At 46.7% G+C, this 53,952-nt stretch carries 48 protein-coding genes (1 of these 48 running past the window's edge); 23 read left to right on the top strand and 25 right to left on the bottom strand.

Annotated elements, in window-relative coordinates:
• Positions 1 to 319: 319 nt before the first annotated feature.
• From ATB76_RS18885 to ATB76_RS18865, 5 genes are read right to left on the bottom strand one after another with little or no spacing between them, the layout of a single operon-like run.
• A complete protein-coding gene (locus ATB76_RS18885; protein WP_061035929.1) occupies positions 320 to 2,380 on the bottom strand; it encodes a heavy metal translocating P-type ATPase in 2,061 nt (686 codons plus the stop codon).
• Positions 2,377 to 2,691, bottom strand: coding sequence for a hypothetical protein (locus tag ATB76_RS18880; RefSeq protein WP_038870537.1), 315 nt, complete (start codon positions 2,689 to 2,691; stop codon positions 2,377 to 2,379). Before ATB76_RS18880 ends, ATB76_RS18885 begins: the two co-directional genes overlap by 4 nt.
• Positions 2,681 to 2,986, bottom strand: a complete 306-nt coding sequence (locus ATB76_RS18875) for a magnetosome protein MamC (protein ID WP_020197179.1) — start codon at positions 2,984 to 2,986, stop codon at positions 2,681 to 2,683. The genes ATB76_RS18880 and ATB76_RS18875 overlap by 11 nt, the downstream gene beginning before the upstream one ends.
• Positions 2,979 to 3,746: a YtxH domain-containing protein gene (locus tag ATB76_RS18870; RefSeq protein ID WP_038870539.1), complete on the bottom strand. Its 768-nt coding sequence runs from the start codon at positions 3,744 to 3,746 to the stop codon at positions 2,979 to 2,981. The genes ATB76_RS18875 and ATB76_RS18870 overlap by 8 nt, the downstream gene beginning before the upstream one ends.
• Positions 3,743 to 4,075, bottom strand: a complete 333-nt coding sequence (locus tag ATB76_RS18865; protein ID WP_081094942.1) for an HMA2 domain-containing protein — start codon at positions 4,073 to 4,075, stop codon at positions 3,743 to 3,745. The genes ATB76_RS18870 and ATB76_RS18865 overlap by 4 nt, the downstream gene beginning before the upstream one ends.
• A gap of 140 nt (positions 4,076 to 4,215) precedes the next feature.
• Between ATB76_RS18865 and ATB76_RS18860 the strand changes: the two genes are divergently transcribed.
• Positions 4,216 to 4,578 carry an HMA2 domain-containing protein gene (locus ATB76_RS18860; protein ID WP_020197182.1) on the top strand — a complete coding sequence of 121 codons (363 nt, stop codon included), beginning with the start codon at positions 4,216 to 4,218 and terminating at the stop codon, positions 4,576 to 4,578.
• Between the two features lie 82 nt (positions 4,579 to 4,660).
• On the opposite strand, the gene ATB76_RS18855 is transcribed toward ATB76_RS18860, so the two are convergent.
• The 4 genes from ATB76_RS18855 to ATB76_RS18840 all read right to left on the bottom strand — a co-directional run bounded on the left by ATB76_RS18855 (position 4,661) and on the right by ATB76_RS18840 (position 6,960).
• Complete coding sequence (locus ATB76_RS18855; protein ID WP_038870540.1) at positions 4,661 to 5,113, bottom strand: hypothetical protein; 453 nt, start codon at positions 5,111 to 5,113, stop codon at positions 4,661 to 4,663.
• A gap of 107 nt (positions 5,114 to 5,220) precedes the next feature.
• Positions 5,221 to 5,460 carry a hypothetical protein gene (locus ATB76_RS18850; RefSeq protein WP_020197184.1) on the bottom strand — a complete coding sequence of 80 codons (240 nt, stop codon included), beginning with the start codon at positions 5,458 to 5,460 and terminating at the stop codon, positions 5,221 to 5,223.
• Positions 5,461 to 5,616: 156 nt separating this feature from the next.
• On the bottom strand, positions 5,617 to 6,099 hold the full coding sequence (locus ATB76_RS18845; RefSeq protein WP_054756739.1) for an SRPBCC domain-containing protein: 483 nt from the start codon (positions 6,097 to 6,099) through the stop codon (positions 5,617 to 5,619).
• 81 nt (positions 6,100 to 6,180) lie between these two features.
• Entirely contained in the window at positions 6,181 to 6,960 is a 780-nt protein-coding gene (locus tag ATB76_RS18840) for a hypothetical protein (protein ID WP_042602479.1), read from the bottom strand.
• Positions 6,961 to 7,400: 440 nt separating this feature from the next.
• On the opposite strand from ATB76_RS18840, the gene ATB76_RS18835 reads away from it, so the two are divergent.
• Positions 7,401 to 7,787: a DUF4345 domain-containing protein gene (locus ATB76_RS18835; protein ID WP_061035928.1), complete on the top strand. Its 387-nt coding sequence runs from the start codon at positions 7,401 to 7,403 to the stop codon at positions 7,785 to 7,787.
• A 158-nt stretch (positions 7,788 to 7,945) separates the two neighbouring features.
• Here ATB76_RS18835 and ATB76_RS18830 read toward each other — a convergent pair whose 3' ends face one another.
• The 10 genes from ATB76_RS18830 to dsrO form a co-directional block, all read right to left on the bottom strand.
• Positions 7,946 to 8,518 (bottom strand): TetR/AcrR family transcriptional regulator, encoded by a 573-nt coding sequence (locus ATB76_RS18830; RefSeq protein WP_061035927.1) that lies wholly within the window; start codon positions 8,516 to 8,518, stop codon positions 7,946 to 7,948.
• A gap of 95 nt (positions 8,519 to 8,613) precedes the next feature.
• Positions 8,614 to 9,183 (bottom strand): ABC-type transport auxiliary lipoprotein family protein, encoded by a 570-nt coding sequence (locus ATB76_RS18825; RefSeq protein ID WP_039975293.1) that lies wholly within the window; start codon positions 9,181 to 9,183, stop codon positions 8,614 to 8,616.
• The gene (pqiB, locus tag ATB76_RS18820) at positions 9,183 to 10,829 is read right to left on the bottom strand and encodes an intermembrane transport protein PqiB (protein ID WP_042602481.1); all 1,647 of its coding nucleotides are present in this window, start codon (positions 10,827 to 10,829) and stop codon (positions 9,183 to 9,185) included. The genes ATB76_RS18825 and pqiB overlap by 1 nt, the downstream gene beginning before the upstream one ends.
• On the bottom strand, positions 10,822 to 12,153 hold the full coding sequence (locus tag ATB76_RS18815) for a paraquat-inducible protein A (protein ID WP_038880656.1): 1,332 nt from the start codon (positions 12,151 to 12,153) through the stop codon (positions 10,822 to 10,824). The genes pqiB and ATB76_RS18815 overlap by 8 nt, the downstream gene beginning before the upstream one ends.
• A gap of 132 nt (positions 12,154 to 12,285) precedes the next feature.
• A complete protein-coding gene (locus ATB76_RS18810; RefSeq protein ID WP_061035934.1) occupies positions 12,286 to 13,290 on the bottom strand; it encodes a substrate-binding domain-containing protein in 1,005 nt (334 codons plus the stop codon).
• Between the two features lie 150 nt (positions 13,291 to 13,440).
• The gene (locus ATB76_RS18805) at positions 13,441 to 14,502 is read right to left on the bottom strand and encodes a c-type cytochrome (RefSeq protein ID WP_081094941.1); all 1,062 of its coding nucleotides are present in this window, start codon (positions 14,500 to 14,502) and stop codon (positions 13,441 to 13,443) included.
• A complete protein-coding gene (locus ATB76_RS18800) occupies positions 14,499 to 15,122 on the bottom strand; it encodes a c-type cytochrome (RefSeq protein WP_061035926.1) in 624 nt (207 codons plus the stop codon). The genes ATB76_RS18805 and ATB76_RS18800 overlap by 4 nt, the downstream gene beginning before the upstream one ends.
• Before the next feature lie 176 nt (positions 15,123 to 15,298).
• Entirely contained in the window at positions 15,299 to 18,391 is a 3,093-nt protein-coding gene (locus tag ATB76_RS18795; protein ID WP_061035925.1) for a tetrathionate reductase subunit A, read from the bottom strand.
• Positions 18,392 to 18,408: 17 nt separating this feature from the next.
• Positions 18,409 to 19,506, bottom strand: a complete 1,098-nt coding sequence (gene nrfD / locus ATB76_RS18790) for an NrfD/PsrC family molybdoenzyme membrane anchor subunit (protein ID WP_061035924.1) — start codon at positions 19,504 to 19,506, stop codon at positions 18,409 to 18,411.
• On the bottom strand, positions 19,503 to 20,270 hold the full coding sequence (dsrO, locus tag ATB76_RS18785; protein ID WP_061035923.1) for a sulfate reduction electron transfer complex DsrMKJOP subunit DsrO: 768 nt from the start codon (positions 20,268 to 20,270) through the stop codon (positions 19,503 to 19,505). Before dsrO ends, nrfD begins: the two co-directional genes overlap by 4 nt.
• 171 nt (positions 20,271 to 20,441) lie before the next feature.
• Between dsrO and ATB76_RS18780 the strand changes: the two genes are divergently transcribed.
• The gene (locus ATB76_RS18780) at positions 20,442 to 22,334 is read left to right on the top strand and encodes a sensor histidine kinase (RefSeq protein ID WP_061035922.1); all 1,893 of its coding nucleotides are present in this window, start codon (positions 20,442 to 20,444) and stop codon (positions 22,332 to 22,334) included.
• On the top strand, positions 22,327 to 22,926 hold the full coding sequence (locus ATB76_RS18775) for a response regulator (RefSeq protein ID WP_061035921.1): 600 nt from the start codon (positions 22,327 to 22,329) through the stop codon (positions 22,924 to 22,926). Before ATB76_RS18780 ends, ATB76_RS18775 begins: the two co-directional genes overlap by 8 nt.
• Positions 22,927 to 23,022: 96 nt before the next feature.
• Here the strand turns inward: ATB76_RS18775 and ATB76_RS18770 are convergent, their stop codons facing one another.
• The 3 genes from ATB76_RS18770 to ATB76_RS18760 form a co-directional block, all read right to left on the bottom strand.
• Positions 23,023 to 26,115: a beta-galactosidase gene (locus tag ATB76_RS18770; protein WP_061035920.1), complete on the bottom strand. Its 3,093-nt coding sequence runs from the start codon at positions 26,113 to 26,115 to the stop codon at positions 23,023 to 23,025.
• 85 nt (positions 26,116 to 26,200) lie between these two features.
• Positions 26,201 to 27,076: a MalM family protein gene (locus tag ATB76_RS18765; protein WP_042602490.1), complete on the bottom strand. Its 876-nt coding sequence runs from the start codon at positions 27,074 to 27,076 to the stop codon at positions 26,201 to 26,203.
• Between the two features lie 69 nt (positions 27,077 to 27,145).
• The gene (locus ATB76_RS18760) at positions 27,146 to 28,387 is read right to left on the bottom strand and encodes a carbohydrate porin (RefSeq protein WP_061035919.1); all 1,242 of its coding nucleotides are present in this window, start codon (positions 28,385 to 28,387) and stop codon (positions 27,146 to 27,148) included.
• An 839-nt stretch (positions 28,388 to 29,226) separates the two neighbouring features.
• On the opposite strand from ATB76_RS18760, the gene ATB76_RS18750 reads away from it, so the two are divergent.
• From ATB76_RS18750 to ATB76_RS18740, 3 genes are all read left to right on the top strand, one after another.
• Positions 29,227 to 31,344, top strand: a complete 2,118-nt coding sequence (locus tag ATB76_RS18750; RefSeq protein WP_061035917.1) for an alpha-galactosidase — start codon at positions 29,227 to 29,229, stop codon at positions 31,342 to 31,344.
• A 395-nt stretch (positions 31,345 to 31,739) separates the two neighbouring features.
• Positions 31,740 to 33,113, top strand: a complete 1,374-nt coding sequence (melB, locus tag ATB76_RS18745) for a melibiose:sodium transporter MelB (RefSeq protein ID WP_038870574.1) — start codon at positions 31,740 to 31,742, stop codon at positions 33,111 to 33,113.
• Between the two features lie 178 nt (positions 33,114 to 33,291).
• A complete protein-coding gene (locus tag ATB76_RS18740) occupies positions 33,292 to 36,426 on the top strand; it encodes an HD domain-containing phosphohydrolase (protein WP_042602493.1) in 3,135 nt (1,044 codons plus the stop codon).
• A 66-nt stretch (positions 36,427 to 36,492) separates the two neighbouring features.
• Here the strand turns inward: ATB76_RS18740 and ATB76_RS18735 are convergent, their stop codons facing one another.
• Positions 36,493 to 37,398, bottom strand: coding sequence for a LysR family transcriptional regulator (locus tag ATB76_RS18735; protein ID WP_039975308.1), 906 nt, complete (start codon positions 37,396 to 37,398; stop codon positions 36,493 to 36,495).
• Positions 37,399 to 37,537: 139 nt separating this feature from the next.
• Here ATB76_RS18735 and ATB76_RS18730 point away from each other — a divergent pair, with 139 nt between their 5' ends.
• The 16 genes from ATB76_RS18730 to ATB76_RS18655 all read left to right on the top strand — a co-directional run bounded on the left by ATB76_RS18730 (position 37,538) and on the right by ATB76_RS18655 (position 52,411).
• Positions 37,538 to 37,936, top strand: a complete 399-nt coding sequence (locus ATB76_RS18730; protein ID WP_038870581.1) for a hypothetical protein — start codon at positions 37,538 to 37,540, stop codon at positions 37,934 to 37,936.
• A 67-nt stretch (positions 37,937 to 38,003) separates the two neighbouring features.
• Positions 38,004 to 40,115, top strand: a complete 2,112-nt coding sequence (locus tag ATB76_RS18725) for a protein-disulfide reductase DsbD domain-containing protein (protein WP_061035916.1) — start codon at positions 38,004 to 38,006, stop codon at positions 40,113 to 40,115.
• Positions 40,112 to 40,624 carry a protein disulfide oxidoreductase gene (locus ATB76_RS18720; RefSeq protein ID WP_039975310.1) on the top strand — a complete coding sequence of 171 codons (513 nt, stop codon included), beginning with the start codon at positions 40,112 to 40,114 and terminating at the stop codon, positions 40,622 to 40,624. The genes ATB76_RS18725 and ATB76_RS18720 overlap by 4 nt, the downstream gene beginning before the upstream one ends.
• Positions 40,625 to 40,729: 105 nt before the next feature.
• Positions 40,730 to 41,359, top strand: coding sequence for a class I SAM-dependent methyltransferase (locus tag ATB76_RS18715; RefSeq protein WP_061035915.1), 630 nt, complete (start codon positions 40,730 to 40,732; stop codon positions 41,357 to 41,359).
• Between the two features lie 21 nt (positions 41,360 to 41,380).
• Positions 41,381 to 41,815, top strand: coding sequence for a GNAT family N-acetyltransferase (locus ATB76_RS18710; RefSeq protein ID WP_061035914.1), 435 nt, complete (start codon positions 41,381 to 41,383; stop codon positions 41,813 to 41,815).
• Between the two features lie 67 nt (positions 41,816 to 41,882).
• Positions 41,883 to 42,653, top strand: a complete 771-nt coding sequence (locus ATB76_RS18705; RefSeq protein ID WP_061035913.1) for a phospholipase A — start codon at positions 41,883 to 41,885, stop codon at positions 42,651 to 42,653.
• Between the two features lie 46 nt (positions 42,654 to 42,699).
• Positions 42,700 to 43,224, top strand: coding sequence for a GNAT family protein (locus tag ATB76_RS18700; protein ID WP_061035912.1), 525 nt, complete (start codon positions 42,700 to 42,702; stop codon positions 43,222 to 43,224).
• A 263-nt stretch (positions 43,225 to 43,487) separates the two neighbouring features.
• Positions 43,488 to 44,336 (top strand): MBL fold metallo-hydrolase, encoded by an 849-nt coding sequence (locus ATB76_RS18695; protein WP_061035911.1) that lies wholly within the window; start codon positions 43,488 to 43,490, stop codon positions 44,334 to 44,336.
• A gap of 195 nt (positions 44,337 to 44,531) precedes the next feature.
• Positions 44,532 to 45,668 carry an efflux RND transporter periplasmic adaptor subunit gene (locus ATB76_RS18690; protein ID WP_038870601.1) on the top strand — a complete coding sequence of 379 codons (1,137 nt, stop codon included), beginning with the start codon at positions 44,532 to 44,534 and terminating at the stop codon, positions 45,666 to 45,668.
• Positions 45,661 to 46,932 (top strand): TolC family protein, encoded by a 1,272-nt coding sequence (locus ATB76_RS18685; RefSeq protein ID WP_038870603.1) that lies wholly within the window; start codon positions 45,661 to 45,663, stop codon positions 46,930 to 46,932. Before ATB76_RS18690 ends, ATB76_RS18685 begins: the two co-directional genes overlap by 8 nt.
• Entirely contained in the window at positions 46,929 to 48,158 is a 1,230-nt protein-coding gene (locus ATB76_RS18680; RefSeq protein ID WP_038880611.1) for an ABC transporter permease, read from the top strand. Before ATB76_RS18685 ends, ATB76_RS18680 begins: the two co-directional genes overlap by 4 nt.
• 2 nt (positions 48,159 to 48,160) lie before the next feature.
• Positions 48,161 to 49,444, top strand: coding sequence for an ABC transporter permease (locus ATB76_RS18675; protein ID WP_061035910.1), 1,284 nt, complete (start codon positions 48,161 to 48,163; stop codon positions 49,442 to 49,444).
• Positions 49,445 to 49,466: 22 nt separating this feature from the next.
• Entirely contained in the window at positions 49,467 to 50,159 is a 693-nt protein-coding gene (locus ATB76_RS18670) for an ABC transporter ATP-binding protein (RefSeq protein ID WP_061035909.1), read from the top strand.
• 131 nt (positions 50,160 to 50,290) lie between these two features.
• Entirely contained in the window at positions 50,291 to 50,821 is a 531-nt protein-coding gene (locus ATB76_RS18665; RefSeq protein WP_061035908.1) for a hypothetical protein, read from the top strand.
• A 178-nt stretch (positions 50,822 to 50,999) separates the two neighbouring features.
• Positions 51,000 to 51,983 carry a YopT-type cysteine protease domain-containing protein gene (locus ATB76_RS18660; RefSeq protein WP_061035907.1) on the top strand — a complete coding sequence of 328 codons (984 nt, stop codon included), beginning with the start codon at positions 51,000 to 51,002 and terminating at the stop codon, positions 51,981 to 51,983.
• Positions 51,983 to 52,411, top strand: a complete 429-nt coding sequence (locus tag ATB76_RS18655; protein WP_061035906.1) for a CesT family type III secretion system chaperone — start codon at positions 51,983 to 51,985, stop codon at positions 52,409 to 52,411. Before ATB76_RS18660 ends, ATB76_RS18655 begins: the two co-directional genes overlap by 1 nt.
• Before the next feature lie 64 nt (positions 52,412 to 52,475).
• On the opposite strand, the gene ATB76_RS18650 is transcribed toward ATB76_RS18655, so the two are convergent.
• Positions 52,476 to 53,090 carry a 3'-5' exonuclease gene (locus ATB76_RS18650; RefSeq protein WP_061035905.1) on the bottom strand — a complete coding sequence of 205 codons (615 nt, stop codon included), beginning with the start codon at positions 53,088 to 53,090 and terminating at the stop codon, positions 52,476 to 52,478.
• A gap of 310 nt (positions 53,091 to 53,400) precedes the next feature.
• On the bottom strand, positions 53,401 to 53,952 hold the final stretch of the coding sequence (locus ATB76_RS18645; RefSeq protein ID WP_061035904.1) for an ATP-binding protein. It continues 2,160 nt past the right edge of the window; only the last 552 of its 2,712 coding nucleotides appear in the window; its start codon lies beyond the right edge, outside the window; the stop codon is at positions 53,401 to 53,403.

Below are 53,952 nucleotides of genomic sequence, written 5' to 3'. Positions count from 1 at the left end.
AGAATAGCTTGGGCGGTGTTGTACCACCGCCAAGCTTTTAAGGCTGTATAGCCATAACCAAGTTTGCAACGCCAATGAACGTGATGACAAAAACGGTCGAACGGCCAGATTAGTAACCTGATACAAAAAATAGCACCTAGTTGCTTTGGGGCTTTTAAGGATAATCTGGCGCGGATATCATCGTGGAGCGGGAAGTTAATGTTCCCAACGTGGACTCCGAATACATTAGCGCAAACCAACTCCGTTATTACTTAATTGTAGTTGCAATAACGGGGCGGACCATACATTTTTCTATCTAAATGGACGATGAATACAGGGATTATCCATGTCTTAGCGCCGCAGAACGACCAAGAATAGACAATGTCGTACCATTATGGAGCAGGGCACTCATGGCTGGGTTTAACCACCCTAGCGCGGCTGCAAGCATGATTCCGCTATTCACGTACTCAGCAATTTTAATATTGGAGTTGATAACATGCATGGCGATGTTAGCAAGTTCGCGCGCTTCTGCTAATCCAGACAAATGGTCACGAAGTAGAACTACGTCCGCGACTTGGCGGGCGAGTTCGGTTCCTCGGCCCATCGCAACACCAACATCTGCCGCAGTGAGTGCTGGAGCATCGTTAACACCATCACCGACAAACATAACAGTGCGACCTTCTGCTTGAAGCGCTTCGACAATAGTCGATTTCTCAGAAGGTACCGCTTCGGCAAAGATACGATCTAGCTTCAGCTCATTGCCAAGGATGCTGGCTTTGAATTGGCTATCACCCGTAATCATGATCAGCTCTTTTACACCAAACTGGCGAAGGGCACTCAGGGTTTCTAGTGCATCTTCACGTAAGTGATCACGCAAGCCAATCATGCCAATTAAGACATTTTGATGAGAGATAAAGATAAGATGGCGACCTTGCGCCTCGTATTTCTTAATCACATCTTCAAATGGCGTGAAGTCGACGTCCTCATGCACTTCTAGGAAGTGACGGCTACCCATGACCAACTCATGTTCGTTCATTGTGCTCTTGAGGCCGTGTGCAATCACGTACTCCACTTCACCATGCTCAATGTGCGGCAGTTGGTTGTGCTTGGCAGCGTTTACCACAGCCTGAGATAGCGGGTGGTTACTGTGCTCTTCTACCGAGGCAGCAATCGCTAGCAAGTCACGTGCAGAGTTCGAGTCGCAGAGGGGAATGACATCCGTTACCTGCATATCACCATGCGTTAGTGTCCCTGTTTTATCGAACACACAAGTGTCGATTTTCACTAACTTCTCAATTGCACTGCCGCCTTTAAACAAGATGCCTTGTTGCGCAGCACGGTACATGATGGACTTGAACGTTACTGGGGTACTCAGTTTCAAGGCACAGGAATAATCGACAAGAAACACCGATGCAACACGGTTGATGTCTTGAGTGAGTGCGAAGACAGCTGCACCAATCCCTAAAGTGATTTTTACACGGCGATTCGCCATGTCTTGTGTGACTTGTTGAATTTCACTTTTTTCACTCAACGAGTCGTAAATCAACTTAGCAATTTTTGCGGTTGTTGCTTCACTTCCGACTTTATCAACACGAACTTGAATAGTGCCTTCATGGACACTAGTACCAGAGTAAACAACCGCGCTCTCTTCACGACGAACAGGCACGTTCTCACCAGTAAGAGACGATTGGTTGATTAACGCCGCGCCTTTTACAATGGTGCCGTCAACAGGAATCGATACGCCAGGAGCCAGTTCGATGATGTCATCAACATTCAGTTCCGTCGAGTTGACTTGAGTGCGGTCTGACCCATCGACACGCCAAACGACCGACTCTTGAGGGCGCATTAAATCAGCCAATAGTTGGTCACTATTACGACTGGTTTTCTGCTCCATGTACTCCCCAAGGCTGATCAAGCTTTGCGTCATCATTGCGGTACGATAATCACCGCGCCAAGCTGATAGACCAACCGCAATCGCATCCAAAACTTCAACCGAGATGTTTTTGTCTTTTAGGTCGCTCACACCTTCAAACAACGTTGGGGCGATTAAGGTAGCCGTTGAAAGTGCGCCCCATTTGTTTGGCAGCAAAGCTGCAGCGATAGTGCCAATCACGTTCATTGCAATATCGCCGCGAGTGAACTTATGTTCCGTTTCTTCTTGCGTTGCGTCGTTTAAATCAAGCTGGTTTAAACGCTCTTCGACAGTTTTTGCTTGCAGCAATTGCGTGTCGTATTCCACGACAACGGAATGGGCAGATTCGTTCACTCGTACCGCACTAATGCCTTGGATCGCCATTAAACTGGTTTCAATCCAAGTACCCACATCTTTGTGATGTCTCAGTGCTGATGCTTTAAAGCGGATTCGACCGGGAAAGTGATGCTTTACCTGAATCGAGATCATTCTTCGCCTTTGTAAAGGTTACGGTAGTATTCCAGCTCTGCTTGGGTGTCTTCCAAACGCTCTTTTAGTTCTTCAACTTCGCCACGAACCGCAGACCACGCTTTTTCACCAGTCGTTGCAACGCCTTGTTGGAACTTTTTATTGGTTAGGAGGTAAGCAACTGCAGCACCTGCAGCCACACCCATAGCAAAATGGGTTTTGGTATTTTGCTTTTTGTAAGGTTGTTCAACTGGTTGTTGTTCAGCCGCTTGGTTTTGTTGTTGCGGATATCCGTAATAAGGGTAGCCGTAGTATGGGTTGTTATTGTTCATTTTTAGAGTCCGAAGCTTGATCCATAAGGTAAAGGCCTGCTGCACCGACGCTGAGAATCGTCAGCATGGAGAGTGCAGGGCGGCCTGCCATTTTTTCTGCCACATAAGTTGTCGCACCAGCGATAGCTGCGGTTTTTAGCGCGGATTTCGCTGCGTTAGTCGCCATTTCATTGGTGTCGATATTGCCAGCTTTGTGCTCTTTCCATTGACTGGCAATCGTTGCACTACCGCCGGCTATAGCACCAACGAGCATAGCGCGATTGGCAGAACTGAGTTTATTGGCTGAATTACTCATGTTCTTTAATTACGGGTTGGCCATCTTCACCTTCGCTTTCTTCGCGAGGCGCTTTTTCTGCTACTTCTTTGATTGCAGGTTCTTCTTTGTGGCGCTCTACAGACTCTTGAAAGCCTTGTTTGCCGGCAGCGTAAGTATCTTTGAAGATCTCGCTACCTGTTGAAACGTTCTCTTTGACTGCGCTTGCTGTATTCACAGCGCCTTCTTTTACGCTCGAACCACCAGATTTCAGCATATCGCCAGCACCTGATACCAAGCCCATTAGTTTGCCGCGCACATTTTCATTGCTAAGTAGAAGTGCTGCTGCAGCGCCTACCATAGCGCCTTTCCAAAACTCTTTATCGTTCATACCGAAAGTTCCTAATATCTCTTTAAACATGCCTGCTTCTTCACCCAGAGCGCCTTCTAGCATTGCCTGAGCCTGCTCGAATAATGGATCGCTCTCTGGTGTTTCAGGAGTCTGTGGTGGTTGTTGAGGTTGAGGTGGGTGTTGCATCATCCCCGGATGTGGCCAGTGTGGAGGCGGTGGCATCATTCCTGGATGGAATTGTGCCCCCATGCCCGGTGGCATTTGGTGGGGATGACAAAATGCAGGATGTGGGAAATGCGGCATCATACCCATTTGATGAGGCATCATCATTGGTGGCATTTCACCGTTTTGCATGCTTGCCATGTAAGCATTTGCCATTTCCTTTTGCATTTCCATCATGGCCTTGAAGTAGGCTTCGTATGGATTTGCATTGTTCAATGAGTCACTCATGAACGTTCTCCATTTAAGTCCAATTGCTCAGCGATCGAATAGCATGCTTGCTCCGCAGCTTGTTCTGAATCCGAAAACAACGCGTCAATCGCCTTAGGGTTGACTGTCATTGGGTCGTATTCGATGACGATGCTTCCCGTCGCATTGTTCAACTTGTAGTTTTTGAACGCAGGAATAGAAGAAATAGCTTTCTCGATGTCGTCACTACGGAATTTGGCAAGGTGCGCTACGATGCCCAGCTTGTATTTGAGTCTTACTCTTCCCGGGATATGGTGGCCAATCGATACCCACTTTCTTAGTTTTAAGGCCTGGTCGACGTACTGTTTCATAAAAAAATTATACGGTAAGCAAAGTGCGATTCATTGGGAAAAACGTTCATGGGACAAACTAATTACAAATGTTTTGCGCTTAATCAATTTCAGTGGTACTGTTGCAAACAGTAATAGTTATCATTTGGATTGGTGCTAGCATGAATACTTACATTCACAAGACAAATCAGCGACTTAGAGTTCGTTCTGACTACATTAAAGATCACCCTAATGAGGTTGCGGAACTGATTTGTCAGTTGGAAGAGATTGATGCCGTACACGAAATTAAGCACAAGCGATACGCAGGTTCGGTCGCTATCAGTTTTGATAGTGAAGAGCTTGATTGTGATAGCCTGATGGAAATTCTAGAAAGTCACCATTGGACGCAGAGTAGCGAAAAACCGTCTTTTGTTGAGAAAGCGATGGTGAGTGGAACGAAGAGTCTCGTTAAAGGATTAACTGGGGTGGCGTTAACCCGAATTGTTGGCCCATCTGTCAGCCGAGTGATCATGAACTTGGCATAAATGACCGCGAAAAATGAATAGCAAAAAGCCTGACGTGATGTCGGGCTTTTTTGATCTAATCTGTGGGTGCTAGCGCGTTAATTTATGCGCTCAACCTAAACTTTTTAGCTGCACATTTACAAATGCCGTTAGAAAGAGCAGGGCATCGTTTGCAAGGTGGTGACTTTAAGGGTAAATGTCCCACTGATTTTACCGAAAATGCAGGTGCTGTATCATTGGCAGATTGCTTAGGTCGTGGCGTTGACGCTTTTTTAGCTGAAGTAGTGAAATCAACCACACCTCCAGCATCGTTAAACCAAGACAACAACGGATTGAGTGGGGCGGCAAGTTCATAAGCCGCGCTCATTGCGGCTTGGTTTGCTACGCCTTTTAGCTCATTAACGAGTTCACTTTGTGATGAGGAAGTGCGGGATTGAGATGTGACAACACTACCTAATGCATTGTTCTTTAATGCACTAAGTTGTTTGTTTGAAGAAGAGGCGACTTTATTAACCGTTTTCTTCTTCAATTTTTTGAGCGCTTTCTTCGCGTTCATTGCAAAACCTCATACGATAACTGCTGATAATTTAGCAGTAATGCGATTAAAAATAAATCTCATTTAAGGTTTGAAAGCGCAATTTTTTACTTTAGTCAGCTTTGTTTCTAAGCAACTAAGTAAGAAGCCTCTAGCAGGTAAGTTTTAGCATCGCCCAACAAAGCAAATTCTTTGTCGATAGCTTTAAAACGTTCATCAATAGAGTCCGTTGCCACAATTTGGCTAAAGGCCTTTACCGAGAAAGTTTCGTTAGACTTAAAAAACTGATGCACGTTTTCCAATTGAACTTTGTGGATGTGCTCCACCTTGCTTAATGCGGTGGTTAGATCTGAAATGTTAATCGACATTGCTGCTCAAGCGCCTTATCTATTGACCATGGGGTCATATGATTGGGTTTTATAGTTTTCGCTAAGGGTATCTCATGCAATGTGTCTCAAATATGATTGAGATCAGGGAGGGAGCATTTATTGTACATATCCGTCGGTAGGCGGGGACATTGGTGCTTATTTGCCGCAGTGACCATGAGACTGACGACATAACTCTTCTAGCCATTTGAGCTGGTATCTTCTCAACCTTTTTGGTGCAAAGTATTTGGTAAGCCAAGTCATGCCACCACGTTGCGTGCTTTCGGTGACAATACTGCAACCGGTTTTGGTTGGTTCCAACACCCACGCGTGATACATATCAACGCCGCCTTTTTTCCCTTTCCAAGCCAAGCGCTGATGCTGTGTGTATTCTACAACCGTACAATGAAAGTCTAGCCAAGAGGCTTTCCAACGAAACATGGTGTTTTTGCACAATGTGCTGTCGCCACTTAGGATCTGCACCATGGTTTTTCCGTCTCGCCACGCAGGCCATTCATGAGCACGAACTAAGTGTTGCCAAACAACCTCGGGAGGTTCAGGGATTTCGATTTGGCTACGTACATGAATATGAGAATGTTTGGGATGATAATAATCCGGCCAGATAACTTCCGATTTGTTCATCTAAGCAACACCTTTGACACTCATTCTCATTAGCTTAGGAGAATCCGGTACGAAATGCCGAAACACTTCGCCCTAAAGTGATTAAAAGTACAAACCAAGACCGATTAAGAAGCCATGCGAGGCGGTATCGTATTCAAAGGTTCCTTCGTTTACGTAATCAACCCAAGTGGATTTGTAAGCGAGGTTAACGTCCGACCAATCATTAATGTGGTAACGCAAACCAAATTGGGTCGCATAGGTAAAGTTGGTGTCTTTACCTAAACCGGCATCCAAGCTGGCATGAAAGCGCCAATCTTTGGTTAGGTCATTGATCCATCGAACACCCATTAGAAAATCAACCCAGTCTTCTTTGATGTTGAGTCTATCCACCAGAATACGGTTATCGTTGCGGTAAACCTTACCCTTGATGTCGTTATCCCACCAACGTAAGCCAAACATGTAATCGATCATGCCGAATGAGTAGGTTTCACGTTGAAATGCTTTTGCTTCGAGAACACCCTGACGGATCTCCAAATCAGCACGATAACTGACATTAGGGAGAATACCTGACAGGTTATTTACGTCACCACTGAGGTCCATAAAACTGTAATCGATGTAGTAACCCCATTTGTTTTGATATACCCCTTCAAGTCTTGCCATAGCGCCAATGTCGAGATGATCCATGATGAACTTTGGATCGACATCGAGACTGGAGGAGAAGTTACCCATGGTGGTATCGCCATTGATATTTAAGGCGAGCATGTAGATCTCGACACTGTGTTGCCAGTTGCTTGATGGGGATTGCGTATCTTCTGCTATTGCGTTTGGTGCCACTGCAAGCGAGGAAATAAGGGCGATAGAAGGGAAGGTCATCTTAGCCATATCAACGTCCGTGTTTGTAATCGTTATTAAATGAATTGCACAAAATTAGCGTAGAGCATGGATTGAAGTAATTCAAAATCTCAGGTTTATGGATAAGTTTCTTTTCAATTCAGCGTGATACCGATTCCCTATGATCGAGCCAAGATCTTTTTTGTAAATAACCCTAGACCGACCGGTTTGTATTGTGTATTCTTTGACCATCGAAGAACGTGGTAACGCGTTCAACATTCAACGTTGATGGAATGATATTTGACGGAGAATCCCAGATGAAAATCGAAAACGTCCTGCTATCTGGTTTGTGTATTTTGGCGCCTTTATTGATGTTTGCTTAAAGACAGGCTGGCGTAGTCAAGCCCCTTTCAAAAATGCATTAATTATGCAACTTGTTTAATTTGTTAATTTAACTACGCTGTATGTGAAACAGCGAATCAGGAGATGTCATGAAAATTCAAAGTATTTTTCTTCTCTTAGCTGCGGCAGGTCTTACCCCAATTGCACTTTCTTATGGTTTTTCACCGGTTGACTCGCTCTCATTTTTATTTGGGATTGATGCATCCTCGGTGAACGTTAGCCACATTTTCCGAGCGGTCATGGGATTGTATTTAGCGCTCGCTATGTTTTGGGTAATGGGGGCGATGAGCACCAAATATCGTCTACCTGCACTGTATAGCTTGGTCATTTTTATGTGGGGCTTAGCGATGGGAAGGCTCTTGAGTTTGCTAGTAGATGGAATGCCGCATTGGTTGTTAGTCGTGTATCTATTTTTGGAGTTCGGCTTTGGCTTGGTGGGGCTGAAGATGACCAGAAAAGAAGAGCAAACAGCATAAGGAAAATCTATGAAAGGGATACTTCGTCGTATAGCGCTAGGGTTAGTGACCAAATAAACACAAAGCCAGCGAAATGCTGGCTTTGTTGTCTTTATCTTGATGGTTTCTCTCGATATATGTGTTGCACTGTGTTTTGCCGAGTATGTGAGAGGTTCTGCTTACTCGTTTAGGAGCTTAACGGTGGTTTGCATCGCATCCTCTAAAATTGCGCGATCCTTTTGCATTGCCGCAAGCAAGGTATAACCCAACCACAAGCTAAACAGTGTTTTTGCTGTTTGTTCCGGTGCGGACAAACAAAGCGTGCCTTCTTGATTGCTGCGCTCAAAGAAAGTCGTCATTTTCTCAATCATTTTCTTAGTGCCGACAGCCATTTCACTTTGCATTTCAGTGTCGTGACCAGAAACTTCACCAGCGAGTTTGACGACCAAGCATTGAATACGAAAGTCTTCGGTCAACTTAACGACGCACCAATCATCAAAGTAAGCTTGCACGCGTTCGCTTGGCGCTTTGGACTCGTCACTCAAAAAGCGTTCGAGACGCTCAAGGTGCGTTTCAAAGTAGTCGTGCAGCAAAATCGCACCAAAGTGTTCTTTTGATTTGAAGTAGTGATAAAACGACCCTTTAGTACCTTCTGCTTCGTTAATGATCTTCATTAAGCCCACACCAGCAAAGCCGTGTTCATTGATCAAATGCAATCCGGCATCGAGCAACGCTTGTCGCATGTCTTTCATTCTTTATCACTCACTAAAAGGGCAGGGTTACAGTGTATCGGGAAAACAAGGGGAGAAAAAGTCGCCCACTCAGAGAACTGAATGGGCGAGGAGTGTTATAGCTGAGCGGCGATTTGATCTGTCAGGTTGTTCAAACCTACCGATAGTGCGTCGACAAGTGCATCGTAGCCTTCATCTTGTAAAGGCATGCTGATTTTGACCGGTGCACTGGTCTTCACTTTGCCGTTAGCATCAACAATGAGCCATTCGCCTTCGATCTCAGCGTTGCCCTCATAACTGCCATTGAACTTGCTCAGTGACAATTGAAGCTTGCTTTCGCCACTCTGGTCGAGCAGGTTATTGACGTCTACCGGCCAGTATTGAGTTTGTTTGCCACGCAGTTCAGCGATCACTCGTTGAGTAATTTGCTCAGAGATACTGTGCGCCCACTGATTATGTTTCGCTTGGATGATCTGGGTCTCTGAAGCGCGATACACTATGCCACTGTCGGCAAGGTAGCTTGCCAATTCAACTGGGCGAACCACAAGTTGTGGACGCTGTGCAATCATGGTGTCGCTTACCTTTGCTGAGCTTGCTTCCGGTAAGACATACAAAGCGCCTGTGTCTTCAGGAGCGCTACTGCAACCTGCCAGAAGGGCAGAAATCAATAAAAGTCCGCGTTTCATTATTTTTGTCCTCTAACTGGGATTGGGTCGTTGACTTCATCTTCGCCAAATACCAATGAATTTGGTTTTTCGTTCAACTGCTTAAGGACTGGTTTGAACTCAGTCATTACTTGTTCTAGCTCTTTCAGCGTCGACTCCATTTCACTGTACATGGTGGAGTTCGGACCGTAGCCATCTAATGTTCTTTGCAGCTGTTCTAGGCTCTTACGAATGTCGGCTGGAATCGCTTTGGTGTCTTCTTGGTTGAGAAGACGATCCACACTGCTCGCAACACGCTCTGCTGAAGCAAGCGTTTTTTCCGAGTTCTTCAACGTCTTGTTCAGTGAGTTCAACGTGTCTTCCATTGGTAAGCTGTTTAGCTTGGTTAGGAAGTCATTCACTTGGCGTTGAACCTGAGCAAAGCCACCTTGTTTGGTTGGGAAGACATCTAAATCTTCAAATTGGCTCGGCACGTAAGGTTCATCATCAGGATAGAAATCCGCATCGATGTACAGCGCACCCGTTAACAAGTTACCCGTTTTCAGCGTACCGCGAAGACCTTTGGCAAACTCTTCTTTTAGCTTCTCTTTGAACCTTGGCAGTTGGCTTGATGGTAAATTTTCATAAACTCGGCCAAGCTCAATACGTACAAGCACTGGGATTTTCTTCGCGGAGAAGTCTTCTTCTGGCGTTGGCATTCGCATAGGCACTTTGATAACGGTACCAATGCGTAAACCACGGTATTCAACCGGTGCTTTAGCTTTCAGACCACGAACAGACTCTTCAAACATCATCACAAACTGAATGTATTCATCGTACATGCCTTCGCGCACTTGTTTAACATCATCGAACAAACGGAAGTGTGTCATGTCTTCTTTAAGCTCATCTCCTGCGCCCATTCCTGGCAGGGTATCGAAGGTTACGCCGCCCGTAATCATGCTTTCTAGTGAACCGAACTTCACCTCAAAGCCTTCTGCATTAAGCTGTAAATCGACACCTGAGCTCAACCAAAAATGAGTTTTGGTACGCACAAGACTGTCATATGGCTTGAAGATAAACAGTTGGTACAAAGCGCGGCGAGTGTCGACATCGAAACTCGTCGTTTCAACTCGACCCACGGTAAAGCCTTTGTAGATCACTGGGTCACCAACGCCAAGTTTTCCGGCTTCGCGGTGTGTCAAAACAATGCGTAGACCTTCTGCGTCAGGGGAAGCGACAGGTGGCACATCGAGAACATCAAAATGCTCTTTTTCGACCTGAGAATTGCCTGGTTGAAGTTGAATGTAGGCACCAGATAACAGGGTTTCTAAACCTGACACGCCCTCACGACCAATACGAGGCTTAACGACCCAGAACATGGAGTCTTCACGCAGCATGCGTTTCGCGTCTTTGTTCATTTGTGCTGTAGCGATGATGTGGTCATAGTCTTTGCTGAGTTTAACGTCAGTAACCACGCCAACTTTTACGTTCAGTGCTTTGATCTCTGTTTTACCGACTTCAATACCTTCTGCTGTTGGTAATTTCAGTGTGATCTCTGGCCCTGTGCTGTTGATGTATTGGAACAGCATCCACGCTCCCATCGCTAACGCAAGGATCGGAATGATCCAAATCGCAGAGACCTGCTTTTGCGGTTTTATTTGAGCGGTTGCCTTGTTCTCATCACTCATATTTGGCTTTCTCATTTAAGTTATTAGTCATTGGCTCCTGCGCTTCGTTTTGTGGTAATTGCCACAACAAACGCGAGTCAAAAATCATTGCAGAGAGCATGGTGAGTATGACCACAGCAGCAAATGAAAGCGCTGCTGGACCAGGGTAAATCGCCATTAGGTTTTGCAACTGCACGAGCGCAACCAAAATCGCGACAACAAAAATATCAATCATTGACCAACGACCGATAAATTCTGTAATTCGGTAGATTTTCAAGCGTGAAATACTTTCTTCAGGAGGCAAGTATTGTGCTTTTTGAGCGTTGAAATACAGCCAAGCGAGTGCCAACATTTTTGCCATTGGGATAAACACACTGGCGAAGAAGATAACCGCTGCAATAGGGTAGGAGCCCAGTTGCCACAGAAGAACCACACCTTCCATGATGGTCGAGCCTTCGGAATGACCGAGGCTCACTGTGTACATCATTGGATAAAGGTTCGCAGGAATGTAGAAAATGATTGCCGCAAAAAGTAAGGCCCATGCTTTCTGCATGCTGTCTGTAGGGTTGTATTTGTGTATTGGGCTATCACAACGAAGACACTTTTGATGTTTTTTGTCTTCAATAGGGTTGAGTTGATGACAGGTGTGACAACCAATGTGGTTTTCATTGTGGTGCGTATCACCTTCTTTCACATTTGGCAGTTCAATCGCAGGAATGAAGTGTCCCCACAGCCAGCTCTTATCGACCATTGAAATACATTTCACGACCAGCACGGTGTAAACACAGAATGCCCAAAATGAACTACCCATGCCAATCTCAGCCAATGAGGCGATTTTAATTAAGCTCACTAAGACACCGATCAGGAACACATCGACCATCAACCATGGTTCAACACGGAATAAGATCCGGCATAGGGTTTTCGCCATGCGAATCTGCTTCTTACCTAATGGATGCTTGAGTGACTTCAAGGCTTCAAGGTGTAAAAACAGAATTAATCCGACGTAGATTGCGGGCAGCACCACGACGGTCGCCAGAAGCAAAGCCCCGAGTAATGCGTTATGAAACTCGGCTAGCATCTTAGCGGCATGCATCAAGGTAATCTCTTGAGATAAGCCTTGAACACTGAATGACATAAACGGGAATGAGACACTTAAAACTAAGGTGATCAAGCAAGCCACCGATACAGCAATGACGCTTTGATACGGTTTCGCGTTCACTTTGGTAAGCGAATGTTCGCAACGAGGACACTGCGCTTTTTGACCTTGCTCGATATCTGGGATACGAACGACCAAGCCGCACTCCTCACAGGAGACTAATTGACGTGAATTGGGTTGAATGCTCATTCAGTTATTATTTCGTACTTTTAATCACTAAGAATAACCCTTTTTCAAGATATGCGCTTGTTTTTGCGGGGATGTTTTACAAGCTTCTTACCTGTTTAATAGAAAAAACCAGCCGGTGAGGCTGGTTTGAGGTTATTTGATATTGCCAACAGAAGCACGTCTGACCAGAATTGGCATGAACAATTTGTGTTCTGTGCGTTCGGCTTCTTCGTTATTTACTAACTGAAGTGAGAGTTTGACCGCTTCATTTGCCATGACTTGAATTGGGTAACGAATGGTCGTTAGGCGAGGGTAAATGTAGCGTGCGATATGGCCATCATCGAATCCAATCACCGACATGTCTTCAGGAATACGGATGCCGTTTTCTTGCAGTAACGTCATGCAACCTGCGGCCATATAGTCATTGTAGGTAGCAACAGCAGTGATGGGCGTGTTCTTCGCCATCAGGTTTACCATGCCTTGCTCACCGCCGGTTTCGTCTGGCTCGCCGTATTCGATGTATTCTTCACGAATCTTGATGCCGTTATCTCGCAGAGCATCAAGATAGCCGTCGCGGCGATCGCGTGCATCTTCAATATCATGACCTGAGCAGATATAGCCGATGTGTTCGTGTCCATTGCGAATCAAATGCTCAGTGGCAATGTAAGAGCCTTTTCGGTTATCCAACGCAATACAGCGTGAAGCGATGTCTGGCACGATACGGTTGATCAACACCATACCCGGAATTTCATTGGCGAGCGTGGCTAACTCGGCATCTGTCATGCCTTTGCTATGCACGACCAAAGATTCACAGCGGCTGTTGATCAGCAAGTTGATCGCGTTGCGCTCTTTCACGGCATCATGATAGCCACTGCCAATCAGAAGCTGTTTCTCTTGCTCACTGGCAATGGTGTCGATGGCTTTGACCATGGTGCCAAAAAAGGGCGCAGAAACGTCGTTCACCAATACCCCAATCGCGTTGGACGATTTACTGACCAGTGCGCGCGCATTGGCGTTTGGGCGATAGCCTAGTTTCGTCATTGCTTCTTTGACGGCGACAATCGCGGATTCACTGGTGTGTGGGGCGTTATTGATGACGCGAGAGGCGGTTGCAATGGATACGCCAGCTTCTTTTGCGACGTCTTTGATGGTAGCCATAGGGAACTCAGGATCTGAAATTTGCTTCATTTAACAATGCACAGCGGATGAACTCAAACACCCAATTGAGAATAGTGGCGGTGTATCAAGGTTTTAAAACAAAAAAGCGTGCTCAGGTGAACACGCTTTTAGTCGAATTGAAGTTACGCCTCAATCTACCGTAGTTGGTGGGAAGGCTTTACTGCCTAAAATATGACCATTCACCTCTTTGCCGTAGTACCCTTGGTGGTTGTGGTACTTCGCTGCATTTGCTTGCAAATCACCTTTGTAGCGAGGGTCTTGTGGTCGTTCATGGCTGTTGACATAAGCCGCGACATCCCATGCATCTTGTTTACTCAATTGAACGCTTTTGCCCAAAGGCATGTTCTCGTAGATGAAATAAGCCGCAGTGTTGATTCGGTGCATGCCTGCACCCCAGTTGTAAGCGTATTCGCCCCACAAAGGTGGAATGTAAGAGCGGCCGTTTTCATCGTGAATACCTTGACCACTTTCTCCATGACAGGCCGCGCAGTTATCAACGTAAACTTGCGCGCCACGCTCTGGTGAAGGATCAAGCTCTGGATTGTCAATTTTTGGGTAGCCACGGCCTGCTAGGTTGCCACGTTTATCTGTAGGCAAAGCGTTAGCGATTTTTTCTGGCAACGGAAAGTCTTCTGCCTTACCGCCCGTCAATAATTGTTCAGTGCTGATGGCAGGAACTGGCTCATCTTGCATACCGTATTGGTCCAATAAGCCTCCCATTGCTAACCAGTAGGCATAAGCGCTGAGCGCCTCTAGTTCTTTTGAGTCTTTTGCTGGTGGCTTACCATTCATCGAATAGGTGAAACAGCCTTGAATGCGGTCGGCGTAACTGTTTACTTTGTCGTTCTTTTTGCGATAAGCAGGGTAGGCCATATAAGCCGCCCAAAGTGGTGCTGCGTTAGCTTTACGTCCGGCTTCCATATGGCAATTCACACAGTTTTGCTCGTTACCCACATAACGTCCACGCATTTGCTGCGAGTTCACAAACAGTGAGTAGCCGTATTTCACTTTCTGACCAAACTCGTCGTTTTCGATGGTGCTCAAATCGCGAGGTTTAAGGTATTGCGTATCAGCGTGCTTTTGTACCGCTGGTAATTCGGTTTGGCGATCTGGCAGTTCATGGTTTGCTGCATCACTGGCGTGTACAAGGGTAGAGATGCTTGCAAGCAGTAGGGAGTAAATCAGTTTCATTTCGACTCCTCATAACGCAAAGAAGCGAAGTAGTAAGACAAGTTTTCGATTTCTTTATCGGTGAGCTTTTTCGCAATGCTGCCCATCATATTGAGCGGATCACCGCTGCGTGTGCCGTTCTTCCAAGCATGAAGTTGGTTTTGTAAGTAATCGGCTTGTTGGCTCGCAAGGCGCGGGAATTTGTCTACACCTATACCACTTGCGCCGTGGCAAGTTGAACAAGCGGGAATGTTTCTATCCCAGTCTCCTTGATAAACCAGTTTACGATAGGGGTTGCTGATATCGGCTTGGTCACCGCGCTGCTCAAGGTCGGTAAATTCCCAAGTCGGTAATTGAGCAAAATATTGCATAACTTCTGCACGAAGTGTTGGGTCGCTAAGCTCATCGGCCATGCCTTTCATGATGACATTGTGGCGTTTATCGCTTGAGAAGAGTTCGAGCTGGCTTTCCATATAGCCGGCATTCAGTCCGGCAAGCATAGGTGCGATACCTGCTTGGCCTTTACCGTCGACACCATGGCATCCGGTACAGATCTCACCGTGTTCGGGGAGTGGTGCAGAATAGGCTGCGAAAGAGGCGGCACTCAAGCAAAGCGCAGCCAAAGATAAGTTACGAAACATGCTGACTCACATTTGATTATTATTTGAGCGCATTATTGTGAGTATTGTTATTAGTTGTGGCTATTGTGGAAATCCACATAAATCTTGTGGAGAGGCATTGCGGCTTGCTGCAGAAATAAAAAAGGCTTCCACCCTAAAAGGGAAGAAGCCTAACAAATGAATGGTGGCTGAATCCGCTACGCTTTGCGAATCTTCGCTGGCAGAGATTGACGTGCCGCTGCACCAACCACCCAATCCAACATCACGCCTTTACCTTCCCGAGTAGGGTCAATCAAACCTACGTCGTTGATGTTGACGCCATCATGACCGCTGGTTTTCACTGGTTGTTGTTTATCACCAATCCAGTGCGCACGCTGACCTAGCTCTGTGTGGCCAAAGCCATGTTCAAAACCGAGCGTCCCTTGGCGAATACCAGACATGACCATTGCAAGTGCGGTAGTGTTGGCTCCCGGTGTTTCAATCACGAAATGGTCGCCAGTTTGAATGCCAACCGCAGCGGCATCCGTTGGATGGATATAGACAGGGTTAACACCTTTAATCGAGTTTAAGCGTGGTGATAAGTTGGATACTGCGCTGTGAATGTTCGATTTAAAGTTGGTCAGACTAAATGGCCACTCGGTTTTCGGGTACTGAGTCTCAAGTGGCGTGCCATCTGCGAGCTTTTGTGGATGCCAAGTCGGACAGCCACTGTAGAACTCGCCTGTCATGGTGTTTCTTGCGCTGCCAACACGCTCGTTCCAAATCGCGACTGGACGCGTCCACTTGTACTTCATTTGCTCGCCTTTGTAGGCTTCTGTAGCGTTTTCAAAGCGACCACCACGAGCAAAAATGTATGCCACGCGCTTCATCTCATCTGGTGTTAGTGCTTTTTGCATGCTTGGCAATAGACGCTCAAGACCAGACCAAGCAATGTCCTCTGCGCTCACTTCCGGAACGCCACCTTTCACGTAGGCAAGGTTGGCTGCTGAGCGAAGATAGAAGTCTTCAGCAGAGTGAATACCGTGTAAACGACCTTGCGTGTCTTTGATGGCGCTGTCACCAAAGCCGCCTAGCTGCATCTTTTTGGCGATATCAATCAGGAAGTTCTCGAGACAAATACTGCGACCATCGGCGGTTTTTTCTGTGCGAGCTTCCACGATTGGCCAGCGAGCCGTCACTGCTTTTACTGGAACATCATGCCAAGGTGATGCCATGCCCCAGCTTTCGTAAGTGACAGTATCTGGCACGATGTAGTCCGATAGTGCCGTTGTCTCGTTGATGAAGGCATCGACAGAAACAATCAAACCGAGCTGCTTTGGATCTTTTAGCTTGTCTTCAAGTAGCGTTTTTAAACCCGGCACGCCATAGATAGGGTTCGCCATGTGGTTGATCCACGCTTTCACTCGGTATGGATAACCATCGATCGCCGCCGAGAGATGCTCGGTAAGTAAAGGCGCTGCAAACGGATACCAAGGAGCACGAGTAGGGTAAGGCGATTCGCCTGCCTCCACGCGACGTTTGTATTCGCTTGTTTTCTGGTAAGGGAATTTGCTGCGTGAAAGGAACACACCTTTTGGTCCCACTTTGCCTTCAAATTGAGTGAAGTCGTAACGAGGGCCTGCGGCAGATGTCGGATAACCGCCTGCTTTCGCCATTGCGCCGCCTTTCATGTTGATATTACCAATCAGAGCATTGAGCATCATGATGGTGAAGGCGTTGTAGAAGCCGTTGGTGTGCATGTTGCCGCCATGAGTATCGACAACCGCTTTAGTGCCATGACTGGTAAAGCGTTTTGCTAGCGCGATGATTTGATCCACTGGGATCTCACATTGTTCGCTGTAGAAGTCCAGATCGTATTTAAACGCTTCCTCTTTCAAACGTTGCAAGGATGACTTAACGCGAACGACACCTGATGTCAGCTCTACATCTTGGTCGACAAACAACGATGCTTCACCCGCCTGCTTGTGTACGCTCAACTCGCCGCTTTGCGCATCGACAATCACGTATGGATCTGTCTCTGACAGTGCTTCCCCTTCAAATGGCATGCCCATTTCAGATGCACGTAAGAATTGCCCGTGACGTGGGTGAGATTCATCGCTGATCACAAGGTGAGTGGCATTGCACCAATGTGCCGTGCCCGCTCTTTGCATCGCCGTTGCTCCTGGTTGAGCAAGGAAGGTTTTGTTGTAGCGTTCGTTGGCGATGATCCACTGAATCATGCCAAGAACCAAGGCTGAATCGGTGCCCGGTTTAATTGGCATCCAATGGTTATTATCGCCCGCTGCAAGGCTGGATGAACCTGCTGGCAAGCTCGGCGTGATAATGGTGTATTCCAGTTTGCCTTCGGTGCGCGCTTTGGCTAGCTGACGAGCCTGACGTTTGAACGGGTTCCCCGCTTGTGCTGGTGACATGCCAATAAAAATAACGTATTCGGCATTATCGAAGTCTGGCTTTAAGTGGGCGTTCTTATCCAAATCGTTCATGAACGCGCCGCTGCCTGCACGGAAAGCGTAGCCACAGTAAGAACCATGGTGGCCAAAGTTACGCGTACCAAAACTGTTAAAAGCAAAACGCTTGAAGATATCGTCACGGCCTTCGTTACCGGCGTTGGTCATCAACAGTTGGTTGGCTTTCGGGCCGTATTCTGGGTTTTGCGGATCAACGGGCGTCGTGAGGTCACGAATGTCTTTCAAACCTTCAACATGACCTTCGCCAAACAGATCACCACCGTTGACGACTTCGTCCACCAATTGCTCGTAGCTGATCGGTTCCCATTTGCCTTCACCACGTTTGCCCACACGCTTAAGTGGTTGGGTAATGCGATAAGGGCTATTACGGATTTCCATCATGCCGTTACCGCGAGCACACGCTGTGGAGCGGCCTTCTAAACCGTTTTCCCTCGCCAAGCTCAAGTAAGCGTCTTTTACAGGCGTCTCAAATGGAATGTGTTGCTGATGTGATAACGGATGGTATGGGTTGCCCGAAATGCGCAGGATCTCGTCGTTACGATTGTCGATACGAACGCGCAAACCACATAGGCTCCAACAACCAAAACACATTGATGGCGCAACACGCTGATTTGGGTTCGGGATTAAGTTGCCCTTGTCGTTCACCTTATATTCTGGCTCCAGTGAGTTGCCGTGGTGAATATCACGGGTTTTCTCACCCGCAGTGCCGTGAATAGCACCTTCTACCATGTGTTTGGTGGTGGTTGCGTAGCCTGCAGCAAAGGCTCCAAGCCCGCCCACTGCAAGGCCAGATTTCAAAAACTGACGGCGTTTGTTATCCATAATGAAATCCTCTTAGATCAGTGTTGAGTTAGGGTTGAAGGTGCCGATTCACGCTTTGGTTGAATCAGTTCGGAACCAAGTAATGCCAGCGCAATCCACAGGCCAAACATGCCGATGATGCCGAGCAGACCATTACTGCCAATCGGCAAGTCATATGGATATGGGCCAACATCGAACTTAGCGATGGTTTGTACTTCCATCATGGTGATCCAACGAACCGTCCACGCTGTGGTCAGTGCCATCCCAGACATGAATAACACTCGAATGAAGTGACGGTTGGTATCGCGCAGCGTAAACAGTGCAAGCAGCACGCTACCCAGCAGCAAAGACGTTAGTAAGGCGATGTGCTGTACCCATAATGGAGAAGCGTAAAGGGATGAGCTGGCATTGTTAGAAGCCCAGATAGGAATCAACAACAGCGATAATGCGCCGCTAATTGCGGTCGTCTGACACAGTAAACGAGTATCTCCGAAGGTCAGGCGGTCCGACTTCGATGGAATCAAAAGCCAAGTAAGTAGGGTAAAGCCGACCGCGCCAATAAACGCAGTCACAAACCAAAGCACAGGCGATGCAGGTTGATGCCACAACGAACGAGATTTCACGATCGCAATCTCTGCGCCAGTGTAAAGCGCGATGGTGAGGCCAGATAAGACCGTCACAATCGATGCTGCCATCATCAGTTTACGGCTGGTTTTCCAACGGCCTAGCGAGAGCTTTGCAAGTAGCGGAAATACCTTACCCGGTTGGTTCTCTAGGTTGATCAAATCATTACGCAGATATAACCATGCCGTTGCCACAGCCAAGCCAGAGAACAGAGGTAAGAACAACGAACCTAATGACATCCAAGACCATGGCGTTAGGTGTGCGTAGAAATGCCAAGCACGTCCCGGCTGGTGGAGATCGCCTGTTAACGCGAGCGGACCAACGATCGCGCCAATCGCCAAAGTCAGCACCAAGGCGGCGCGCAGACGATGGCTGGTGTGAGATTCAAACAACAGCGCGATTAAGAACAAAATAGCCGCCGCATAAGCTGAGCCGATGTAGAAGAAATATTGTACTGCCCACGAAAGCCAAGCGATGGCCTGAGGCTGTACCAGCACTTCGGTTATGTTCATGCTTTTTCTCCTTGTGGATCGTAAATCGCAGGCTGACCTTCAATGTGTTGAGTGAAGCGTTCATTCATGCCGATGTAGAACACGTGAGGTTTGGTACCTTCGTTTGGTTTTAGCACCTTGATGTCGTCTTGGTGCTGTGTCATCAGGCGGTGAACTTCGCTGTTCGGATCGTTGATGTCACCAATCACGCGAGCACCACCGACGCACGTTTCCACGCAAGCTGGCAGCAAACCTTCTTCAAGGCGATGTGCGCAGAAAGTACATTTGTCCGCAGTGAGGGTCTCTTCGTTGATGAAGCGCGCATCGTAAGGACAAGCCTGAACGCAGTAAGCACACGCCACGCAGCGACTGTTATCGACCATCACGATGCCGTCTTCTCGTTGGAAGGTGGCTTGCACCGGACAAACGGCCACACACGGCGGGTTATCACAGTGGTTACACAAGCGTGGCAGCATGAAAGACTTCACTTCTTCCGTTGCGGTTGAGCCATCATCGAGGGTGACTTCATACTGTTTTACTGTGGTTCGGAACTGGCCAATAGGGGCTTGGTTCTCGATGCTGCAACCGACAGTACAAGCCTGACAGCCAACACATTTACGCAAATCGACAACCATGGCGTAGCGTTTACCGACTTGGCCCTTGCGGTCGGGTTCATTGTTGTTTCTGATCACTGTGCCTGCTGTGGCTGTGCCAATTCCGGCGATCGGAATCAGCGCAGCGCCTGCGGTAACGGCACTGAGAAAACGGCGTTTGGTGGAATCCATAACTCACCTGCTAAGATTGATTAGAGTTTGTTTTCATTGTCAGAATTGCAGTCCTTTGCCGATATAGTGGATTTCCACATACCGAGAGCAAAGTTGATCTAAAACAAATGTGGATTCCGCTATGTTGCTGTTATTCTGATGCTCCTAATACCGAGGATTAAGAAACAATTCATGCTGAAAAAATCGCTAAACTTCATTCGCTTATGGATTGTTTTTGTCAGTCTTATATCCGGCTGCTTCACGGTTTCTGTTGTACATGCAGCACCAACGCAGACATTAGACTCCAGCGCTTTCTCTAAACCGCAAGTCGATGTGGGTGTGCTAGCCATACGCGGCCATTTATATGCGGAGCAGCGTTGGCAACCGACGATTTATTGGCTCAATCAACAGATCCCTGAAGTCCGGTTTGTTCTCCATCCGCTAGATCTCGATGGCATGACCAAAGCAGTCGAAAACCAAAGCATGGACTTCATTCTCACTAACCCCGGACAAGCAGTGCGCTTGGGGCGTCAGTACGCGCTGTCTTGGATCGCGACGTTGACCAGCCAAGCGCCAGAAAACTCCAATTACGGCATTGGGTCGGCGTTGGTGGTGCGTTCTGATTCGACTTATTCCACTCTCAATGATGTTTCCGGTTTGCCGATTGCAGCGGTGTCAGAGAAAGCCTTTGGCGGTTACCTCACATTGCGTTATCAAGTGATAGAGAAAGGATTAGATCCGAATGACTTCTTCTCGGACGTGCGCTTTTTAGGCTTCCCAATTGATGCCAACCTCTACCAACTGCGTGACCACAATGTGGAAGCGGCGTTGGTTCCAGCTTGTTTGGTTGAACAAATGGAAGGTGAAGGGTTATTGGAAGAGGGACAACTTCGGGTTTTAAGTCCGCTTAAACTTCCTCAAACCGAGTGTGCAGTATCGACGCCCCTGTATCCAAACTGGTCTTTTGCGAAAACGGAGCGTGGATCGTCTCAATTAGCCAAGAAGATCAGTCGAGCCTTACTTGCGATGTCCTCCGATAATCCCGCTGCTATTGTAGCCAAAGCATCCGGTTGGACATCACCAGTCAGCTTGTTGTCGATAGACAAACTCTACCAAGCGATGGACTTGCACCCATTGCAGCAACCTTGGTGGAAAGAGGCGTTACGCTGGTTGCGTTTTCATCAAGAATGGGCGTGGGCGTTGTTTCTGTTTGTGATTGTGTTGAACATTTATCACTTTTGGCTGGAATATCGTTTCAGCAAGAGTAAACAAGCGCTAGAGAAAACCTTACTGCGCTTAAAAGAGAAGAGCGAAATGTTAGAGCATTCACAACGAGTGGCTATTGTGGGCGAATTAGGCAGCAGTCTTGCGCACGAGATAAACCAACCTTTGGCGGCGATCCGAAACTACAGCGAAGGTGGCTTGTTACGATTAGCTAAGAAGCGTCCTCATGAAGATATCGTGCCAGTATTAGAAAAGATCCAGACCCAAGTAGAACGCGCCGATGCGATCGTTTGTCGCCTGCGAACCTTGATTAAAAAGCGCAGCGTCGACATGGCGGCGTGCGATGTTGAGCAACTTATCTCTGATACGGTTGAGCTGCTGAACTTCCGCTTGCAGAAGCAAGGCATTGAAGTGGTTCGTAGCAGCGAAGGACAACCCCAATGGGTCGAAGCTGATGCTGTAGGTTTACAGCAAGTGCTGGTGAACGTGATGAACAACTCGATAGATGCTTGTGTAATGTACGCGGAAAATCATCCTAACAATTACCAAGGCAAAATTGCGCTTCACACGGATTATCAAGCCGGAAGTATGTCGATTCGAGTGTTGGATAACGGTACGGGCTTGGAGCATGAGAACCCAACCGCCGCCTTTGTGAGTACAAAACAGGAAGGGTTAGGGCTAGGCTTGGCGATCTGTCGTGATGTGATGGAGATGCACGGTAGTGAATTCGTTATCCAATCTACTCAGCCACACGGTTGTTTGGTGGTATTAACCTTGCCGTACCAAACCATGAAAACAGCCAATACAAAACGCAACGAAGAAGAGCAAACCAAAAGAGACACAGGAGAAGTGAATGAGTGATAAGCAACTGCCCGTATTTGTGGTCGACGATGATGAGTCGGTGCGAGATTCATTGGCGTTTATGCTCGAAGAACATGACTTCTCTGTGACGACGTTTGCCGATGGGCAGGCATTTCTTGATGACGTGGATATCTATCAAGCGGGTTGTGTAATTCTGGATAGCCGAATGCCTAATTTGCGAGGCCAACAAGTGCATCAAATCCTCAATGAAGCCAAAAGTCCACTGGCAGTGATTTACTTAACCGGACATGGCGATGTGCCAATGGCGGTGGATGCGCTGCAAGCTGGCGCGGTGAATTTCTTCCAAAAGCCCGTAAAAGGGGATGAGCTGGCACAAGCGATTTTGAAAGGCCAAGTTCAATCTGCGGCGAATTTGGATATTGCGGGGGCGAAAGCGGCGTACGAATCACTGACGCCAAGAGAGAAAGACATTCTGCGTTTGATCATCGCTGGCAAGCGCAATATTCGCATTGCTGATGAGCTGTGTATTGCGATGCGAACGGTGGAAGTACATCGCGCAAGTCTGTTGAAAAAGTTCTCGGCGAAAACCGTGGCAGAGCTGGCTTACATCTACGGTAAACTGGCTCAATAAGACAGGCATAAAACTTATGCTCAAATAAAAAATCCCCAAGCCGAAACTTGGGGATTAAGCCACACTGACGTGTTTTATGTTCAGGGTATCAATCGATTACTGAGCAGGCTTAAACGTCACTTTGTAAGCGTATTGATTGTCCGTTAACTGGAATTCCTTGTGCACACTTGGGCTCCAAGAGTCATCACCGCCAACGCCCATGTGTTTATGGTCTAGGCGCACGTAAATCTTCTCTTCTGCGACCAAATCGTTGGTGTGTTTCGCTGCAGCTAAGTGCTGCTGAGCGTACTGACTCACACTGAACTGGAAGTCTCCCGAGATTTCTAACTCATTCACTTTCAGCCATTGCGTACCACAGCGCAGACCGCTGTCGGTTGGGAAAATGTATGGCGTGTGCATTTGCTCAAGTGTTTGTGTGTGCTGGCCGAAGCGCGCCGCTGCCAAACGGTCTGGGTAGTTTTCAAACGGACCTAAGCCTTGCCATGTGATCGGCGCGTTTTGCTCGTTCAATGGCAGTTCAAATTCCAAACCGATACGTGGCATTGGTGGTAAATAATCAGCCAATTTCACGTCGACAGCCAATGCCATCTCACCGTTATTTCTCAGGGTGTGCGTCCAAGTCGTGATCGCTTGTACTTCCCCATTAAAGTGGTAAGCGAACGTCGAAGTCACCTTCACCGCATGCGCCAGAGTTTCACTGTGGCAAGCGACACATTGGCGCTCCCACTGGCCAATACCCGCCATGTCCCAACGACACATCCAAGCGTTTGGATCGACATTGTCGATTTCGCTCACGCCGATGTCGTTATCCAGTGGCGCTCGGAAGAAGTTATCTTGTGGTGCCGCAAGCATTTGTGCTTCGCCATCGACATGCCAATCGGTCATCAAGCCAGTTTGACTATCCCAACGCCATTGATATTTTTCATCTACGCTAGACACCAAAATGGCGTTGTCTTGCTGCGTTAGCATTGGTGCTGGTTGCGTTTCCAATGGCGGTAGAGCAAGGCCTGTTGTATTGCGTAGTGATATTTGCTCAGAAGCGACTAGGTGTTCTGCGTCTGCCCAAGGCGTTGCAGCAATCAGAGTAATGTCGGTATTTAAGTGATATTGCGCTTCCGCTTTTGGCGTGAAGTTAAGGGCAATCTCAATACTTGCTTGGCTGTCGGCTTCAACATTAAGCGTGAGCGAACCCGTTTGGATAACTTTGCCATCTTCCAACAGAGACCAGTTCAATTGCTCGTTGTCGGTCGCTCGGAACAAGTTCTCGTTAGTCACCAAAAGCGTGCAAGCTTCTTTGGTTTGTTCTTGTAGTGATATGGTGATCATACGTTGGCAGTATTTTGCTTCTTCCAACGTTGGATGAACCGTGCGATCTGGGAAGATCAAACCGTTGATGCAGAACTGACGGTCATTGATTTCATCGCCAAAGTCGCCGCCGTAAGCCCAGAAGTGTTGGCCGTTTTCATCCCATTGGCTCAAGCCTTGATCTACCCAATCCCAAATAAAGCCGCCTTGTAGGCGAGGGTAATCGCGGAACGCATCCCAGTAGTCATTAAAGCTACCCAGACTGTTGCCCATCGCGTGTGCGTATTCACACAAGATCAAAGGACGAGTTTCGTTAGGTAACGACACCCATTTCTTGATTGCCCATTTAGGCACGGCTTCATCTTCGATAACCGTATTCACACGCGCGTACATTGGCGCAATGATGTCGGTTGCCGTGGTGTTTGAACCGCCGCCTTCGTACTGCACTGGGCGAGAAGGGTCGTAGTTTTTAGACCAAGCGTACATGGCATTGTGGTTGCTGCCGTGACCGGATTCGTTACCTAAAGACCAGATGATGATCGAAGGGTGGTTTTTATCGCGCATCACCATTTGGGTGTAGCGGCTCATGTAAGCGTGCGCCCATTGTGGATCGCTCGATAGGCGGTTCATTGGCTGCATGCCATGCGTTTCGATGTTCGCTTCATCGCACACGTACAAACCGTATTGGTCACACAGTTCGTACCAACGAGGGTGGTTAGGGTAATGTGCTGTACGTACCGCGTTGAAGTTGTATTGCTTCATCAAACAGATGTCACGGATCATGTCTTCTTCCGTCATCACATGACCAAGCTCTGGGTGATGTTCGTGACGGTTCACGCCGCGGATCAGCAAAGGCTTACCGTTTAGCTTCAATTGGCCATCGGTGATTTCGACTTTACGGAAGCCCACTGGGTACGCTTCGCTTTCTAAGTGCGCGCCGTTTTCATCCAACAGTGAAACGACTAAGCGGTAAAGATTCGGTGTTTCCGCCGTCCATTTCTTTGGCTCGCGTACGTGCAATGTTTGGAATACCACGTCATCCCACGTACCACGTTCGTCAATGCGACGGTTGTGAGGACGGTCGATACGTGGCTCTGTTACGGCTTGTTCGCCATCAAACAGCTGCACTTGAACTTGGTAGGTGTCCGGCGCAGAAATTGAAGTCACAACCGACAGTGAACCATCGCGGTAACACGCGTCTAAATCCGGTGTGATGAACACATCTTCAATACATTGTTGTGGTTTAGACAACAAAGTCACGTCGCGGAAGATACCACTTAGCCACCACATATCTTGGTCTTCTAGGTAACTGCCATCACTCCAACGAATCACCATGACGGCTAAGCTGTTGTTACCCGCAACAAGGTAAGGCGTTAGGTCGAATTCAGAAGGCAGGCGGCTATCTTGACTGTAGCCAACCCAAGTGCCGTTACACCAAAGGTGGAAAGCTGAGTTCACGCCATCAAAGATAATGCGCTGCGTATTGGCTAAATCTTCTGCTGAAAGTGACACGGTAGTGCGGTAGCAACCCGTTGGATTATCAGTTGGTACAAACGGTGGGTTTACTTCGAATGGGTATTTCACGTTGGCGTAAATAGGTTTGTCGTAACCTTGCATTTGCCAGTTTGAAGGGACAGTAATCTCATCCCAGTCTTTGTCATTGAATTGTGACTCGATGAACTCGCCGTCAACTTGCTCTGGCGCATCAAACAGTTTGAATTTCCATTGTCCGTTCAGCGATTGACGCTGGGCTTGAATACCGTCGCGGGCATGGTCAATATCGCGGAAACTGGAAAGAGGGCTGTGAGCCTTAAGACAGTGAATGTTCACTGATTGCGGGTTTTCCCAGTCGCGTCTTTGGAGAATTTCTGAAAATGCCTTCATGGTTTTCCTACTTAACTTTTTGTTTCTAATCTTGTTTCGCTACGGAATTTGAGTCCGCAGCGAGAGTGTCTTTGTTCTTGAAGCGTTATTTCGCTAATTGCTTCACGAGATAATCTTTTGCTTGGGTAAAGCCTTGCTCAGCTGCTTGGTTGGCAATCGCCGCAGCTTGTTTTACGTCGTTGTCTTTGAGCGCTGCATCGATTTGAGATTGGTACAACGTCCATTCATCTTGTGCTTCAGGAGATGCGGCAGCAGTTAACTCTGCTTTTGCGGTGTCGTTGGTTTGTGTGCCCAATTCCGCCAAAAGCGTTAACACTGCGTTGTTGTCGGAGGCGCTCGCCGTGACATCAATAACGCCAAAAGGTTGGAACTGCGCTGTGAGCGGAAGCTGTTTACTGCCAATGACGTTTTGCGTTTCTGCGTAGACTTCTTCTGGATGCTTACGAGTCAATTCGGTGCCAAGCAGTGTCGAATCTGAAGCGATGACCACGTATTTTGCGCCTTTAAGTTGTGGGTTCACCGTGATCACTTGTTCAACACGCTCTAAGCCGCGCATGCCCGTTGTGTGGTAGTTAAAGTCTTTCGCCGAGTAATCGGATAGAAGCTGCCACTTCGCGTCATAAATAAGAACGTTCGCAGCAAATAGCGCATTGTTATCAACATAAGAGCGAACAAGCAGCGAGAATGGTGCGTCAGAAGTGATTTGATAGCTCATCACAGGGAGCAGTTTGGATGAAGCAGAATCTGAAGAAAGTAAAACCGCACTGCTAACACTTGGCAGATTTGCATCCATAACCACCTGCTGGTGGAAAGGAATCGATAGGGCAGTCAGAGGCAAAGCATCTAACGTTGAGCAACATTGTGGTTGGCTCAAATCGGTATTGAAGGTTTGCTCTGGTAATCCACTGCACGCGCCAAGAGACAGAGCCATGAATAGAGTTGCTAGCGGTTTTAGTTTCATCTGCGTTGTCCTTTGTGGGGTGAGCGTATTACTCACCCCGTTGGGTTCATAAATAGTAGCGGGGTTGGATTACCACCATGTTTCGACGTTAAAGCCGAAGGTGATTTCGTCGACGTTTTGTCCACCAGCGCTGCGAGCATGGCCATAGACTTCGCCGCCACGGTTCCACTCATCGGTTTTCTCTGAGTAGGTCGCGAATAAGCGCAGTGATGGACGAGCCCAAACGCCTTTGCCTGCTTGGAACATTTGCGCCACCGTTACTTTGTACATGTCGTTGGTGCCAGCGCCGTTTTGTGCTTCTACTGATTCGTAGCCAACTTCAAGTGCGGTTGCCATGTATTCTGTCCAGCTGTACTGAGGACGAGCGCCTACGCTGAACCATTTCTCACCTTCGTTGTTATCCAGGTTTTTGTCTTGGTAAGCGATGGAGTACATCACTTGGAAATCTTCATTCACGTTAAGATCGCCAGAGTTGAAAATACGCCAGCTGTAACCATCGTGCTCAACACCAGTGTTGTATTTACGGTTTGAGCCACCTTCAGCACTCATCAAACCGCCCGCAAGGGCATCTGTTCCGTATTGGAAAGCGAATGTGTTTGAACCATAGTTCCAAGCTTGACGGTAAAGTGCAGAAAGCATAGCGCCAGAAGTGGTGATGTCACTTTCGTCATAACTAGAGTTTTGCGTGAACACATAGTTCAAACCGACCGTAAGATCTGCACTGTCGCTCAGTTCAATGCCGCTTAAACGTGCGTCGATGTTGTGTAAGCTGCGGCCATCTGCGCTAGAGTTTGGCGCCATCCATGCGATGTGACCTTTAGCAAAACCAAGATCCCAGTTTTCAATACCGATACCTGTGCTTGATGTGTCCCAGTATTTAATGTCGATCATGTGCACTTCATGACGGCGGTAAAAACGTTCGCCCGCCCAAACGGTGGCATCCGCTTGGCCTTCAAACAGCCCATGACCTGCTGACCACATTTGGATCAAGCTAACGTCTCCCCAGCTTTCGCCGCTACCAAGGTAAAGTGTGGTATCAAAGTACGCGTCGCCTTGTTGCCAAACGTCGGCTTTGAGGCCCGCTTCCCACCAGTTCAGTTCGTTACCCAAACGGTAGTTACCGTAACCTTGACCTGCACGAATCACATCGTTGCGTTCGCCTTTGCCACCATTGTGTTCATCGTTATCGGTGTAAATGTTGCCCCACTTGGCGTAGCCAAAGTAAGTGATGTTCTCCACTGCAGCCATACCAGCAAGCGGTGCTAGGGCGAGGGTTAACCCAAGCGCTCTTACAAGCGTCTTTTGTTTCATGAAGTGTCTCCATTCTATTTTTATGGATTTATTTTTTATTGGTTTGAGTCCTAACTCGCTGCGCAGTGTAAATAAACTCTGGAAACGTTTTCATGATGAGGTTGGCATTTTTGTCGTAATGAGGGGTTTATTACTATTTTGTGTGATTGCGATCTCTTAAATTGAGGTTTTAAGCGCGATTTTTAGATTGATTTCTAACCGCGTAAGTTGGAATCGTTTACTTTGGTTGGTCTGTGTTTGAGTTGGAATATGGAAGTTTATCCTTTTTAAGATGTTGATTTAAATTGGCTTTTATCTAAGGAGAGGGAGTTGTTAGGAAGAAGAGGAAAGAGAGCCCAATTGAAATCAACTGGGCATGTGAGACAAGGAAGCATATACAACAAGTGGTTCGCGGGCGCACTGCACACGAGCATTTGCGGTATCGTCAAACTGGGATTTTGAGTTAGGACCCAAGAGAGACACTTCATAAAGAATCTCGAAGCATCAAGAATACGGTTGTCGGTTAACCACTTCAAGAGGTGATGAGTTCAACTGAGCGGTCTGTAACCTTATTTATAATTTTGTTGTTGTAACGCAATGAATTAATTCGTGAAAAATTCTTTGTAAATCAGTTTTATATTCGAATCTACGTGTAGTGCTTTAAAGAACTCAGTAACTAAAAAATCTGAGGTTTTTTGAACTGATCGCTGCGTAATATAAGAAGGAATAAGGTGTAGCGGGCGATGGCACAAGTTTGAAAAATTAACTGTAAACGTTTCCATGATTTTGGTGTGGCTCACAGATTCTTTTGTTTTTTTCATTATGATGCAGCGTAATTTCCAGTTTCAAGGTAAGACAAGATGACGGACAAAACACTGATTGAGCTAACCGGTCAGCAAACTCAATTGATTGTAGAGTTGGGCGAATATGCAGAGATTCTGCATTGGGGACAAAAAGTAAGTGGTGACCTTAGTGGTTTCCGCATGGCTTTACATCGTCCCGTGCCATACGGTCGTTTGGACAGCGACGTATCCATGACTCTACATCCAGAGCTTGGTCGTGGCGTTTTCAGCAGCCCTGGTGTGGAAGGGCATCGCGATGGTCAAGATTGGGCTCCAGTGTTTGTCATCTCCCATATTGAACAACAGCAAGACAGTATTGTGATTGAGAGCGAAGATGCGATCGCAGGTCTTCGTTTACAAACCGAGCTTAAGCTTGATAGCAACGATGTGGTGAAAACGCGTCATACGCTCACCAACAAAAAAGCAGGCGTTTATCATGTGAACCGTCTTGCCAATACGTTGCCTTTACCAGCTCGTGCGAATGAGTTGATGACTTACTACGGCCGCTGGGTTCATGAGTTCCAAACGGTGCGCCAGCCATTGCTGCAAGGCGGCTACCAACAAGAAAACCGTCGCGGACGTACCTCTCATGAGCATTATCCTGCGCTTGTTGCTGGTACGACTCACTTTGATGAAATGAATGGCGATGTGTGGGGCTTCCATTTCGCATGGAGTGGCAACCACAGATTGCGCGTAGACGTGAAAGCAGATGGCCGCCGTTACATGCAGGCTGAAGTCATTTACCTGCCTGGTGAAGTAGCGCTAAAAGAAGGTGAGAGCGTTACAACGCCTTGGTTGTACGCGAGCCACAGTAATTGTGGTTTGAATGGTATGAGTCATCACTTCCACTCTCATGTACGCGAAACGATTTTGCCGAGTGATTTCACGGACAAACCTCGCCCGATCCACCTCAACACGTGGGAAGGTATCTACTTCGACCACGATCCTGAATACATCATGTCGATGGCAACTCAGTCGGCAGAGATGGGTGTTGAACGCTTTATCATTGATGATGGCTGGTTCAAAGGGCGCAACGGTGACAAAGCAGGGCTAGGGGACTGGTTCCTGTGTGAAGCTAAGTACCCAAATGGCTTGCACCCGATTGTGGAACACGTAAACAAGCTGGGCATGGAATTTGGCTTGTGGTTTGAGCCAGAAATGATCAACAAAGATTCCGAATTGTTCCGTACTCATCCTGATTGGTTACTGGCTGTAAACGGTTACGATCAGCCAACTGGTCGCAACCAATACGTGATTAACCTACAAAACGATGATGCGTTTAACTTCTTGTTTGAGCGATTGGATCACTTCCTCTCGACTTACAATATCGCTTACATCAAATGGGATATGAACCGCGAAGTCGTTCAGCCTGCGCATTTAGGTCAGGCTGCGGCGCACAATCAAACCCAACGTTACTATCAGTTAGTCGATAAAGTTCGTGAAAAGCACCCGAAAGTCGAGATTGAATCTTGTGCAGCTGGTGGTGGTCGTATTGATTTTGAGGTTCTGAAACGCACGCATCGTTTCTGGGCTTCAGACAATAACGACGCACTTGAGCGTCAAACCATTCAACGCGGTATGAGCTACTTCTTCCCGCCAGAAGTGATGGGCAGCCATATTGGTGCGAGCCACTGTCATAGTACGCGCCGCCGCCATGGTATTGAGTTCCGCGGGCTTACGGCACTGTTCGGTCATATGGGGATTGAGCTTGACCCAGTGAAAGAAGAACAAGCGGAAAAAGAAGGCTTTGAGCGCTACATCAAGCTGCACAAAATGCTGCGTCCATTGCTACACAGTGGAAGAACTTGGCGAATCCCAACGGACGATAAAGCACATCAAATTCATGCGGTTGTCTCAAACGATCAATCGGAAGCCGTGGTGATGATTGCTCAGCTCGCGATGCCAACGAACTCTTTAAGTGGGCATTTGCGTGTACCGGGCTTGGATCCACAAGCGACATATCGAGTAACGGTATTGGATAAACCGTCTAACTACGATGACATCGTGAATTACCAACCGCCTTGGACTGAATCTGGTTGTGAGTTATCTGGTGCATGGTGTGAAGAGGTTGGCTTAACCATGCCAATCCTCGATGCAGAAAGTGCCATGTTGGTGAAGTTCGAACGTATTCACTAAGTCTTACCGATTTAGAACCTTGCCTATTTAGAATCATAGCTATTTAGACGATTTCATCGTTTCTCATTGGTTTTCTATCGCCGTACAGACATCAGGTTTGTACGGCTTTTTGCGTTGGTTTTAATTGGCCGTTTTGAAATCGTTCTCATGCTTAATGAGCGTAAAGTGTTGATAAAATGACGTAAATAACACGATCTCCTCACGTTAATAGGTCTAAATATTGTTCGATGTCTCATTTTGAAAACTTGTCTGTAAACGTTTCCATAAAGCGGTTTTTGATCACAGTAAGGCATTCAGTGTGTGAGTAGCATTAGCATCGAAATATAAATAAAAGACGTCGACGTTATGAATTCTAGTTAGGGGAATGAATAGCAGTACGACACTAAGGAACTATTATGTCTGATAAAATTACGCTACAAACCAAGCTGTCCTACGGCCTTGGCGCACTCGGTAAAGACTTTGCCTGTGCACCTATCTACATCTTCTTAATGTTCTACTTCACTGACGTAGCCGGCTTGTCTGCTGCTTTCGTTGGTACTATCTTCTTAGCCGCTCGTGTTATCGATGCCATCACTGACCCAATGATGGGAGTGATTGTTGACAACACGCGCTCAAAATTCGGTAAATTCCGTCCTTGGATTGTGATTGGTACGCTTTTAAACGCAGTAGTGCTGGTCGGCCTTTTCAGTACTCACATGTTTGAAGGCACTACGCTTTACATCTACGCAGCGGCGGCATACATCCTTTGGGGCCTAACGTACACCATTATGGATATCCCATACTGGTCAATGATTCCAGCGCTATCAAGCTCTCGCCAAGAACGTGAAAAGCTTGTGGTATGGCCACGTTTGTTCGCGAGCCTTGCATGGTTCATTACTGGTACTTACGGTCTGCACATTGTGGGTGAGTTAGGTAACGGCAACCAAGGCGACGGTTTCTTCAATGTTGCGATGCTGATTGCGGTTCTGTTTGTGATGAGCGCATTCTTGATTGCTCGTAACGTAAAAGAGAAAGCGGCACCAGCTAACGCAAAACCAGCAGAGAAATTCAGCTTCAAAGACGTTTTGACTATCATCGGTAAAAACGACCAGCTTAAAGCGCTAATCGGCACGGTTCTGTCTTTCCAAATTGCGAACCTATTGGTTGGTGGCTTTGCGATTTACTACTTCTCTTACGCACTGGGTAACGCAGAGCTATTCCCAGTTTACATGGCGGTCGCAGGCGCGGCAGAAGTCGCGGGGGTGTTCTTATTCCCACGTCTTGCGGCATTCCTTCCACGTAAGCTTCTATGGCCTATCGCGTGTGGCTTCCCAATTCTGTCTTGTGTACTTCTACTGTTGATGGGCTTTATTGCTCCAGCTAACGCGCTAATGATTGGTATGGCGGGTGCAGCAATTAAGTTTGGCGTGGGTATTGCGAACGCGCTGCAAACTGTAATGCTGGCTGACGTTGTGGACTACGGTGAGCACAAAACAGGTCGTCGTAGCGAGAGCGTTATCTTCTCAGTACAAACCATGCTTGTGAAGTTCGCAGGCGCAGCAGGTGGCTTCATTGTGGGTGTTGGTCTGTCTGTTGTGGGTTACGTACCAAACGTAGAGCAATCAGCAAGCACCATTATGGGCTTAGAATTTATGATGATTGGTCTACCTGCCATCATGATGACCATCAGTGGCGTGATTTACCAACGTTACTACCATCTACACGAAGGCTTCAACAAAGAAGAAGCTGAGCAACAAACTCAAGTTGAAAGCGTTCCAGCACAAGCATAATTGTTACGTTTTCACTTAAGTACCCCAACTCAATTTAGTCACCAAGATAAAGCGCCTCCCGATGGAGGCGTTTTTGTTTGCTTCGATCAAATTTCGTGATTGGCTTAAATTCAATTTTTAGACAATAATTTCAGTTGGTTAAAGGATTAAGGCGCTTGGATTACTCCAAGCTGAAACGATGAAGAAACGTAAACGGATTTCGTTAAGGACAGTGCTAGGGTTGATGTTTGTCTTCTGTACCCTAGTGACAGCAGGTGTGGCGATTACTTTGCAATACCATTTTGCAAGGAAAACTGAGCTGCAACACACCCTCACCCGATATCAAACCATAGCGACAGGTGTATCGAGTCATTTATCTAATCTACAAAATTTAGCTGAGAACGTGGCACGAAGCGGCGCGCAGTTAGTGTCGCTCATCGGGGTAGATACGCCCGAAGAGAGCATCATTATCCCTTTGTCTAAATTGTTGGTAAGAGAGCCCGGCATTCATAGTATTTTTGTTGCCAAAGCGAACAACGACTTCTTCCAGTTGATCAACCTTTCCTCAGAGGAAATTCGCTCACGAGTAGATGCTCAACTAGGGGACAAGTGGTTGTTGATCGCGCATAGCGGAGTGAAGCGAGATCGTCGTAAGGTAAGTATTTACTATGATGAAAACTTTGTATCACGCCATGTTTTAGATGAGTTTAGTAACTTCATCCCGACTCAACGCAGCTGGTTTGAAAATGCTGACCATGATGACATTTACAATACTTCTCCATATTTGTTCAACACTCTAAAAGTATCTGGGGAAACCTTTTCCATTAAGGTGCCAGAATCCGATACTGTGGTGGGTGTGGACATTCTTCTCTCCTCGTTAGAGGCGCAACTCACCAACCGTTTTGTCGAAAACAAGAAAGCGCCAGAAGCGGAGGCGTTTATCTATCAAGCCAATGGCCGATTGATTGCAACTAACAAGATGGTCGACATCGAAGATCGCTTACCTTTGGTCTCTCCGGTGAACTTAACTGACGAGCAACGAGCACTGGTCGCCCAAACGCCAGATTTGAAAGTGTCGAACCAAAATAACTGGGCTCCGGTTGATTACACCGTTGGCGGTCGCCCAAATGGCTTCTCGATTGATTTGTTCAAGATGATTTCTGAAATGACCGGCTTAAAGTTTAAGTTTGTGAACGGTCGAAGTTGGAATGAGCTCGTCAACGATTTTAAAAATGGCAATATCGACATTCTTCAATCGATTGCCGACCAAGATGACCTTTCGAGCATCGGTGTCGTCGGTGAACCTCTTTATCACGCAAAGTTTGCGTTGCTCACCACAGAAGAGAACAAGCACATCAATACCTTAGAGCAAGTGAAGAACGAAAGAATTGGCTTGCTGAAAGGGTGGAGCATTCAAGACGACTTGTTAGAAGCTTACCCGCAAATGACCATCGTCAATTACGCTTCTTTGCACGATGCGATCGACGGGGTATTGAATGGTGACATCGTCGCTGTGCTCGACATCCGTCAAATATTGGCCAACAAAATACGCGAAACATTTCGTCAGAACTTAGCCATCACTTTGGTTAAGGATTCAAACCTCTCCAACGCGTTTTACTACTTGGCGAATGAGGAACAAAGACCTTTAGTTGAGATCATTAACCGCGCTATTGACGCGATTACGCCAGAGCAAAGAAAAGAGCTGCGTGAAAAATGGTTTGAGGGTAAGGCAGCAGTGTCGACCTATACCTTTACGCCATACGAAGAGCTGGTCAAATTTGCCAAAGATCCTAAGTTCATCAATTCCGTTCAACTAGTGACGCTCAATGGGAAAGACAAGTATGTTTTTGTCTCCAAACTCACTCATAAGGAAGAGCGTTACTTTGCTGTCGTGATTCCACAGTCTTACGTCATGTCAGGCGTAAATGAAGTGACGCTATATGCTGTGGGCGCATCGTTGTTTGTTCTTGCATTACTCATTCCAGTCGCGTGGGAAATGGCAAAACCGATCTCAGACCCCATCAATGCATTGAGAAAGCAAGTCAGGTTTGTACGTGATCGCGAATACGACAAAGTGCAGCGTGTTCATTCTCGCATTGAAGAAATTCATCAACTTAGTCTTTCGTTGATGCGAGGCAGCAACTCGCTTAAGCAGTTTGAACAAAGGCAAAATGAGTTTTTTGATTCCGTGATTCAACTTATCGCACGCGCCATCGATGAAAAATCACATTATACGGCAGGTCACTGTAACCGTGTGCCGGAGATTGCGTTGATGCTTGCGGAAGAAGCAGAGAAATCTGACCAAGGCGTGTTTGGAGCTTTTGAGTTTGCCAATGACGAGGAGCGCCGTGAATTCCGTATTGCCGCTTGGCTTCATGATTGCGGTAAGATCGCCACGCCGGAATACGTGGTCGATAAAGGCAGTAAGCTAGAAACTAACTACAATCGAATTCACGAAGTTCGCATGCGCTTTGAGGTGCTGTGGCGAGATGCGCAGATTCAATATCTACTCAAAAAACTAAAAGCTATGGGCGTCGATGAACAACCTGATCAAGCACTTGAACAAGAATTTGCTGCGCTGAAAGAAGAGTTCGAATTTGTCGCCAGTGCGAACGTGGGGGCGGAGTTTATGTCGGATCAAGGCATCGAACGTTTACACAAGTTGGCTGAGAAAGAGTGGACGCGTTACTTCGATTGTGGACTTGGTTTATCGCCATTAGAAGAAACGCGTTATCAACCACAACCAACGCCAGCAACGGAGAAGCTGCTTTCTGACCGTCCTGAGCATGTGATTGAGCGTGAGCAGCCGTTTGATCTTGACCCTGAGTTTGGCATTAATATGACGGTGCCAGAGAAGCTTTACAACCATGGTGAACTTTATAACTTGGCGGTGCAGCGCGGTACGTTATCAGCAGAAGAGCGCTTTAAGATTAATGAGCACATGATCAGCGGCATTAAGATGCTAGAGAGCATCCCATTCCCGCCAGAGTTAGAACGTGTACCTCGTTATGCTACGACTCACCACGAGGCGATGGAAGGGTTTGGTTATCCGCGTGGATTGATGGGCGAAGACCTGTCGATTCCGGAGCGTATTCTTGCGGTTGCTGACATCTTTGAAGCGTTAACCGCGGCCGACCGACCTTACAAGAAGGCCAAATCATTGAGTGAGGCAATCAGCATTATGTCGAAAATGGCACTCGGTGGTCACATTGATAAAGACGTATTTAAGCTGCTGTTAACCAGTGGCACTTACCTAAGTTACGCCAAGCGCTATTTACCGGATGAGCTTATCGATGATGTCGATATAAAGAGCTATTTAGAAAAGTTATCTTAGCCTTCATTAAGCTCGAAAAATGTGCGTAAGAGCTTCGGTTCTTACGCACTTTTTTATGCGCCAAACTTAAACATCAAAGTCTTGTGCAAATTTGGTTTTGACGAAATCGATGAAGGTGCGCAGGCGCTTAGGTTGGTAGCGATCACGGTGGTAAATCGCTGATAGCGGCACCGACGGAATTTCCCATTCCGGCATTACTTTAACCAGTTTGCCTTGTTCGACCTCGTCATCACAATAACTGAGAGGGACACGGATGATGCCGTTATCGAATAGCGCGCCCATTACCAGTGCACGTCCGTTTTTACAGCGTAGATTACCTTTCACGATGACATCGCTGTGCTCTTGTGGGTTAGCCACGTTACGGTAACTCCAGCGAGTGACTGAGCCTGTCAGAGTACGATGTTTCGCCAGTTCTTTTGGCGTGACAGGTTCGCCGTACGTTTTGAGATAGTTCGGACTTGCAAGCGTAACCATATCGATCATCATCAATTTGCGTGCGACGAATCCTGCGTCTTCCAACTCGCCCATGCGAATCGCGACATCGAATTGGTCTTCAATCAAATCAATACGTGGTGAAGAGAAATCCAAATCTACGGTGATGTTCGGATATTCCAACATGAACTCATTGACGTATTTAGCAATGATGTCTTCACCGATGTAGCCACCCACACAGTTCACTCTAATCAAGCCGCGCACTTCTTGAGTATCGTCAACAGCAGCGATTAACGCTTGGTCGATGTCGTGCAGCGCTTTTTCGCACTCTTGATAGAAATGCTCGCCAGCGTGAGTGAGGCGTAATGTTCTCGTGGTGCGAGTAAGTAAGGTCACACCCATTTGTGCTTCAAGTCCACTGATTTGGCGAGACACATGAGACCGAGAGACGGAAAGCGCTTCTGCCGCTTTGGTGAAGTTACCCAGTTGAGCGATCAAAACGAAGGAGCGAATATCAGCAAGATTAACTTTATTGAGCATGTTGAATTATTTACAGAAACGGTAGTCATAAGACTATCACAGTTAGTTACGAAAACGCGCTGTTCAAAAAATCATACTACTTGAGGTTTATATTAACTTGCGTATGATTTCCCGCGTTTCCACATTTATCGAAGTTAGAATGCACTCATCCACTCTACAATCTGCCGCGTCCCGACAACAGGGAAAATGGTTCCTAGCACTAATCGGCTGGGTGATTGTTGTGTGCTTGATGAAAAATTCTGGCTTGATGTTCAGTTGTGCTATGCAATATGACTCTAGCTCTACCTCTGTGCTCATTGGCGATGAAGTTAAAATCGTAAAAGCAGAAAAAGGGCATGACACGAGTAAATGTGAATTGTCTGAAAAGCTGATTCAATTTGCTCAGCAACAACTGGAAACCTTGGTCGTTGTATTATTTGTTGGCATTTTCGCGCTTGTCGTGTGGCGCTGTTGTGCGTTCGCCAGCAAAAGACAATGGACCGAACCGATAGTCCAAAAGTATCGAGTCCATCTCACCCTGTGTGTATTCCGCGAATGACAAGTGATTTCTGACGAGTTTCATATCGTCAGTTTTTCTCTACACTTGTTTTTAACTAGGAATAACTATGAACCACATGAAAAAAACGACTCAAGCCGCGTTGATGCTTATCATGACGCTGGCACTGAGCTTATTCTCGCTAATTGCCCAAGCACAAACGACAGACACGGGATGGCTGACCAACCCGCAGCATCCACCTGTGCAAACGCGCTTTGTCCTTACTGGCCAACACGATCCTAAAGCAAAAACGCTGACGGGATATCTCGATGTCAAATTGAGCGGCGACTGGAAAACCTACTGGCGTTCGCCGGGCGAGGGCGGTGTTGCGCCATCCATTGATTGGGAAAAATCACAAAACCTAACTAAGGTGGATTGGCAGTGGCCATATCCGCAGAAATATGAACTGCTTGGTATTGAAACGCTGGGTTACAAAGGCGACACGCTTTTCCCGATGACCTTGCACGTTGAAGATATGACTAAACCTGTGACGATTGATGCGACATTGACGCTTTCTTCGTGCACAACGATTTGTGTCCTGACGGATTACCATATTCAATTGTCCTTCATGCCTTCTGACTTACAAGTCGATGAAGGTGTGATGTTCAGCTATGCGCAAGCGGTGAGCAGTGTACCTCAAGCTTCGCCATTTATTGATGTGACAGAAGCAAACTGGGATGCCAACCAATCTAAACTACAAATCAAACTGACCAATTCACAAGGTTGGCAAAAACCAGAGGTGCTGGTTGATGGTGTCGATGAAAACACCAGCGATTACAGTTTCAAACTGCTTGGGCTGCACCAAGAAGGCAATACCCTGACAGCAAACTACAAAGTAAACACGTGGCTGGGTGATGTGGAACTGGATAACCAATCGGTTTTCGTTTCAATTAAAGATAGCAACTTGCTAGCAGAAGAAGTAGCACCTGTTAAAACAGGATTGATCACAGAGACGTTGCCAAGTACATCACTGGTGAGCATCTTCCTATTTGCGTTGCTCGGTGGCTTGATTCTCAACATCATGCCTTGTGTGTTACCGGTTCTGGGCATGAAGCTAAGTAGTATTGTTGCCGCGCAGGGGGTAGAACGCCGCCAAATTCGCACGCAATTCATCGCGTCTTCATTAGGTATTTTGACTTCGTTCTGGATCTTAGCTGGCTTTATCTTGGTGCTTAAGCTTACAGGCAGCGCTATCGGCTGGGGCGTTCAATTCCAAAGCCCTTGGTTCCTTGGTGTGATGGTTTTAGTTACTGCACTGTTCGGTGCCAATATGTTGGGCTTGTTTGAGATTCGTCTTTCTTCAGGTACCAATACTTGGTTGGCGTCAAAAGGCGATAACTCGTTAGTGGGGCATTACGTTCAAGGCATGTTTGCGACACTACTAGCAACGCCTTGCTCTGCACCTTTCCTTGGCACAGCGGTGGCTTTCGCATTGGGTGCTGATGTCATCACGTTATTCGCAGTCTTTACCGCACTTGCGATTGGTATGGCGCTGCCATGGATTTTAGTGGCGATCTTCCCAGGTATTGCCTTAAAACTGCCAAAACCGGGTCAGTGGATGAATGTCGTAAAAATCGTCTTCGGCATCATGATGCTGGCAACTAGCGTTTGGTTGTTGTCATTGATGGCAAACCACTTACCAATCTTCTGGGTTATCTTGATTGGCTTGGTAGCGTTTATCGCGATCATGGCACGTGTGAAGCATATTTATGGCAACAAAGCCTTAGCTATCTCAGGAAGCGCCTCTTTGATTCTGATCGCTGGTGGTTTGGTGTTAGGCAGTGTGACTGCAAATCATTGGGCTACGCCATTGCCAGAAGATTTGGCTTGGGAAAAACTCTCTAACGAAGCCATCACTGAGCACGTGAAAAATGGTCGTGTGGTATTTGTCGATGTGACGGCAGATTGGTGTGTGACCTGTAAAGCCAACAAGATTGGTGTGATCTGGCAAGATCCGGTTTATTCACTGTTGCAAAGTCCGAACGTGGCGACACTGAAAGGCGATTGGACACATCCGAACGGCTCAGTGACCGACTTCCTACGTGCACACGGTCGCTTTGGTGTGCCATTTAACATCGTATATGGACCAGCAGCGCCAGAGGGTATTCCTTTGCCTGTGATACTGACTGACGATGTTGTGGTGAAAGCAATCGAACAAGCAAGTGGAGGCACGATTAAGTGAACACAGTAAAAAAGCGCAAATCGCTGAAATACTGGCTTAGTCAAGCGTTGCAAATGGTGCTTATGGTGACCGTGATTTCGGTCGCCATGGATTGGTATCGCACCAAAGACATTCCTAAAGAGCAAGCGCCGCCGCTAAGCGTAGTCATGGCTGATGGTGAATATATGGACGTGATCGCCAAAAGTCATGAAGAGCCCGTTGTGGTCTACTTTTGGGCAACCTGGTGTCCGGCATGTAAGTTTGTTAGCCCAAGCGTGAGTTGGCTGAGTGATTACTATGAAGTCGTCACTGTGTCAGGTGCGTCAGGTCCGCAAGAACGGGTAGACCAATTCATGCAGGCGAAAGGTTACCAGTTCAACAACATCAACGATCCGAAAAGCAGCATTATGCAAGAATGGAGCATCAGTGTGACGCCCACTATCTATGTATTAAAAGATGGAGAGGTGAGCTCAATCACCACAGGAGTCACAACGCCAATTGGCATTTTGGCAAGGATCTGGATGGCATAAACTAATGTGTAGCACGCCGACCTTTTTCACGTTTTTACAATGACATAAGTGTGTAGGTGAGTATGGCGTGCTACATTGGCAACGTTCAAAGATCAAGGAGGAATCATGGACGTTGCCACAATGTATGATGAAGTATCTGAGCGCTATCAGAAACTAATCGAAGACAGTCAGTACGTTGGTCCGCGCTGGATAGATGGAAAGTTAAAGACGCTCAATCTCCAACAAGTCTCTGCTCTTGATTTAGCTTGTGCCACAGGCAGCATCGGGGAGGTCATCAAAACGCATTGCCCTGAAGCTACTCTTCACGGCTTGGATATTTCATCCAAAATGGTTGATAAAGCGCGCGAGATAAACCTCTATCAAAGCGTCAACGTTCATAATCTCGACCAACCTTTCTCTCCGATTTTCAATCAAACCTTCGACATCATTACCGCACTCGGTTTCACGGAATTTCTTACCAATCCGCAATCGCTACTTCAGTGCGTTGCAAACAAGCTCAATGCTGACGGACGATGTTTTATCAGTTTCCAATGTCACGACCCAGATGGAAAAGACCTGCCAAGAAATACCTACAGTGGCGCGGTTGTACATACCGCTTACACCGAGAGCGAAGTCCGTGAATTCAGCCAAAACGCAGGGCTTGAAGTCGTATCACTAGAAAACCTCGTTGGTTACACATCAGGTGCTGGCTATGTATGTCGTTACCTGCTCTTGGAGCTAAAAAAGCAAAGTTAATTAACTGTCATGGAGAGCAACATGCAAGGGTATCGCATCAGTACCGCCTTTGAAGAGATGGATCTGGATTGCATCCATCAATTCATCTCGCAAAGCTATTGGGCGAAAGGTGTGCCGAGAGAAACGTTAGATAAAGCAATACGAAACTCTCTTTGTTTCGGCGTGTTTACTGATTCGAATCAACAAATCGCGTTTGCTCGCCTTATTACTGACAAAGCCACCTTTGCTTATCTCGCCGATGTTTTCGTGCTCCCTGATTACCGCGGCAGTGGTATTAGTAAGTGGTTGGTTTCTGAAATTGTGTCCCACCCAGATCTTCAAGGTCTACGCAGAATGATTCTTGCGACGCGCGATGCACACGGCCTTTATGAACAGTGCGGCTTTAAGCCTATTGAGCCTGTCGAGAACTTTATGCAGATATGGCAACCTGATGTTTATCAAGAGAAGATAGGTTGATTCAACAGATAAGTTGCCAATTATCTTCTATATTGAATTCATGGATTTACAGATAAAAAGGACGATGATGCTTAACCGTAAAGAAGTATGCGTACTTGCTGCTTTTACATCGATATTTGTAACAGAGGTCTATGCAGAGGAGAGACGTTTCTCTGCTCACGAAGACAACTATTTATTGCCTTTCTATACGGAATCAAAGGTAAATCAAGAACGCTTCGCTCCGCTTAATCCTAACGGTCATGATGCGAAAGATGTCATGGTTCAGTTCCAAATCAGCATGAAATACAAGTTACTGGTTTTTGGTGATGATGGGCTTTTTGTCTCTTACACCCAGCGTTCTAACTGGGAGGCATACGATGATTCTGCTTATTTTAGGGATGACCAATATAATCCTGCCGTCTTCTATCGTTGGAACTTAAACCCTTGGCGCATTTCGCTTGGTTTTGAGCATCAATCCAATGGTGCAGGTGGAAATGATGAAGTCAGTTGGAATCGCGTATACCTAGATAACAAGTGGCGCTTTGACGCTGGCTTTGTCCGTTTTAAGACGTGGCTTGATGTTGGTAGTAACCATTACAACCCGGATATCGTTGACTTTCTTGGGTATGGCGAGCTAGAAGCAGCTTGGATTTCTGAAAATGATCACAAACTAAAGTTCACGGTATCCAACGTGTTTACAAAAGATTGGGAAAAGGGTTTCTATCGCGCATCTTGGAACTTCCCCGTTTATCAAGGGCTAAGAGGTTACATGAAAGCAGAAACAGGTTACGGCCTAACAATCTCTAATTACAACTTCGACGAAAGTGCGTATGGAGCCGGATTTGCGTTCGACTTTTAGTGGCCAACCTTTAACACCCAAAGAAACTTGTTCGAGAGGGAAGTGAATGAGGGTTGAAGCGCAAGATGTGGCAATTAGGTACCTTGAAGAAACAGATGCCGCTCCTTTGTTTGAAAACTACCTTGGTGATGAACAAGCGTGTTTGTATCTCAATCGACAAGTACACCAAAGCTCAAACGAAACGTTACAAGCGATCGGTCGATGGCGAGCTCAGTACGAGTTGGCTCACCCTAATTTCTTGGTACTCGTAATTGAAGAAGGCGCAACTCAAGTTCCCATTGGTTGCTTAGTCTTAATCCCTGAAAACAGTCATAGCGAAATTCACTTTGGGATCTCTAGAAATTATCAAGGTAAAGGGTATGCGACTCAGGCGTGTAAGCTCGGGATTGAGTATCTGAAAAGTATCGGAGTCGAGCAGATTCATACAGCGCCTCATATCGACCATCAAGCCAGTATTCGCGTGCTCGAAAAATGTGGATTTAAGAAACAAGGTGTGTTGAAAGAGTATGCGGTATTTCCTGCACTCAGCCCCAACCCACAAGACTGTCTAGACATGTGGTTGGAAGATTAACAAAAGCCCAAAACAAGTGTTTTGGGCTTTTGTTATTTAGGCGTTATTGAACCTGCTCGTCTGGATGACCCCACATCAATGGTTCTGCGTAAGGACCTTTGATGGATGAGGTTGATTAGAATTGGAATAAAAATCAAGCACGATCGAAAACGTGTACCGTAAACCTCTGTCTAATCACACAATTACCATTACTTTTTTCTACAAGCATCAAACCTCGCTATTGTCTCATCCACTAAAGCGGTTCAACGCCATTAGGAGGCACAATGATCGTTACCACTCTCGTTGATAATTCTCGTCTTGAGCACAGAACCGATCTCTGTGTCGAGCGCGGTTTATCGCTGCATATCGATACAGAAGGAACCAAACTGTTGTTTGATATGGGCAGTGGGCGAACGTTTTGCGACAACGCGCCTTTACTAAACATCGATATCCAAGAAGTTGATCTCGCGGTTATTTCTCATCGGCATCATGACCATTGCAACGGCACATCTCATTTTCTAGAGCAAAACGATGTAGCCAAAGTCTATTTAAAATCGTGTGGAGACAAGGACTACTGCTTTCGAGCTTTTGGTTTTAAAAGTGATGTGGGCATCGACAAAGCGTTATTGGAGAGAACAAGTGACCGTATCGTGCTGGTCACTGAAACGACACAAGTTGCTCCGAATGTTCATGTTATTACGAAGATCAGCGACAAGTACCCACAACCCAAAGGAAATCAGTACCTCTATACTCAATCGAAAGACGGCCGTTATGAAAAAGACACCTTTGAGCACGAACTACTTTTGGTGATTAAGGAGGAGGATGGCTTAGTTATCTTTACTGGATGTGCGCACAGCGGAGTATTGAACATGATTCAAACGGCCGTTGAGTTGTTTCCAAACGACAGGATCAAAGCGGTAGTGGGTGGCTTTCATCTTGTGGGCTTACCCGTATTTAATAGCATTGGCGGCACTAAAGATGACATCAAAGCATTAGGGATAGCGCTATCTAGATACCCTGTTGAGAAGTTTTACACGGGCCATTGCACGGGCATGAAGGCGTATCATTTACTGAAAGAAGTGCTTGGTGATCGTCTGGAGCATTTGCCAACGGGTCGTTGTGTTGAGGTTTAATCATCGACCCTGTTAACGTTTATGATTGTGAGTGAGCCAAATTCCAATCTCAGCTATTCATCTTGCCTATTGTCAAAGCGCCCTGACAAAACCTTACCAAATATGACAGTTTTAGCGGCTTCAAACCACGGTATCCTTAGAACTTTATGTTCATCAGATGGTCACAAGACTACAAAACAATAATTGGAATCAATAATGGCAAAAACTTGGCTTGTCGCTGCTGTGAGCGTTGCATTACTTGGCGGCGGTGCGTATTTCTATTTGCAATCTTCGGCTCAACCAGAGGCGTTTCCGACGTTGGCAGTGGAAAAGGGAACCATTGAGAAACAAGCGGTGGCAGTCGGCAATATTGTCCCTGCACACTCAGTATCTATTAAGTCACAAATCGATGGTATCGTGGGTGAGATGTACGTTCAGGTCGGTGAAAAGGTCAAGCAAGGCCAACCATTGATTAAGGTTCGTCCGAACCCGACGCCTCAAGCGCTTACTGATGCTTCAACAGACTTAATGCGCAGTGAAGCGGACCTCGAATCAGCCAAACAAAAGCTCGCCAACCTAGAAAGCTTGGTGAAGCAAGACATCATTCCAAAGAATTACGATGAATATGTTAGTGCGCGTTCAACCGTGAAATCGGCTCAAGCGAACGTACTGCAAAAACGCCAGAACCTCGAATTAATTCGCAGCGGTGAAGCTTCCATTGGTGACGCTCGTTTAACCTCAACCATTTACGCACCAATTGATGGCACAGTATTAAACCGTAAAGTCGAAGTCGGTGAGCCAATCATATCAACTGAATCTAGCCAAGCCGCGACAGAAATGATGTCTCTGGCTGACATGAACAGTTTGATCTTCAAAGGCAGCGTGAGCGAGCATGATGCCGCGCAGCTTTCTCCGGGGATGCCAGTTCTACTAACCGTGGCGCCGTATCCTGATGTGGAAATCTCTGGTGTGCTAACCAAAGTGGCGATTCAATCAGAAAACCTAAATTCGCCTGAAGGCAATGCCTCTGCAAAAAGCTTCGATAACGGATTTGAGGTCGAAGTGGGTGAGCTGAAGATCCCGAAAGAAGTATTGCTGCGTTCAGGCTTTTCATCAACGGCACAAATCACACTGAAGAAATCTGAGAACGTATTAACCTTGCCAGAACGAGCGCTGCAATTTGATGGCGATACGCCAAACGTATTGATCCCTGATAGTTCAGAGCAAGGCTTCCACAAACAGGAAGTGAAGCTAGGCTTGTCGGACGGCATCAATGTAGAAGTGTTAGATGGTGTTGAGCTAGATGAAGAGATCATCGATAACAGCATGATGATGGGAGCCGCACATGGCTAAGCTGCACTTATCTAAAATTGGTGTTGCGATATTAGCGGCAACACTCAGCTTACCAAGCTATGCAATTTCGATTGAACAAGCGTGGCAACAGGCAAAGCAAAGTGATCCAAATTACGAGAAAGCCAAAATTGGTGTTCAACTTGGTGAAGTGGGTGTCGATGCAAGCCGTAGTTCACTCTTACCCGGTTTGAGTGCGACAGCATCAGCAAATTGGAGCGAATCTGCCGACAATACCAATAGTTATGGGGCATCGCTTTCTCAAACCATTTGGGACAGCAGCTTGTGGTCGGATCTAGACCAAGCGAATGCCAACTACATCAAAGCTCAGCTTGAACTGGCTCAATCACATAATGAATTAGCACAAAGATTGCTTTCATCGTATTTGGATGTCGCGAGTGCACAAGGTGATTTGCAACTGGCGCAATCCAAGTTGGAAGAAGGCAACAAACTGCTGAAGATCATCGAGAAGCGTTATCTCGCGGGTAAAGTGAAATCGGTGGATGTCGAAGAGATTCGAGCAACACAAGTTGCGGACAGAGCCGGTATCTTGAATGCGCGTTCTGACTTAGAAGTGAAGCGAGCGGAACTGGCTGCGTTGATCAATCAAATCCCGCAAAACGTCGATCAAATTCGTACTGATTCCCTTGTTCAACCGCCCTTGCTGGTGGACTCTCAAGAGCAATGGTTAAAGCTCGCGAAGGACAGCAGTCCAGAGCTTTTAGTGGCCGCACAAAACGTGAAAGCCAGCGAGTTTGCAAAAGATTCTGCCCAAGGTGGGTATTACCCAACGTTAAAAGGGAATGTTGGTTACAACGATGATGACCGACGTAAAGACGGCGAGTTCAATGCAGGCATTACACTCAGTGTGCCCATTGATTTGAACGGCGCAACACGAGCCAGAGTCGATGAGGCGTCACTTAATACCCTAAGTGCAAAGCAAGATCTACGTCGAGTGGAAATCGATATTCAAAAGCGCGTGATCCAGCAGTTCACTCAAGTCGACATCAACTGGAACCAAGTTTTGATGGCGGACGAATTGGTTACTTCTCGTGAGAAAGTGCTGCGCAGCAAAGAGAAGCTTTATGATGCGGGTTTGCTCGAAGTATCAGAAGTGATTAGTGCACACAACAGCTTGTTTGAGGCGAAAAACAGCCTACAAACCAACTTGTACAACTATTGGCGTCAGCGTATCGGCTTGTTGCAAACTGCAGGCAAGTTAGATGACGACACCATGGCACTGATCTCTCGAGCGTTTAATTCATGACCAGTTTATTGCAGCAAACCTTATTGCAGCAAACATGGCAAACGCTGATGGCACACCGCATGAAAAGTATGCTCGCCATCATTGCCATTGCGTGGGGCGTTATATCTGTGGTGGTTTTGATTGCGCTGGGAGAGGGCTTTTATCGCCATCAAACTCAGCAGTTGTCGTTTATGGTCAATAATGTGCAAGTCGCGTTTCCATCGAGCACCAGCAAACCTTGGCACGGATTACCTTTACGACGTCAGATTCAGATCCCGCAGGATAAAGTCGATATGATCAAACAATCTGGCTTTGTGAAATCGGCATCCAGTGTGTATGCCAAGTGGGATGCAAACATCACCAATGAAAAAGGCCAAAAACTCACGAGTTTTGTTAGCGGCATAGACCCGTACTATTTCTCATTGATTCAACGCAAGTTGGAGTCGGGTTCGCGTAATCTGTCGCCTAGTGATATTGCCAATCACACTCGCGTAGCGATTTTGGGCGACCAAATTGCCAAAATGGGTGAAATCAGTATCGGTCAAATGGCCAAAGTTAATGGCGTGCCCTTTTTGGTGATCGGCATTATGAAAGACGAAGATGCGGGCATTTCATTTGGTGATAGCCGTAAAGTCTTCATCCCTCAAACTACCTACCTTGATTTGTGGGATGCCAAACCTTGGATGCTGCTACTCAAGCCAGTCGACGGTATGGATGGTAACGCATTCCGACAAGCCATTGTTAACTTCTATGCCAAGCAATTGCACTTCGACCCAACCGACAAAGAAGCGATTAACTTGCCAGACTTCAGCGAGGGCGCAGCGGTGATAACGGGTATTTTTCGTGGCATTCAAATCTTCCTTGGGGCAAGCGGTGCGATGACCATGGCCGTTGGCGCTCTTGGTGTCGCGAATATTATGTTCCTCTCTGTGACAGAACGAACGCGAGAAATCGGCGTACGCTTGGCGATTGGTGCAACGCAAAAATCCATACTCAACCAGTTCATCCTTGAAGGACTCATTTTGGTGGCGGTCGGTACAGCTCTCGGCTTAATGGTTGCTTATTTAGTGGTCGCATTGCTTGGCTCCATTACCTTACCGGAGTGGTTAGGTTTTCCGGTTATCACGCCAGACTCTATCGCTTGGTCACTATTAGTCACGCTGGTTTTGGCGTTGCTAGCGTCTTACTTTCCGGCAAGGCGAGCATCGCGTCTCACCCCCGTAATTGCATTAAGTGCGAGGGCGTAATCATGTTGTTACCGATGAGACAAATCTTTCAAGAAATGGCAGCAGAAAAGCTGCGTTTGGGTTTAACCATTCTTGCTGTGGCATGGGCGACCTTGTGTATCGCCGCAATGCTGGCCGTGGGCGAGGGCATTCGTCAGGGCGTATTGAGAACCGCGCAAAATGGCAACGGTAATCTGATTTACTTAACCGGAGGCATGGCGACTGTCGATTATGGTGTGTTCCACCAAGGTAAGTTTCTAACCTTAAAAGCCGACGATACCGATGTCGTTAAAGCCCTACCAGAGGTGAAAAGCGTTGCGCCAACCGCAGTATGGGATGAGCGTATCACCGTGGACGATAGAGGTTCATGGCAAGAGCCATTAGCCGTCACGACGGATTTTGCGTCCATGACCAATCTGATCCCAATGGATGGCGGTCGTTGGCTCAATCCGCTCGACCAAAAGCAGATGCGTAAGGTGGTTGTCTTGGGTTATTCACTCGCCGCGGATCTGTTTAATCCTAATGAAGACTTCAGCTGGTTTGCTCCTGTGACGTTACAAGCCGATCCTGTGGGTAAAAAGGTCAAGATTGGCAGTGAAGAGTTCACTGTGATTGGCGTGTTGAAGAAAAACAGTGCTGAAATCGAACAGGGTGATCAAATTAACTACGCCAGTTTTGTGCCGTTAGCCACGTGGCAACGCTTTCACACTAATGGTGATATTGGTGGCATCAATGTAGAGCCGCAAGCTAATGCAGATCGTGAAAAACTCGCAGAGACCATTCGTCAGGTGATTGCTCGTAAACATGGTGCCAGTGTGAGTGACGAGCAAGTCGTCCAAGTTGAAGACATGTTCCTTAAACAGAAAAGCATGCAACAGTTCTTAGTTGGTCTACAAAGTTTTCTTGGCATCATTGGCTTTGTCACGCTTGCCGTGGCGGGCGTCGGGATTGCGAATGTGATGTACGCAACCGTGAAACGTTCAACCAGAGATATTGGCGTGCGCATGGCCGTTGGTGCTACGCCAACCGCGATTCGTCTGCACTATTTGGTGCAATCGCTGATGACCATGATGTTAGGTGGCGCATTGGGATTAGGAGTGACTTACGCGCTTGTTAGCGCAATTAGCGCGATCAATTTAGAAGGCAACATGTTTTATGAACGCCTTGGCAGACCTGTCCCTGAGCTCTCTTGGATAGTCGTTGCAATTGTAATTACCACCTTGGTGTTTATTGGCGTCGCATCTGCTTGGTTACCTGCTAACCGAGCAGCAAAAGTGAGCCCGCTGGAGGCGCTACAAAGTGAATAATAAAAAGAATTCTGGAGAGAAAATGTCGAACGCCCCATTGGTTGAGCTGACTAACATTTGCAAATACTACGCAAGCGGAGAGGCCGAAGTGCGCGCTCTAGATGGCGTTGACTTAACCATCAACCAAGGGGAATTTCTTTCCATTCTTGGTCCGTCTGGTTCGGGTAAATCGACTTTGATGAACATGCTTGGTTGCTTAGATAAACCAACCGATGGCCAATACCAATTGGGTGGTCAAAACGTCGCAAGTTTAAGCCCGAACGAGCTAGCCGGTATTCGTAACCAAAAGATAGGTTTTGTCTTCCAAAGCTTTAACTTGCTGGAATACGCCACAGCGTTGGATAACGTGGCTCTGCCGTTGGTTTACTCTGGCATTAAAGCCAAAGAACGTCGCCAGCGTGCCGCTAAATTGCTAGGTCAAGTCGGGCTAGGGGATCGTCTCGACCACAAACCAAATCAGCTTTCTGGCGGTCAAAAGCAGAGGGTCGCGATTGCAAGAGCCTTGGTCAACGATCCGCAAATCATCCTAGCCGATGAGCCTACTGGTGCATTGGATTCGAAATCTGGCGCAGAGATTGAAGCCTTGTTCAATCAACTCCACGCTGAAGGCAGAACCTTGATCATCGTGACGCACGATAACACCCTAGCAGAGCGCACCAAGCGCATCATCACCATCAAAGATGGCAAGGTGATTTCGGATAGAGTGCCGGCGTGAAATTCTCGCAGTTTGGAGCTTTATTAAAATAAAGACCATTTGCCTATAAATATGGTCATTTTGGAAGTGGTGTTTTAGCCGGCCTTGTTTAAAATTTACATCTCAATTTTAAACAAGGCTGTAATATTGTAATGCATATAAATCACGCACTTTATAGAAGCGAAAAATATAGCGATGAACCAATAGAAGAGATTCTTTCTCGGTTAAACAATACTGATTATTTTTATTTGAATGAGAGTAACCCTAGTGAAGGTGCTTACTTGACTAAGAAGAAGGAAAATATCCTAATAATACGAAGAAAAACTTCTCGAAGTTTTGAAGCTCATCAAGACAGATTGTTTAATACACGTGAGCTCACAAACTCAAGTTCAATTCTTGCGGGGAGTGAAATTGGGGGCGAGCTTCGATGTAAATTAGAACAAGAAAAAAATCAAACGAAAATAACGTACTCTTGGTATCCCGATGAGTCTGTTCAAAAGTTTTGTTATGCATTTATCCTTCTAGCTTTTTTAATGTCAGCTCTTAAATTTACTCCTGGTGATTACGATATTATTTTAAATTTATTAAAAGCTGTAGTCATATTTTCAATGCCTAATTTGTTACAGATGATTTATCTTCCTGGTCAAATAAAAATGGCAAATAAGATTTTAAAGATTAATTAGTGATTTATATCGTATGGTTCTATATGAATAGTTACTATTAATCTTTCTAAGAGTCTTTTCTCTATGTGAGAGAAGGATTCGCTCAAATCAACAAAACAACGACCATGGCTAACAGCCCACCTTCATTGCTTTGGTTAACCTTGCTGCATACAAAAACAAACAAAGAAAGCAGGTAGTTATGCAAGGTATTACTAATATCTCTCCTATCAGTCGACCAATCATCACTGCGCCAGTCAGCCAACCACAAAACCAAGGTCAACTTGGTGGTTTGAGTGCAAGCACGCAAATGACGCCAGATGCCATTCGCAACTTTATGCTGCAACAGATAAATAGCGGTGCTACTGCAAACCCAGCACCGATCAGTTCGTTTTCTCTGCAAAGCGCGACACCAGAACAAAGCGCAGAGCCTCGCTCAAAGCTACAAAACTTCAAAACAGCGGTACAAACGCTGGGCGACCGTATTTTGCACGCTCTGGTTAGCACTAAAACCGCTTCATTGCGTAACTCGGCAGCAAAACACAACGGCGAAGTGACCATGAAGGTCTCTCAGGTAACGGGCAGCATCAAAAACGCCATCCTAAAAGACACCAATACCTCTGGCGGATGTTGTGAGGCACTGAGCGCTCACTGGATGAAGGCACGAGCAGAAGGCTCTAACCTTGGCGAACAGCTATTTCAATCAGGAACGGCAAGCGACAAAGGCAAGTTGAACAAAGAGACAATGCAGTCTGTCGCGCAACTGCAAACCGATGGCATGGTGGGTTATGACCAAGAAGCGATCACAGAAGGTTGGCTAAGAAGCAACAACATCGAATCACCTTACCGAGAACTTGGTGCATTATCACGTGTGCATGGGCAAACAAGCCGTAGCCGCAATGGTGCAGCAGAGCTTGCGGCGAAGATCGTTGATAACGGCCCTAAAACATCACTATTGAAGAAGATCGGCCTTGAAGGTCCAAGTAATGCACACGCCGTTGCCGCCGCGGTAGATGGAGAAAAAGTGACCTTCTTTGACCCGAACTTTGGTGAGTTTTCTTTCCCAAGTAAGGAAGATTTCACCAGCTGGTTTGTTCAGGACTTCTGGCACAAATCAGGCTACGACTTACCGAAATTCGGCTTATCGGGAGAATTCAGCATCGTCAACTTGGAGGCTAACCACTAATGACAACCACATTCGATCACCTAGTTAAACACTTTTTCGAAAAGAACGGCCTACAGAATCCAACCGCGCAAAATGGTATCTATAGCCTGTTGATTGACCAAAAGTATCAACTTCATTTCACGCATCAGAATGAAGAGTGGATGGTATTGTATGCAGAACTTGGTGAGGCAAACCCGATATCGGAACAGCTGGCGAAGAGCAATATCTTTGGTGAATACTGGCCTGCACACATTGTGTCGCATCAAGAAAACAGCGCCGTTCTATGGTCGCAACAACCGATGGCGATGCTAAATGTCGCAGCGTTAGAGGCGTGGACGGAGTGCTTTATTCAAGATCTTATTGAAAAGCAGGCGGCGATTTCTGGAGTAGAGCCAACGCCAGCAAGCGCAGAGCCAACCAATATCCGACCTCATATGATCTCGGTGTAAACCCTAGAGCTAGATTTATAGGGCACAAGTAACGCCGCATGATTGGGCGTTACTTGTTTGTGGTTTAAGCGCGGCTTTTAGCCAGTAGCTGATCCACTTTTCCTTTCGCTGTCTTACTTACCGTCTGCATAAACTTAAAGCTTGGCGCTGCAATGCCGGATTGTTCAAGCTCTTCTACCATCAACAACCACAGCTTTGCCGTTACCTGTGCATCGGCTAACGCGCGGTGGAATACGCCGTCGTTTTCGATGTTCTTATAACGAACCAACTCCCCCAGCTTGTGTGATGGTGCGTCTTGAATCAGGCGTCTTGCCACCAATAAAGAACACGCGAACTCACCAGAGTAACCGCAGTCGATTCGCTCTAGCTCTGCATCCAGAAATCGCTTATCGAACGACGCGTTGTGCGCGATAAGATTCTCACCCGCAATAAATTCACTGAACGATGCCATCACTTCATCGCAACTTGGTGCTGTGCGCAGCATGTTATTGGTTATACCTGTGTAGTCCTCAATAAATGAGCTCACACGAAAGCCAGGATTCATAAGTTGCTGAAAACTATCGACCACCTCACCATCAACGATCTTAACCGCACCGATTTCAATCGCGCGATCACCCATATTCGGAGACAGACCTGTGGTTTCAAAGTCGAGTACGACAACGGAGTTAGCTTGAGGCATGAAGTTTTCCAACTGAACAATAAGGCGCAAGAGTATCGTTGAAAGTGGTGGAAAAGGGAAGGAGAAGGGGAGTGTTAGTCGAGCGTAGGAAGATTAGGCAAACCTAGTGTACCATTATCATTCAGAGTAAATACTCATTCACACCCTGTTTATGGGCTTTTCCCCTACTAGAACTTATCCACTATTCTAATTCTTTGCGTTGTGAATGTCTGGATGAATTTGGTCAACCTAAACGTATTTTTCTTGAGCGTGATGGGGAGTAGGCTTAAATAACCGGGCTTATCCTTGAATAGTAAGCCCAGTTGTTTTCTTAGTTTAAAATCTCTATGTCTTCAGCGGTAAATCCTTTCTCTGTTTTACCTGTTGTAAAGCAAACTTCGATATTTTCCTCGACCTTTCTTCCATCTAATATTGTCTTTGGCATTAGAGAGCTCCTGCTAAAGAAATATCGGATATTTTGAGAGTCTTCAGCAAAACCATAGGAAATTCCACAGTGACCAGGAACCAAATTTACAATTTTTCCGTTAATCCTAGAACCCACTTCTTTGGTAAGAAGAGAGTTAGATTTTATTAAAATCTGCTGTAATTTATATGAGTTCTCTGTTTTGTCAATATTTAACAAAACATTTAAATGTTGTTTTAATTCTCTCAAGCAATTAATGTCTAATTTTTCAATGTTGTCATCAAGAATAGACAAAATATTTATGCTTACAGTGTTGTCATCACTAAACTTATAGTAAGAAACGCTTTCTTTATAAGTTTTACATAGTTTATCAATAATTGACTTATCATAATCATCCTCATCTAGTGCTCGTCTAATTATGTCGATAGCTCTAGATAAGTTAACTTTAGCTTCACTTTG

The sequence above is a fragment of the Vibrio sp. MOR3 genome (genome assembly GCF_001557775.1).
Taxonomy (GTDB): Bacteria; Pseudomonadota; Gammaproteobacteria; order Enterobacterales; family Vibrionaceae; genus Vibrio; species Vibrio jasicida.
This window is presented reverse-complemented; position numbering and strand designations above follow the sequence as displayed.

Coding starts and splice junctions, on each gene's coding strand:
- ATB76_RS18845 (WP_054756739.1), bottom strand. CDS start 6,099: ATGAACAAATCGGAAGTTATCTGGCCGGATTATTATCATCCCAAACAT.
- ATB76_RS18780 (WP_061035922.1), top strand. CDS start 20,442: ATGCTGAAAAAATCGCTAAACTTCATTCGCTTATGGATTGTTTTTGTC.
- ATB76_RS18655 (WP_061035906.1), top strand. CDS start 51,983: ATGACAACCACATTCGATCACCTAGTTAAACACTTTTTCGAAAAGAAC.
- ATB76_RS18805 (WP_081094941.1), bottom strand. CDS start 14,502: ATGAAACTGATTTACTCCCTACTGCTTGCAAGCATCTCTACCCTTGTA.
- ATB76_RS18825 (WP_039975293.1), bottom strand. CDS start 9,183: ATGAAACGCGGACTTTTATTGATTTCTGCCCTTCTGGCAGGTTGCAGT.
- ATB76_RS18650 (WP_061035905.1), bottom strand. CDS start 53,090: ATGCCTCAAGCTAACTCCGTTGTCGTACTCGACTTTGAAACCACAGGT.
- ATB76_RS18760 (WP_061035919.1), bottom strand. CDS start 28,387: ATGAAACAAAAGACGCTTGTAAGAGCGCTTGGGTTAACCCTCGCCCTA.
- ATB76_RS18670 (WP_061035909.1), top strand. CDS start 49,467: ATGTCGAACGCCCCATTGGTTGAGCTGACTAACATTTGCAAATACTAC.
- ATB76_RS18750 (WP_061035917.1), top strand. CDS start 29,227: ATGACGGACAAAACACTGATTGAGCTAACCGGTCAGCAAACTCAATTG.
- ATB76_RS18765 (WP_042602490.1), bottom strand. CDS start 27,076: ATGAAACTAAAACCGCTAGCAACTCTATTCATGGCTCTGTCTCTTGGC.
- ATB76_RS18830 (WP_061035927.1), bottom strand. CDS start 8,518: ATGAAAGACATGCGACAAGCGTTGCTCGATGCCGGATTGCATTTGATC.
- ATB76_RS18700 (WP_061035912.1), top strand. CDS start 42,700: ATGAGGGTTGAAGCGCAAGATGTGGCAATTAGGTACCTTGAAGAAACA.
- ATB76_RS18705 (WP_061035913.1), top strand. CDS start 41,883: ATGCTTAACCGTAAAGAAGTATGCGTACTTGCTGCTTTTACATCGATA.
- ATB76_RS18685 (WP_038870603.1), top strand. CDS start 45,661: ATGGCTAAGCTGCACTTATCTAAAATTGGTGTTGCGATATTAGCGGCA.
- ATB76_RS18665 (WP_061035908.1), top strand. CDS start 50,291: ATGCATATAAATCACGCACTTTATAGAAGCGAAAAATATAGCGATGAA.
- ATB76_RS18870 (WP_038870539.1), bottom strand. CDS start 3,746: ATGAGTGACTCATTGAACAATGCAAATCCATACGAAGCCTACTTCAAG.
- ATB76_RS18675 (WP_061035910.1), top strand. CDS start 48,161: ATGTTGTTACCGATGAGACAAATCTTTCAAGAAATGGCAGCAGAAAAG.
- melB (WP_038870574.1), top strand. CDS start 31,740: ATGTCTGATAAAATTACGCTACAAACCAAGCTGTCCTACGGCCTTGGC.
- ATB76_RS18885 (WP_061035929.1), bottom strand. CDS start 2,380: ATGATCTCGATTCAGGTAAAGCATCACTTTCCCGGTCGAATCCGCTTT.
- ATB76_RS18730 (WP_038870581.1), top strand. CDS start 37,538: ATGCACTCATCCACTCTACAATCTGCCGCGTCCCGACAACAGGGAAAA.
- ATB76_RS18835 (WP_061035928.1), top strand. CDS start 7,401: ATGAAAATTCAAAGTATTTTTCTTCTCTTAGCTGCGGCAGGTCTTACC.
- ATB76_RS18735 (WP_039975308.1), bottom strand. CDS start 37,398: ATGCTCAATAAAGTTAATCTTGCTGATATTCGCTCCTTCGTTTTGATC.
- ATB76_RS18865 (WP_081094942.1), bottom strand. CDS start 4,075: ATGAAACAGTACGTCGACCAGGCCTTAAAACTAAGAAAGTGGGTATCG.
- ATB76_RS18875 (WP_020197179.1), bottom strand. CDS start 2,986: ATGAGTAATTCAGCCAATAAACTCAGTTCTGCCAATCGCGCTATGCTC.
- ATB76_RS18840 (WP_042602479.1), bottom strand. CDS start 6,960: ATGGCTAAGATGACCTTCCCTTCTATCGCCCTTATTTCCTCGCTTGCA.
- ATB76_RS18800 (WP_061035926.1), bottom strand. CDS start 15,122: ATGTTTCGTAACTTATCTTTGGCTGCGCTTTGCTTGAGTGCCGCCTCT.
- ATB76_RS18710 (WP_061035914.1), top strand. CDS start 41,381: ATGCAAGGGTATCGCATCAGTACCGCCTTTGAAGAGATGGATCTGGAT.
- ATB76_RS18740 (WP_042602493.1), top strand. CDS start 33,292: ATGAAGAAACGTAAACGGATTTCGTTAAGGACAGTGCTAGGGTTGATG.
- nrfD (WP_061035924.1), bottom strand. CDS start 19,506: ATGAACATAACCGAAGTGCTGGTACAGCCTCAGGCCATCGCTTGGCTT.
- ATB76_RS18715 (WP_061035915.1), top strand. CDS start 40,730: ATGGACGTTGCCACAATGTATGATGAAGTATCTGAGCGCTATCAGAAA.
- ATB76_RS18850 (WP_020197184.1), bottom strand. CDS start 5,460: ATGTCGATTAACATTTCAGATCTAACCACCGCATTAAGCAAGGTGGAG.
- ATB76_RS18855 (WP_038870540.1), bottom strand. CDS start 5,113: ATGAACGCGAAGAAAGCGCTCAAAAAATTGAAGAAGAAAACGGTTAAT.
- ATB76_RS18695 (WP_061035911.1), top strand. CDS start 43,488: ATGATCGTTACCACTCTCGTTGATAATTCTCGTCTTGAGCACAGAACC.
- ATB76_RS18880 (WP_038870537.1), bottom strand. CDS start 2,691: ATGAACAATAACAACCCATACTACGGCTACCCTTATTACGGATATCCG.
- pqiB (WP_042602481.1), bottom strand. CDS start 10,829: ATGAGTGATGAGAACAAGGCAACCGCTCAAATAAAACCGCAAAAGCAG.
- ATB76_RS18660 (WP_061035907.1), top strand. CDS start 51,000: ATGCAAGGTATTACTAATATCTCTCCTATCAGTCGACCAATCATCACT.
- ATB76_RS18795 (WP_061035925.1), bottom strand. CDS start 18,391: ATGGATAACAAACGCCGTCAGTTTTTGAAATCTGGCCTTGCAGTGGGC.
- ATB76_RS18680 (WP_038880611.1), top strand. CDS start 46,929: ATGACCAGTTTATTGCAGCAAACCTTATTGCAGCAAACATGGCAAACG.
- dsrO (WP_061035923.1), bottom strand. CDS start 20,270: ATGGATTCCACCAAACGCCGTTTTCTCAGTGCCGTTACCGCAGGCGCT.
- ATB76_RS18725 (WP_061035916.1), top strand. CDS start 38,004: ATGAACCACATGAAAAAAACGACTCAAGCCGCGTTGATGCTTATCATG.
- ATB76_RS18815 (WP_038880656.1), bottom strand. CDS start 12,153: ATGAGCATTCAACCCAATTCACGTCAATTAGTCTCCTGTGAGGAGTGC.
- ATB76_RS18775 (WP_061035921.1), top strand. CDS start 22,327: ATGAGTGATAAGCAACTGCCCGTATTTGTGGTCGACGATGATGAGTCG.
- ATB76_RS18770 (WP_061035920.1), bottom strand. CDS start 26,115: ATGAAGGCATTTTCAGAAATTCTCCAAAGACGCGACTGGGAAAACCCG.
- ATB76_RS18690 (WP_038870601.1), top strand. CDS start 44,532: ATGGCAAAAACTTGGCTTGTCGCTGCTGTGAGCGTTGCATTACTTGGC.
- ATB76_RS18810 (WP_061035934.1), bottom strand. CDS start 13,290: ATGGCTACCATCAAAGACGTCGCAAAAGAAGCTGGCGTATCCATTGCA.
- ATB76_RS18860 (WP_020197182.1), top strand. CDS start 4,216: ATGAATACTTACATTCACAAGACAAATCAGCGACTTAGAGTTCGTTCT.